At 63.3% G+C, this 57671-nt stretch carries 41 protein-coding genes and 4 pseudogenes (1 of these 45 running past the window's edge); 20 read left to right on the top strand and 25 right to left on the bottom strand.

Annotation, left to right across the window (positions count from 1 at the left end):
- On the bottom strand, positions 1-240 hold the start of the coding sequence (locus CAF76_RS20205; RefSeq protein WP_085648198.1) for a type VI secretion system tip protein VgrG. The gene continues 1764 nt to the left of window position 1, outside the view; 240 of the gene's 2004 nt are visible here — the first part of the coding sequence; its start codon is at positions 238-240; the stop codon falls past the left edge of the window.
- Between the two features lie 232 nt (positions 241-472).
- Entirely contained in the window at positions 473-10996 is a 10524-nt protein-coding gene (locus CAF76_RS20200; RefSeq protein WP_085648197.1) for an autotransporter-associated beta strand repeat-containing protein, read from the bottom strand.
- Between the two features lie 409 nt (positions 10997-11405).
- On the opposite strand from CAF76_RS20200, the gene CAF76_RS20195 reads away from it, so the two are divergent.
- A complete protein-coding gene (locus tag CAF76_RS20195; RefSeq protein ID WP_085648196.1) occupies positions 11406-12365 on the top strand; it encodes a nucleoside-specific channel-forming protein Tsx in 960 nt (319 codons plus the stop codon).
- A gap of 141 nt (positions 12366-12506) precedes the next feature.
- On the opposite strand, the gene CAF76_RS20190 is transcribed toward CAF76_RS20195, so the two are convergent.
- The 3 genes from CAF76_RS20190 to CAF76_RS20180 form a co-directional block, all read right to left on the bottom strand.
- Positions 12507-13463, bottom strand: a complete 957-nt coding sequence (locus tag CAF76_RS20190; protein ID WP_085648195.1) for a zinc-binding alcohol dehydrogenase family protein — start codon at positions 13461-13463, stop codon at positions 12507-12509.
- A gap of 31 nt (positions 13464-13494) precedes the next feature.
- Positions 13495-13668 (bottom strand): DUF1427 family protein, encoded by a 174-nt coding sequence (locus CAF76_RS20185; protein ID WP_074689141.1) that lies wholly within the window; start codon positions 13666-13668, stop codon positions 13495-13497.
- Positions 13669-13755: 87 nt separating this feature from the next.
- A complete protein-coding gene (locus CAF76_RS20180) occupies positions 13756-14544 on the bottom strand; it encodes a helix-turn-helix domain-containing protein (RefSeq protein WP_085648194.1) in 789 nt (262 codons plus the stop codon).
- Positions 14545-14681: 137 nt separating this feature from the next.
- On the opposite strand from CAF76_RS20180, the gene CAF76_RS20175 reads away from it, so the two are divergent.
- Together CAF76_RS20175 and CAF76_RS20170 are read left to right on the top strand one after the other, a co-directional pair.
- Positions 14682-14909 carry a DUF6555 family protein gene (locus tag CAF76_RS20175; protein ID WP_064597962.1) on the top strand — a complete coding sequence of 76 codons (228 nt, stop codon included), beginning with the start codon at positions 14682-14684 and terminating at the stop codon, positions 14907-14909.
- A 38-nt stretch (positions 14910-14947) separates the two neighbouring features.
- Positions 14948-15220, top strand: coding sequence for a hypothetical protein (locus CAF76_RS20170; RefSeq protein ID WP_085648193.1), 273 nt, complete (start codon positions 14948-14950; stop codon positions 15218-15220).
- Between the two features lie 24 nt (positions 15221-15244).
- Here the strand turns inward: CAF76_RS20170 and CAF76_RS20165 are convergent, their stop codons facing one another.
- From CAF76_RS20165 to CAF76_RS20155, 3 genes are all read right to left on the bottom strand, one after another.
- A complete protein-coding gene (locus tag CAF76_RS20165) occupies positions 15245-15412 on the bottom strand; it encodes a metallothionein (protein WP_074689145.1) in 168 nt (55 codons plus the stop codon).
- A gap of 499 nt (positions 15413-15911) precedes the next feature.
- On the bottom strand, positions 15912-16367 hold the full coding sequence (locus tag CAF76_RS20160; RefSeq protein WP_039770319.1) for a DMT family transporter: 456 nt from the start codon (positions 16365-16367) through the stop codon (positions 15912-15914).
- 4 nt (positions 16368-16371) lie between these two features.
- On the bottom strand, positions 16372-16860 hold the full coding sequence (locus CAF76_RS20155; protein ID WP_085648192.1) for a DMT family transporter: 489 nt from the start codon (positions 16858-16860) through the stop codon (positions 16372-16374).
- Positions 16861-16971: 111 nt separating this feature from the next.
- Between CAF76_RS20155 and CAF76_RS20150 the strand changes: the two genes are divergently transcribed.
- Positions 16972-17907 (top strand): LysR family transcriptional regulator, encoded by a 936-nt coding sequence (locus CAF76_RS20150; RefSeq protein WP_085648191.1) that lies wholly within the window; start codon positions 16972-16974, stop codon positions 17905-17907.
- Between the two features lie 209 nt (positions 17908-18116).
- Here the strand turns inward: CAF76_RS20150 and CAF76_RS29140 are convergent.
- The 3 genes and pseudogenes from CAF76_RS29140 to CAF76_RS20140 all read right to left on the bottom strand — a co-directional run.
- Positions 18117-18710 (bottom strand): annotated as a pseudogene (locus CAF76_RS29140) (methyl-accepting chemotaxis protein); the annotation flags it as partial.
- A 312-nt stretch (positions 18711-19022) separates the two neighbouring features.
- A pseudogene (locus CAF76_RS29135) lies at positions 19023-19799 on the bottom strand (cache domain-containing protein); the annotation flags it as partial.
- Between the two features lie 194 nt (positions 19800-19993).
- Positions 19994-21310, bottom strand: a complete 1317-nt coding sequence (locus CAF76_RS20140) for a Na+/H+ antiporter family protein (RefSeq protein WP_039770253.1) — start codon at positions 21308-21310, stop codon at positions 19994-19996.
- A 215-nt stretch (positions 21311-21525) separates the two neighbouring features.
- On the opposite strand from CAF76_RS20140, the pseudogene CAF76_RS29130 reads away from it, so the two are divergent.
- Both CAF76_RS29130 and CAF76_RS29125 read left to right on the top strand, forming a co-directional pair.
- Positions 21526-22914, top strand: a pseudogene (locus CAF76_RS29130) (HAMP domain-containing protein); the annotation flags it as partial.
- 102 nt (positions 22915-23016) lie between these two features.
- Positions 23017-23772, top strand: a complete 756-nt coding sequence (locus CAF76_RS29125; protein WP_371807414.1) for a methyl-accepting chemotaxis protein — start codon at positions 23017-23019, stop codon at positions 23770-23772.
- A 219-nt stretch (positions 23773-23991) separates the two neighbouring features.
- Here CAF76_RS29125 and CAF76_RS20130 read toward each other — a convergent pair whose 3' ends face one another.
- The 4 genes from CAF76_RS20130 to CAF76_RS20115 are packed head-to-tail and all read right to left on the bottom strand — an operon-like array spanning position 23992 to position 26593.
- Positions 23992-25305 (bottom strand): sensor histidine kinase, encoded by a 1314-nt coding sequence (locus tag CAF76_RS20130; protein ID WP_085648188.1) that lies wholly within the window; start codon positions 25303-25305, stop codon positions 23992-23994.
- Positions 25302-25970 carry a response regulator transcription factor gene (locus CAF76_RS20125; protein WP_011335105.1) on the bottom strand — a complete coding sequence of 223 codons (669 nt, stop codon included), beginning with the start codon at positions 25968-25970 and terminating at the stop codon, positions 25302-25304. Before CAF76_RS20125 ends, CAF76_RS20130 begins: the two co-directional genes overlap by 4 nt.
- 3 nt (positions 25971-25973) lie before the next feature.
- Positions 25974-26285, bottom strand: a complete 312-nt coding sequence (locus CAF76_RS20120; protein ID WP_064597979.1) for a PepSY domain-containing protein — start codon at positions 26283-26285, stop codon at positions 25974-25976.
- Positions 26285-26593, bottom strand: coding sequence for a PepSY domain-containing protein (locus CAF76_RS20115; protein WP_039770261.1), 309 nt, complete (start codon positions 26591-26593; stop codon positions 26285-26287). Before CAF76_RS20115 ends, CAF76_RS20120 begins: the two co-directional genes overlap by 1 nt.
- Positions 26594-26739: 146 nt before the next feature.
- Between CAF76_RS20115 and CAF76_RS20110 the strand changes: the two genes are divergently transcribed.
- The 6 genes and pseudogenes from CAF76_RS20110 to CAF76_RS20085 all read left to right on the top strand — a co-directional run.
- A complete protein-coding gene (locus CAF76_RS20110; RefSeq protein ID WP_085648187.1) occupies positions 26740-27819 on the top strand; it encodes a patatin-like phospholipase family protein in 1080 nt (359 codons plus the stop codon).
- 86 nt (positions 27820-27905) lie between these two features.
- A complete protein-coding gene (gene queD / locus CAF76_RS20105; protein WP_007955941.1) occupies positions 27906-28262 on the top strand; it encodes a 6-carboxytetrahydropterin synthase QueD in 357 nt (118 codons plus the stop codon).
- Between the two features lie 85 nt (positions 28263-28347).
- Positions 28348-29160, top strand: a complete 813-nt coding sequence (locus CAF76_RS20100; RefSeq protein ID WP_085648186.1) for an alpha/beta fold hydrolase — start codon at positions 28348-28350, stop codon at positions 29158-29160.
- 173 nt (positions 29161-29333) lie between these two features.
- Positions 29334-30605 (top strand): cytosine permease, encoded by a 1272-nt coding sequence (codB, locus tag CAF76_RS20095; protein WP_064597984.1) that lies wholly within the window; start codon positions 29334-29336, stop codon positions 30603-30605.
- A 13-nt stretch (positions 30606-30618) separates the two neighbouring features.
- Positions 30619-31854 (top strand): cytosine deaminase, encoded by a 1236-nt coding sequence (codA, locus tag CAF76_RS20090; protein ID WP_085648185.1) that lies wholly within the window; start codon positions 30619-30621, stop codon positions 31852-31854.
- A 114-nt stretch (positions 31855-31968) separates the two neighbouring features.
- Positions 31969-32181, top strand: a pseudogene (locus tag CAF76_RS20085) (carboxymuconolactone decarboxylase family protein); the annotation flags it as partial.
- Positions 32182-32346: 165 nt separating this feature from the next.
- On the opposite strand, the gene CAF76_RS20080 reads toward CAF76_RS20085, so the two are convergent.
- Positions 32347-33339, bottom strand: coding sequence for a diaminopimelate epimerase (locus CAF76_RS20080; RefSeq protein ID WP_085648184.1), 993 nt, complete (start codon positions 33337-33339; stop codon positions 32347-32349).
- A 196-nt stretch (positions 33340-33535) separates the two neighbouring features.
- Here CAF76_RS20080 and CAF76_RS20075 point away from each other — a divergent pair, with 196 nt between their 5' ends.
- Positions 33536-34687, top strand: a complete 1152-nt coding sequence (locus CAF76_RS20075; protein WP_085648183.1) for an MFS transporter — start codon at positions 33536-33538, stop codon at positions 34685-34687.
- A gap of 114 nt (positions 34688-34801) precedes the next feature.
- Here the strand turns inward: CAF76_RS20075 and CAF76_RS20070 are convergent, their stop codons facing one another.
- The 5 genes from CAF76_RS20070 to CAF76_RS20050 form a co-directional block, all read right to left on the bottom strand.
- Positions 34802-37225 (bottom strand): TonB-dependent receptor, encoded by a 2424-nt coding sequence (locus CAF76_RS20070; protein WP_085648182.1) that lies wholly within the window; start codon positions 37223-37225, stop codon positions 34802-34804.
- Between the two features lie 98 nt (positions 37226-37323).
- Positions 37324-38307 (bottom strand): FecR family protein, encoded by a 984-nt coding sequence (locus CAF76_RS20065; protein WP_085648181.1) that lies wholly within the window; start codon positions 38305-38307, stop codon positions 37324-37326.
- Between the two features lie 40 nt (positions 38308-38347).
- On the bottom strand, positions 38348-38848 hold the full coding sequence (locus CAF76_RS20060; RefSeq protein WP_064598003.1) for a sigma-70 family RNA polymerase sigma factor: 501 nt from the start codon (positions 38846-38848) through the stop codon (positions 38348-38350).
- A gap of 279 nt (positions 38849-39127) precedes the next feature.
- A complete protein-coding gene (locus tag CAF76_RS20055) occupies positions 39128-43597 on the bottom strand; it encodes a hemagglutinin repeat-containing protein (protein WP_085648180.1) in 4470 nt (1489 codons plus the stop codon).
- Between the two features lie 94 nt (positions 43598-43691).
- Positions 43692-45419: a ShlB/FhaC/HecB family hemolysin secretion/activation protein gene (locus tag CAF76_RS20050; protein WP_085648179.1), complete on the bottom strand. Its 1728-nt coding sequence runs from the start codon at positions 45417-45419 to the stop codon at positions 43692-43694.
- Positions 45420-45656: 237 nt separating this feature from the next.
- Here CAF76_RS20050 and CAF76_RS20045 point away from each other — a divergent pair, with 237 nt between their 5' ends.
- Both CAF76_RS20045 and CAF76_RS20040 read left to right on the top strand, forming a co-directional pair.
- The gene (locus CAF76_RS20045; RefSeq protein WP_085648178.1) at positions 45657-46778 is read left to right on the top strand and encodes an HlyD family secretion protein; all 1122 of its coding nucleotides are present in this window, start codon (positions 45657-45659) and stop codon (positions 46776-46778) included.
- Entirely contained in the window at positions 46775-48367 is a 1593-nt protein-coding gene (locus CAF76_RS20040; RefSeq protein WP_085613167.1) for a DHA2 family efflux MFS transporter permease subunit, read from the top strand. Before CAF76_RS20045 ends, CAF76_RS20040 begins: the two co-directional genes overlap by 4 nt.
- Before the next feature lie 4 nt (positions 48368-48371).
- Here the strand turns inward: CAF76_RS20040 and CAF76_RS20035 are convergent, their stop codons facing one another.
- Positions 48372-48812, bottom strand: coding sequence for a carboxymuconolactone decarboxylase family protein (locus tag CAF76_RS20035; RefSeq protein WP_064598013.1), 441 nt, complete (start codon positions 48810-48812; stop codon positions 48372-48374).
- A 240-nt stretch (positions 48813-49052) separates the two neighbouring features.
- On the opposite strand from CAF76_RS20035, the gene CAF76_RS20030 reads away from it, so the two are divergent.
- The 4 genes from CAF76_RS20030 (at position 49053) to CAF76_RS20015 (ending at position 53415) form a co-directional block, all read left to right on the top strand.
- Positions 49053-49559 carry a sigma-70 family RNA polymerase sigma factor gene (locus CAF76_RS20030; RefSeq protein WP_085648177.1) on the top strand — a complete coding sequence of 169 codons (507 nt, stop codon included), beginning with the start codon at positions 49053-49055 and terminating at the stop codon, positions 49557-49559.
- A complete protein-coding gene (locus tag CAF76_RS20025; RefSeq protein ID WP_085648176.1) occupies positions 49559-50518 on the top strand; it encodes a FecR domain-containing protein in 960 nt (319 codons plus the stop codon). The genes CAF76_RS20030 and CAF76_RS20025 overlap by 1 nt, the downstream gene beginning before the upstream one ends.
- A gap of 99 nt (positions 50519-50617) precedes the next feature.
- Positions 50618-53047, top strand: a complete 2430-nt coding sequence (locus CAF76_RS20020) for a TonB-dependent receptor (protein ID WP_085648175.1) — start codon at positions 50618-50620, stop codon at positions 53045-53047.
- A gap of 77 nt (positions 53048-53124) precedes the next feature.
- Positions 53125-53415, top strand: a complete 291-nt coding sequence (locus tag CAF76_RS20015) for a hypothetical protein (RefSeq protein WP_085648174.1) — start codon at positions 53125-53127, stop codon at positions 53413-53415.
- A 60-nt stretch (positions 53416-53475) separates the two neighbouring features.
- Here CAF76_RS20015 and CAF76_RS20010 read toward each other — a convergent pair whose 3' ends face one another.
- The 3 genes from CAF76_RS20010 to CAF76_RS20000 form a co-directional block, all read right to left on the bottom strand.
- Positions 53476-55047, bottom strand: coding sequence for a GGDEF domain-containing protein (locus CAF76_RS20010; RefSeq protein WP_074689194.1), 1572 nt, complete (start codon positions 55045-55047; stop codon positions 53476-53478).
- Between the two features lie 187 nt (positions 55048-55234).
- Complete coding sequence (locus CAF76_RS20005) at positions 55235-56008, bottom strand: aldolase (protein WP_085648173.1); 774 nt, start codon at positions 56006-56008, stop codon at positions 55235-55237.
- A gap of 12 nt (positions 56009-56020) precedes the next feature.
- The gene (locus CAF76_RS20000) at positions 56021-56728 is read right to left on the bottom strand and encodes a haloacid dehalogenase type II (protein ID WP_085648172.1); all 708 of its coding nucleotides are present in this window, start codon (positions 56726-56728) and stop codon (positions 56021-56023) included.
- Positions 56729-56837: 109 nt separating this feature from the next.
- Here CAF76_RS20000 and CAF76_RS19995 point away from each other — a divergent pair.
- A partial coding sequence (locus tag CAF76_RS19995) for a LysR substrate-binding domain-containing protein (protein WP_085695480.1) occupies positions 56838-57671 on the top strand: 834 nt, incomplete at its 3' end.

The following is a 57671-nucleotide window of genomic DNA, read 5'->3' as shown; positions in this document are numbered from 1 at the left end:
ACCTTGGGCGACTCGATGGATCTGGCCGTGAATGCCAGAGCCTTCCGGGCAAAATGACAAAAAGGCAGGCCGGTGCAGCAGGGCTTCGAGATCAAGGTCGCGGCGTTCACTGACCAGCTCGAGTACAACCTCGTAGATTTGGTTGAGCGCTTCCCGGGCCCGGAATTCGAACACCTGAAGGTCGTGGGGAAAACCCTCTATCTCGAGTCTGAATACAACGGGTTTGCTGGCGCCAAACATCCACTTTTTCCTGTGCCTTTTTCAGGCTCGGGACTTTGCGTGGATCTACGGTTCAACGCAGTCAGGACAATCGTTTAATCATGTAGGACATGTCCGTGACGCCAGAAACAAGCCTGCCGCTTTAGCAAACTCCTACAGCAAGATCCGAGCTTCGGTGAAGGCAACTGCCGCAGCCTGTGAGCTGGCAAAAAAAAACCGCCCTTGCGGGCGGCTGAAGTGCTTCGCTCCTGAATCAGAACCCGAGGCTGAAGCTGATGGTCATCGCATGGTCGTTGCTCTCGTTCGACAGCTGCCCCGAGTAACCGATACCGAGTTTGCCGGTCGGGCTGATCTGGAAGTCCACGCCCGCTTCGACCACCGCGCTGTCCTTGGCAATCGGCACGCCCTGGGTGTTGAACGAGGCGCCGCCGTCGATGAAGGTCAGGTCGGCGTCAGGCTTGGTATCACCGAAGGCATGCCGCCAGCCGAGGGCCGCGCGCGGGGTGAACTGCCCGCCGTTGGCCAGGGTGATGACCTTGCCGGCGCGCACGCCCAGGGTCGAGAAGGTGATGTCCTGATCGGACTCGGCGCGCAGACGCCCCACCCCGCCTTTTTCCTTGGCCTTGTCGCTGTCGTAGTTGACGTACGCCAGACCCGCGAACGGTTCCAGGGCAATCCCGGCCGCTTCGATGGCATAGCCGACTTCACCGAACACCTGGGCGCTGCGGGCGTCGTAATTGGCTTTCAACCGATCGTTGTAGGCGCCGACGCTGACGTCGCGTTTGGTCTCGATGTCGTGCCAGCTGTACGCCGCACCAAGGCGCACCGCCAGGGCATCGAATTGCGAGTTGAGGTACGCCGCCAGGTGGTAGCTCTCGACCGTGGCATCCGAGCGACGATCATGGGCATCCAGATCGCTGCGGGTGTAGCCGGCGGCCATGCCGACGCGCCATTGGTCGTCGAGCTGCTTGTCGGTGCCGAGCATGAAGCCGCTCAGGTTGCGATCCAGTTTCGCGCTGTTGCTGTTGCCGTCCGACTCGCCCCAGGCGCCGAGTGCGCGAGCCCAGCCGACCATCTCGCCGTGGCAGCCGTTGCTGCTCAGCTGATTGTCGCTAGGAGCCAGGGCGCGGCGTGGATCGTCCGGCGCGCTGCACGACGGCTGGCGCATACGGTCGTTGACCGCGTCACGCACGTAGCGCGAATCCTCGAGGATTGCGCTGGCGGTGCTGGCATGGATTTCCCCCGACAGACTGTCGAAGGCGTTACGTGCCCCGGCTACGCTGAGGTTGACGATTTCGTCCTGCAACGCACTGCCCGCCGCACCGTTACGCATCAACGCCGAGGCGGTGTTGCGCTGGTTGCGGGTGGCGGCGACGTCGACGAACGAGTTGCCGTTGCGGCTGACCACCAGGTTCACTGCGTTCGGGTCATACACCAGCGCCGTGTCGAGGAACGCATATTGCGGCAGGTCGGCGGCGCTGAAGGTGCCGGTCACTCCGCCACCGGCGGTGATCAGCGAGTACACGGTATTGCCGGTGAACGGTGCCAGGCTGTTGACCTGCAGACCGCCGCCCAGGGTGGCGGTACCACCGACCGCCAGTGGGGTGGCGGTCGGCGAACTGACGGTCAGGGCCAGCACACCGTCGGCGGCGTTGGTCAGGTTGCCGGCGACACTCAAGGTGCCAGCCTCGGCACCGGATTGCACCACGCCATGGTTGACCAACGAACCGACGCTGCCGTTACCGCTCAACCCGGCGCCGTTGGCCACGGTGACCTGCCCGCCGAGCGAAGCCCGAGCCGAGCGGCTGCCGACCTGCAACACGCCTTGATCAACCGCCACCGTGCCACTGAACGGCTGATTACCGGTCAACAGCAGGGTTCCGGCCCCCCGCTTGGCCAATGCGCCGGTACCACTGAGCACACCGTTGAACTGACCATTGGCGTTCTGCTGGAACACCAGCAATGCGTTGTTGAGGATGTTGCCCTGCAGGCTGGTGGTATTACCGATCAGCGTACCGCCGCTGACCGTAGTCCCGCCGCTGTAGGTGTTGGCGCCGCTGAGGATCAGGGTGCCGGAATCCAGCTTCTCGATGCCGCCACTGCCCACCAGCGGTACGGAGATTTCCGCACTGCCACCGGCATTCACCCGCACCGGCGCGAGGCTGCCGCCCGGGCCGTTGACCGGGGTCAGCGTACCGCCGGCGCCTGGCACCAGGCTGTAACCGCTGGACAGGAACTGCAACCCGGTGAAGTTCTGATTGCCTTGCACCGTGACTATGCCGCTCTGCCCGCCGAACACGGCGAACTGACCGTTCGACGCCAGCGCCTGAGTACCGCTCGGATCGGTCCAGTTGGTGCCCGGCCCCCACACGCCGCTGCCGCCACCGATGCTGCCGTCCGGGTTGGTGGTGCCGCCGTTCCAGAACTGCACTTCACCCGGGGTGTTTTGCACCAGCAGGTTGACCTGATTGGCCAGCGCGGTCTGCAGGGTCAGGTTGGCCGCCGACACCGGCAGGCTGCCGTAGACCAGACCATTGTTGGTCAGGCTGCCGCCGTAACTGAACAGCTGATAGACCCCGGTACCGAAGCCGCCGGCGTTGCTGATGTTCAGCGTGCCGTCGAGGGTCAGGTTGCCGGCGACGTTGACCACCGTTGTAGAGCTGGCGGCCGAGCCGAGGCTGAAGTCCAGGTTGGTGCCTGAAGACAATGCCAGCGAACCCACCGACAACGGCGTTGCAGTGCCGCCGCCGGTCAGCGTCGCACCGTTGGCCAGTTGCACGGCGCCGGCGAACACGCCGCTGCCGCCGACCTTCGCCCCGCTGGCTACGTTGACGCTGGCACTGTTGAGCACACCGTTGACGTTCAGCGAACCGCCCTGCACCGCGGTGTTGCCGGTAAAGGTGTTGTTGCCGGTCAGCAGCAAGGCGCCGGTGCCGGTTTTGTTGAGTGTGCCGGCGCCGGTCAGGTTGCCGGTGTAGCTGCCGTCGCTGTTCTGCTCGAAAGTCAGCGCTGCGTTGTTGACGATGGCACCTTGCAGGCTGCTGGTGTCACCACGGGTGCTGCCGCCGTTCAGCGTCGTGCCGCCGCTGTAGGTGTTGGCGCCGCTGAGGACGAGGTCGCCACTGCCGTTTTTCACCAGGCTGCCGCTGCCGGTGATCGCCCCGATCAGCGTGGTGTTCTGGTTGCCGGCCAGGGTCAGTTGCGCCCCCAGGTTGATGGCGTTGGCCAGTTGCAGCGCGCTGGTGCTGTCGAGGGTGCCGTTGCCCAGCACGCTGAGGGCGCCGCTGCTGATCGCGCTGTTGTTGCCCAGGATCAGCGAGCCGCCAGACAGTTGAGTGCCACCGCTGTAAGTGTTGCTGCCGTTGAGGGTCAGACTCGACGCGCCGGTCTTGATCAGACTGCCGCTGCCGCTGACGACACCGCCGAGGGTCAAGGCGTTGGAGCCGGCGACGGTGAGTCCGCCATTGAGCACCACATCGTTGGCCAGACTGACTGCCGCGTTGCTGTCCAGCGCCGTGCCGTTGGCGGCGGTCAACACGCCGGTGCCGAGGGCCGCGTTGTTGCCGACCACGATCTTGCCGCCGTTGAGCGCAGTGCCGCCGGTGTAGCCGTTGGCCGCGTTGAGCACCAGCGTGCCGGTGTCGTATTTGCCCAGCGTGCCGGCGCCGTTGAGCGCCACGCCCACGGTCGCGGTGACGTTCGGATCGACCCGCACAGTCGCATTGCCCAGCGAACCGTTGACCAGATTCAGCGACCCGGCCGTGCCGTTCTGCAGGCTGTAGCCATCAGTGACGAACTGCATGCCAGTGAGGGTTTGCGCGCCGTTGACGGTGACGGTGCCCGCCGTGCCCTGGAACACCGCGAAGTTGTTGGTCCAGGCCTGATTGGTGGTGCCGTTGACGTCGGTCCAGTTAGTGGTGCCGGTACCCCAGGTGCCGCTGCCGCCATCCACCGAACCATTGGCGACCAGTTGGTTGCCGTCCCAGAACTGCACGGTAACGCCCGGTGCGGTAACCAGCAGGTTGATCTGGTTGGCCAGTGCGGTTTGCAGGGTCAGGTCGCCCGGAGTGACGCTGCCCGGCACGGTGCCGATCAGCATGCCGTTGTCGGTCAGGCCGCCGGTGTAATTGATCAACCGGTAAACGCCACTGCCGAAACCGCCGATGTCGCTGACGTTGAGGGTGCCGTCGAGGGTCAGGTTACCGCCGACGTTGACCAGCGCGTTGCCGCCACCGGAGACCGGTGTGCCGAGGCCGACATCGAAGTTGGAATTGGCGTTGAACACCAACGAATTCACCGACAGGGTGCTGCCGGTGGCGCCAGCCAGATGACCGCCGTCCGCCACGGTCACGGCTCCACCGAGCGAGCCGCCGCCGGTCAGGGTGCCGCCGCTGTTGACCAGCACACTGGCGCTGTCCAGCGAGCCGCTGACGTTCAAGGTGCCGGCGTTGACCGTGGTGTTGCCGGTCAGGCTGTTAAGGCCGGTCAGGGTCAGCGTGCCGGTGCCGAGTTTGCTCAGTTCGCCGGTGCCGGTGAGCACACCGCCGAAAATGCTGCTGGCGTTGTTGCCGCCGATGCTCAGCGTGTTACCGCCGCCGATCAATGCGGTGCCGCTGCCGGTCAGGCTGGCGAGGCTGCCCGAACCGCCGAGGTTCAGCGTCGCGGCATTGCCGAGATTGACTCCGGCGTTGCTGCCCAGTGCCGAGTTGCCCAGGGTGGTCAGGCTGCCGGACTGCACGTCGAAGGTGCCGCTGAAGGTGTTGTTGCCGGACAGCGTCAGGTCGGCCAGACCGTTCTTGGTCAGGGTGCCCGCCCCGGCGATCACGCCGCCGAGCGTCAGGTTGTTGTTGCCGGCCACGCTCAGGTTGGCATTGACGTTGAGGTTGTTGGCCAGCACCAGCGGCGCCGTGGTGTCGAGGGTCGACGCGCCCGCCACGGTCACCGCGCCGGAACCCAGGCTCGCCGCTGTGCCGAGGGTCACGGTGCCAGCGTTCAGCGTGGTGCCGCCGCTGTAGGTGTTGATGCCGTTGAGGGTCAGGTTGGAGGCGCCGTTCTTGATCAAACCGCCAGTGCCGCTGACCACGCCGCTGAGGGCCACGTCGCTGTTGCCGGTGTTGGTCAGATTGGCGTTGAGCACCACGTTGTTGCCCAGCGACACCGAAGTGTTGCTGTCCAGCGCCGAAGCACCGGCCACCGTCAGGTTGCCCAGACCGAGGGCGCCGTTGCTGCCGGCGGTCAGGGTGCCGGCGTTGAGGGTGACGCCGCCGAGGAAGTTGTTGGCCCCGCTCAGGATCAGGTTGGCCGCGCCATTCTTGGTCAGGCTGCCGGCGCCGTTGATCGCACCGCTGAGTGTCAGATCGTTGCTGCCGACGATGCCGAGGGTGCCCGCCAGGTTGATCGCATTACCCGCCGTGACAGCACTGCTGGCATCCAGAGTAGTGCCGTTCGCCGCGTTCAGGGTGGCCGAACCCAGCGCGCTGTTCGACGCCAGAACCAGTCCGCCCGCATTCAATGCCACCGGGCCGAGGAAGGCGTTGTTGCCGCCAAGGGTCAGGTTGGCCGAGCCGTTCTTGATCAGCCCGCCGGTGCCGTTGATCACACCGTTAAGGGTCAGCGCGTTGCTGCCAACGATCGTGAGGTTACCGTTGAGCGTGGCCGCGTTGGTCAGGGTCACGGCGGTGTTGCTGTCCAGTTGCGTGCCGGCATTGGCGATCAACGCACCGCTGCCCAGCGCGGTGTTGCTGCCGACCACGATTTTGCCGCCATCGAGTTGCGTGCCGCCGGTGTAGCTGTTGGCGCCATTGAGCACCAGGGTGCCGCTGTCGAGTTTATTGAGAATGCCGCTGCCGTTGATGTTCACGCCGACTGTGGCGGTCACGCCCGGATCAACGCGCATCGCCGTGGTGCCGCCGGCACCGTTGACGGCGGTCAGCAGTCCCGAGGTGCCGTTGACCACGTTGTAGCCATCGGTGAGGAACTGCATGCCGGTGAACAGTTGCGTGCCGCTGACCGATACCGTGCCGGCCGTGCCCTGGAATACCGCGAAGTCGCCGGCCCAGGTCTGATTGACCAGACCATTGGCGTCGGTCCAGTTGGTGCCGGCGCCGTTCCAGGTACCGCTGCCGCCATCGACAGTGCCGTTGGCGATGGTCTGGCTGCCGTCCCAGTAACGAATGTCCGAATTCGGCGCCGAGACCTGAATGTTGATCTGATTGGCGACCCCGATCTGCACCACCAGATCGCCCAGCCCATAACCGACCGGCACGCTGGCAACGTCCAGGCCCAGATTGGTCAGGGCACCGGTGTAGTTGAACAGACGATACACACCGACGCCGAAACCACCGGCATCGGTGACGTTGAGATTACCGTCGAGGGTGAGGTTGCCGCCGACGTTCATCAGCGACGTGGTCGAAGGTGCCCCCAGCGCCGCATCGACATTGCTGCCGGCCGCGAGCGTCAACGATCCGGCCGAAAGTGTATTACCCGACGACAGGGCCAGGTGACCGCCGCTGTTGATGGTCATCGCGCCGAGTCCCGAACCGTTACCGGTGAGGGTGCCGCCGGTATTGACGTTGACCTGGGCACTGGCCAGCGAACCGCTGAGGTTCAGGGTGCCGCCGTTGACGGCGGTGTTGCCGACGATGCCGTTGATCCCGGTCAGGTTCAGGGTGCCGGTGCCAACCTTGGTCAGACCGCCGTTGCCGCTGAGGTCACCGTCGAAGGTGCTGGTGCTGCTCACCCCGCCCACGGTGAGGGTATTGCCGCCACCGATCTGCACGCTGCCGCTGCCGCTCAGGCCGTCGAGGCTGGCGCTGCTGCCGAGGTTGAGGCTGGCGCCGGCGCTGATGTTGGCGCCGGAGGTGTTGCCTAGCGCCCCGCTGCTCAGGGTGGTGACGCTGCCGGCGGCAATGTTCAGCGCGCCGGTGAAGGTGTTGGTGCCGCTGAGGGCCAGGTCGTCCAGACCGGTTTTGGTCAGGCTGCCGGCGCCGTCGATCACGCCGCTGAGGGTCAGGCCGTTGTTGCCGGCCACCGTCAACCCGGCATCGAGGGTGATGTTGTTGCCGAGGGTGAAAGCGCTGCTGTTGTCCAGCGTCGCGGCGCCACCGACAGTGAGCGTGCCGCTGCCCAGTGCGCCGGGCGCGCCGACGGTCAGGGTGCCGGCGTTGAGCGTGGTGCCGCCGCTGAAGGTGTTGGTGCCGTTGACGGTCAGGTTGGCCGCCCCGTCTTTCACCAGTTGGCCGGTGCCGCTGAGCACGCCGCCGAGGGTCAGGTTCTGCGTGCCGCCGACGCTCAATGCCGCATTCAGCACGACCGCGTTGGCCAGGCTGACCAGCGGCGAACTGCTGTCGAGGGTTGCCGCACCGCCCACCGTCAAGGCGCCGGTGCCGAGCGCCGAGCTGTTGCCGACGGTCAGAGTGCCGGCGTTAAGAGTGGTGCCGCCGACGTAGGTGTTAGTGCCGTTGAGGCTCAGGTTGGCGGCACCGTCTTTCACCAGGCTACCGGCGCCGGCGACCGTTCCGGTGAGGCTCAGATCCGCGCTGCCGCCCACATTGAGCGCCCCGGCGAGGTTGACCTGGTTGCCCAGAGTGACGGCGGTATTGGTATCCAGCGTGGTGCCGGCCGCTGCGTTCAGTGCACCGCTGCCCAGCGCGGTGTTGCTGCCGACGATCAGTTTGCCGACGTTCAGCGCGGTGTTGCCGAAGTAGGTGTTGGCGCCGTTGAGGATCAGATCGGCCGGGCCGCTCTTGATCAGGCCGCCGACACCTGAGACCACACCCGCGAGCGTCAGCGCATTGCTGCCACCGATGGTCACGTTGCCGCCAAGGTTGACGTTGTTGGCCAGGCTCGCCGCCGTGCTGGCATCCAGTGTGGTGCCGTTGGCGGCGTTGAGTACGCCAGTGCCGAGGGCGGTGTTGGAGCCGACGACCAGGGTCCCGGCGTTCAGCGAAGTAGCGCCGGTGTAGGTGTTGTTGCCGGTCAGGGTCAGGGTCGAAGCACCGGTTTTGATCAGGTTGCTGCCGCCGCTGATCACACCGCCCAGAGTCAGCGGGTTGGCGCCGCCGGTGGTGAGGTTGGCGTTCAGCGCGATGGCGTTGTTCAGCGTCACGTTGGCGCTGCTGTTGAGCGTGCCGCCCGCCCCGCCCACGGTCAGCGTGCCGGTACCGAGCGCCGCGCCGTTGCCGACGGTCAGGCTGCCGGCGTTGAGCGCGGTGCCGCCGGTGAAGGTGTTGGCGCCGTTGAGGGTCAGGTTGGCCGTGCCGTTCTTGATCAATTGACTGGCGCCGCTGATCACCCCGCCAAGGGTCAGTGCATTGCTGCCGCCGATCCCCAGATTGCTGTTGAGAATGACGTTGTTGTTCAGCGTCACCGCGGTATTGCTGTCGAGAGTCGCCGCGCCGCCGACAGTGATATTGCCACTGCCCAGCGCAGCGTTGGCACCCGCTGTGATGGTGCCCGCGTTCAACGCAACAGCACCGAGGAACGTATTGGTGCCGTTGAGAATCAGGTTCGCCGCGCCGTTTTTGGTCAGCCCGCCGCTGCCGCTGACCACGCCGCCGAGGGTCAGGTTGGCGCTGCCACCAATGTTCAGGTTACCGCCGAGGGCGACGGCGTTGCTCAGTGCCACAGTGGTGCTGGCATCGAGGGTGGTGCCCGCCGCCGTGGTCAGCGCGCCGGTGCCCAGCGCGGTGTTGGAGCCGACGATCAGCGTCCCGGCATTCAGCGCCGTGCCGCCGGAGAAGGTGTTGTTGCCGCTGAGGGTCAGGTTCGCGGTGCCGTTCTTGATCAGGTTGCCGGCGCCGCTGATGACCCCGCTCAAGCCCAGTGCCTGAGTACCGCCGATGGTCAGATCCGCCGCCAGCGCCACCGCATTGGCCAGGGTTACGGCGGTGGTCGCATCCAGCGTAGTGCCGGCCGCTGCGTTCAAGGCGCCCGTGCCGAGGGCGGTGTTGCTGCCGACGAGCAAGCTGCCGCCATTGAGCGCGGTGGTGCCGCTGTTGGTGTTGTTGCCGGTCAGGGTCAGGCTGGCGCTGCCGCTTTTGGTGATCGCGCCGGTGCCGGAGACGATGCCGGCCAGGGTCAGGGCATTGCTGCCAAGCACGTTTAACGCACCGGTGATGCCGACGTTATTGGCCAGGGTCACGTTGCCGGTGCTGTCGAGGCTGGTGCCGTTGCTGGTGTTGAGTACACCGGTGCCCAAGGCGTTGTTGTTGCCGACGCGCAAGGTGCCGGCGCTGAGGCTGGTGTTCCCGGTGTAGGTGTTGATGCCGTTGAGGGTCAGGCTGCCGCTGCCGGTCTTGGTCAGGTTGCTGGCACCGCTGATTACCCCGCCCAGGGTCAGCGCTCCGGTGCCGGTTGCGGTCAGGGTGCTGTTGAGCGTGATCGCGTTGGCCAGCGAAATCGGCGTCGTTGCCGAGATGCTCGAAGCGCCGTCAACGGTGATGCCGCCGGTGCTGAACGCCTGGTTGTTGCCCACCTGCACCACCCCGCCGTTGAGCACGGTGTTGCCGGTGTAGGTATTGATACCGTTGAGGTTGAGCTGACCGCTGCCGATCTTGGTCAGGCCGCCAGTACCGGAAATCACGCCGTTGAGGGTCGTGCCGTTGATGCCCTGCAGGGTCAGGCCACCGGCGCCCAGACTGATCTGGTTGGCCAGCGACAAACCGGCATTGCTGGCCTGAAGAATCCCGCCGTTGGACGTCAGCACACCGCTGCCGAACGCGGCGTTGTCGTTGAACTGCGCGACACCGCCATTGAGGGTGGTCGCCCCGCTGACCAACGGCCCCTGCAAGGTCCAGGTGCCGCTGTTGAGGGTCAGGTTGTTGAAGTTGACGTAGGTCGCGCTGTACGCGGTGCCGGTCCCGGTGACGCCACCACCGACGCCGATCGGGTTTTGCAGGATCAGCGTGTTGGTGCCCCCCGCGCCGCCATCGATGGTGCCGGTCGGGGCGAAGGTCAGGTTGATGCCGACCAGGCCACCGAGGCCGACGGACACTTGCACACCGTCACCGACGTTAACGCTGGACCCGGTGATCGCGTAGAAGGTGTTGGTGCTGCCCGCCCCCATCGACACACCGCCGGTGATGTTACCGGCGTTGGTGAAGGTGTTGCCTGCTGCCGACGTCTCGAACGCAATCCGGCCGTTGATAGTGCCGCTGGCACTGTTGGTCATGTTGACTTGCGAACCGCCATACACCCCGACCACCGGGGTATCGGCCAGGGTGATACCGCCGACCGACAGCCCGGTGGACGTAATGGTGCCGTTGTTGGTGATGGTCGTGGTACCCGCCGCCGCGTTGTTCACGCCGATAGCCAGGCCGTCAATGCTGGTCAGGTTGAGGCCGAGCAACATCCCCGTGCCACGCATGATCCCGCTGGCATTGTTGACCACGCTGACCGTGCTGGTCGCGCCGGTGCCGATGAATGCACCGCCACTGAGGATCGACACCAGGCCCAGCAAGGCCGGGTCGACGGTGCCGGAGTTGTTCAGGGTGATATTGGCCCCGGTCAGGTTGATGACCTTGCCGCCCAGCGTCGCATTCATCTGCGCGCCCGAGTTGACGTTGACCGTCAGGCCGCTGGTGGCACTGCTGTAGTCATTGAGAAACAGCGGCAGGCTCGGAACGCCCGAACAGGTAATCGTGGAGCCCGCCGCCGAACAGGTGGCTAACGCCTGCTCGCTGACGCCACCGAACAGCAGTCCGACGACGCTCAGATGCACAGCAAGGGACAGTGGGGAAAAACGCGAAACGAGGGCGACACCAAACCTTGCTTCCACGGGCTACTCCTTTCGTGGCCGATTTCGTCCTTGAAGGCGTGTAACAGCTGCAAGATCCAACACGCGTATCAAGCGTATGACGGTCATCAGATAAACCGTCCTGTTCCAGACACACGCTAGTTGATGCCCCGCGAAGGGGCACCGGTTAAATAGTGTTAATACTTTTGTGCGATAAAGCCCTGCGTCGATACTTCCGGCTGTTCTGAGCAAGGGCTTGAGGATGATTTGAGGCGCTTTTGAGTGGAGTTGACCGAGTCGCCAGGTAATCCCACCAATCAATCGATTTTTCAGCCACTTGAGAAACTGGTACGGCTTATGCAAACGTTTGCGAGTCGCTGTTGACCGCATTTTCGTTACAAAACCGTACAGGCCCATGATTCCGGGCCTTGATCCGCAAAAAGGACTTTGAATGCACGCTTTTTCCTGCCACCGACTTCGCGGTGCGCGCACTTTTGCCGTTTCCCTGCTACTGGCCGGCGTTACCGGAGTTCTCAGCCACGCCGCGCTGGCGCAACCGGTCTTGCCCGACGAATCCGCCCAGGGTGAAGCCCTCAGCCCCGAAGCCAGCCCGCCAAAAAAAGGTGCGTACCTGTCGGACTGGTACAACCAGGACCTGATGCTGATCGGCAGCAAGGACATCAGCTTTGGCCCGCAACCGGCCGACGACATCTACCTGGAATATGAATACTTCGGGCGCAAGGGCCCGTTCGAGCTGTATGGCTACATCGACATTCCGAAGATCTTCAATATCGGCAACAGCCACGACAAAGGCGTGTGGGACCATGGCTCGCCGGTGTTCATGGAGCACGAACCGCGCATCTCCATCGACTATCTGGCCGGCCGCAGCCTGGCCATCGGGCCGTTCAAGGAATGGTACGTGGCGTTCGACTGGATCTACGACCACGGCAGCCGCAAAGAGAACCGCGCCAACACGCTGTACAGCGGTTTCGGCACCGACATCGACACCCATTCGCGGGTCAATCTGTCGGCCAACCTGTACGGGCGCTACCAGTGGGAAAACTACGGCGCCAGCAACGAATATTCGTGGGACGGCTACCGCGCGCAACTCAAGTACATCGTGCCGATCGACACATTCAGCAACGGCGCCTCGCTGACCTACATCGGCTTCACCAACTTCGATTTCGGCTCGGACCTGCACAAGGACAACCCGGCGCGCACCGCCAATGCCACTGTGGCGACCAACGTCTTGCTGTACTCGTTCACCCACCTGCGCTTCACCCTGGTCGGCCGTTATTTCCACAACGGCGGCAACTGGGAGGATGGCAGCGAGCTGAACTTTGGCGACGGCAACTTCCGGGCGCGCTCAAATGGCTGGGGTTACTACGCCGGCATCGGTTATCAGTTCTGATGCGATTGCAAACCCGCCGAAAAACAATGTGGGAGCTAGCCTGCTAGCGATGGCGTCAGCACAGTCAATATTTTCGTCGACTGCACTAGCGCTTTCGCTAGCAGGCTAGCTCCCACAGGGTTAGTCACTTTTTCTGAGAACTCAGGGGATGAGGATCACCTTGTCGCCACTGCCCTGATTCACATCGGCATACCGCGCCAGCCCTTCGGCCAGCGGCGCTTCGACAAGCCCTTGCGGCAGTGGCAGCAGGTCTTCGTCGAAGAACCGGCCGAACTGTTCCAGCATCGCCGCGCAGGCTTCAACGCCATACAGCAACGAGTTGATGCCGACCACCGAACCGCCCTTGCGATACAGCGCCAGCGCCGGCAGCTGCACATGCCCATCGACTGGCGCGGCGATGATCGCGATCCGGCCGAAGGTCGCCAATGCCGCCACCGAGGCCGGCAGCCAGAAACCGGTGGTGTCGAAAATCACATCGGCGCCGCCGCGATACACCGCGTTGACCTGCGCACCCAGATCCTCGGGTTTATCCAGCTGGATCGTCTGAAAACCCTGCGCCTGCAAATCCTTGACCTGCTCCGGCCGCCGCGCCGCCGCCAGCAACTGCGCGCCGCGCACTTTGGCCAGCGCCAGCGCCGCCGTCGCCACCGCCCCGCCGCCAATCACCAGCAAACGGGTTTCGGCACTGACCAGACTGCGCTCGAGTGCATCCCACGCCGTGGTGTAAGGCACCCCAAGACTGGCGGCCTGGGTGAAACTCAAATGCGAAGGCTTGTGCGCCACGCCATTGGCCGGCAGTTTGACGAACTGTGCGTGGGAGCCGTCGGCGAAGAAGCCCAGCTCACGCCCGGTGCCCCAGACCTCCTGGCCGATCAACGCCTGCGGTCCTTCGACCACCACACCGGCAAAATCCCGACCGGGAATACGCGGCAGCGTGGTGTACGGGAAACGCCCGAGCACGTTCTTCACGTCGCTGGGATTGAGACCAGCAGCCTTGATCTGCACCAGCACCTCGTCAGCGCCCGGCCCCGGCGTCGGCACCTCGACGAAGCGTAGGGACGACAGGTCGCCGGTTTTATCGAATTGCAATGCTTTCATGGAAATCTCCACCGAAGGGAAAAGACAGAATTCAGGACAGCCAGCCACTGACCAGTTGCCGACCCATCGGCCACAACTGCTCGCCCGCCAGCATGCCCAGCAGGCCCACCAGCGCGATGGCCGGCGGCGCCGGAGAACGGACATCCAGCGCGCCATACAGCAGGCCGACACCCAGACCGACCGCCAGTGAAATCAGGTAATTCATGGGATCACTCCGCCACAAAAGGAATGGGCAAAGTCTAGGGAAAGGCGGCGACCGGCATCGGCCAAGGACTTCTGAATTTCTGCCAAATCAGTCGGCGAGCGGCCCGCCATCGAATTGCGAAGGGGCGACACCCAGCTCCCGGCGGAACATGTCGCTGAAACTGCTCGGCGAATAACCCAGCTCACGGGCAATCGCGCTGACCGGCACACCCTGGATCAACTCCGCCACCGCCGTCGCCAATTGCACCTGACGCCGCCACTCGGCGAAGCCCATGCCCAACCCTTCCTTGAACAACCGTGCAAGCGTACGCACGCTGGCCCCGGCGTTTTCGGCATGCTGCTCGAAAGGAATATCCAGCGACGGCGCGGCCATCACCGCCTGACACAGACTCATCAACCGCCGGTCGGCATCGTCAGGCAGCGGGATCTTCAGCTGTGAACGCCTTGCGCGTTTCAGCTCCAGCAGCGCCAGCCCGACCAGTGCCTCGTAGTACTCGGCATCGCCGCTGTCGCCCTGCGCCACCAGTCCGACGATCAACTCGCGTAGCAGACCGCCGACCTCGATCACCTGCACCGTCTGATCCAGCGTCGCCGCCAGCGCCGGGCGCAGGTAGATATTGCGCATCTGCAAATCCGACACCACCCGAATCCCGTGGGGCACCCCTGGCGGCAACCACACCGCCCGCTGCGGCGGCACCACCAGCGCCTCGTGCGGCGTCTCGACCCACATCACGCCGCTCATCGCGTACAGCAACTGCCCCCACACATGCTCATGCGGCTCGATGAACAACCCACGCGGATACGTACGCGCCAGCGGTTGCACCGGCACATCGGTATCACTCAGATCAGGGGGCGCAGCGAGGGCCATGGCGAACATTCATCGGGGTTGGCGAAAGCGCCATGGTAACCAGTCCGACCGGGACCTCGCCATTGATAGATACCGTCGGACAATCCGAGTGAATTTTCCCGCAGCCCAGCGATCCTTCTATTACCACAGGGAGGAAGATGGGCTTTATGAACAACGCAAAACTGTACGTCATCGATTACACCCTTCACGGCACGCCAAAGTCGTTCATTATCCGCTCGGACAAAATGGACAACACCGAGGCGTGGCACTGGGCAAGCTGCGACGCAGGGGTCGGCCGCATCCCGCGTTTCGGCCGGGAGAAGGTGCAAAAGACCAGCAAGCCGATGGCAGAAAAATTCGGCGTGGAAAACGTTACATGGCGACCGGCGAGCTAAGCTTGCGCGCAGGCGGGGACTATTTCGGGGGACTACACATGACAACCATCAACAGCCCGGCGCACCTGGACTACGGCCTGGACACCCTGTTCGGTCGCATCACCAAAAGCGTCGACTGCCCGGTTGGCCTGGAACCCGTCGAAAACGACCCCTACCGCTTCGCCCTGCGCGTCCCGGCCCCCTTGCCGGAAGACCTTGAACAGGCCAAGACCATCGTCGTCAACGTCGGAGGCCGCCGCCTGCACGGCAACGTCCGCCACACCGAACGTCTGGACGACGACAGCCTGAAACTGGAAGTGGAGCCTGATTAGGCTCCACCTTTTCAATACCCGAGATTACTTGGGATGCGCACACTGACACCCCTTGCCAGAACACTCCTCACCACTCTTGTGATGATGCGCACAGGCCTCACAACAATAATGCTTCCCGTGCGCCACATAAGAATGCTCACCCTCCTTGATCGTGCAACGACATCCCGGACAATCGCATTTTCTATCTGCCATGAAACAGACTCCTCTGGTGGTGGTTGCCTGAGGCCGAAAGAACAGCCGTGCTACCAGTGTAGAACGTGAAAACCACCTAACCTCCCAACCCACACCACCCACCACTAACCACTCACCAGTCACCAGTCACCAGTCACCAGTCACCAGTCACAACGATGAGCGTTAGCTCGAGTACCGCTTTTGACGTGCCGGCCCCATCGGCAGGCTGAGTGGAGGGATTTATCCGGGGGTGGGAGCGCAGCGACCGTGCGGCGAAGCCGCATGCATCGAGAGGAGGTGCAGCGAAGCAAACCGTAGGCGATGCCCCCGGATGAATCCCGGAACGAAGGAACCCCGAGCCCCAGCGAGGGGCCGAACGCCGGGGCCCAGACCTTTGGTTACTTTGGGGCGTTTGCCAAAGTGACTCGCTGTAAGAGCGAAACCGCCAGCGGCCGCACCCGAAGAAACGGATATACACGCAAAACGAACAAGAGCCTGGTCGGCCCAAAGGCCGCCACGCTCAAACAGCCTGACGCACGCTACTGCGATACATGAACACCAGCGCCAGCCCCAAACAAACCATCGCCAAAACCCGACTCGAAGACAACTCAATAGCGGGATTCCCCAACCAGCCAAAATTGTCGATCAACATCCCCATCCCAAGCTGCCCGACAATCACCGCCACCGTCGCCACAGCCGCACCAACGCGCGGCACTGCACCAACCATGACCATCATGTAAACCACCCCGAACAGCGCACCGCTAAGCTGCCACTTCGGCACCTCCAGCAAACTCACCGCCTGAGCAGGCTCAAAAAACAAAATCAACAACCCCGTAGAAACAGCGCCGACGACAAACGTCAACAAACTGCTGCGCAGAACACCAACAGTCTCCCCCAATCGCCCATTGATCGCCGCCTGCACACTCAACACCGCACCGGCCAACACTACGACCGCCAACAAAATAACCAGACTCATCACATCAACCCCGCGCAATCAAAATCAGTGCCGCCACAATCAACACCAAGGCCAGCCAACGTTCGGCATTGACCTTCTTGCGCGCAGCCCCAAACCACCCGAAATGGTCAATCAACACACTCTTGCCAACCTGCCCCGATAGAATCGCAATCATCGTCATCGCAATCCCGATATGCGGCGTGGCCAGCGTCAGCACCACCACATACATCGGCCCAAGAAACCCGCCGATCAACTGCCAGCGCGGCAGATCCGTCAGCGCCGGCCCCTTCTGCGGCCCCGCAAACAACAACAGCAAAAACAGAATCGCCGACCCAACCCCGAAAATGCTCAAGGTCGCCCACAAATGCCCGACCTGCTCACCCAACGGCCCGAGCAACCCCGCCTCCACCGACAACCCCATGCCGGCCAGGATCACCAGCGGCAACAGCAACAACCGCAAACCGGGCCGGGCGACCGGGGCCGGCGCGGCACTCACTTCATCTAACGACTGCATCTGAAAAACCTCTGAAGGAAACGTTGGCGCGGATTATCGGCTGGCGCAGCTGTGCGATAAATGGGAGCATCCGGACAACACTTTTGCGCAATTCGCACAGCAGGACACACAATGCACGGGCTCAACGAACTGGGATTCAAGGCGCTAAGGCTGTTTGTAGCGGTGCTCGACCACGGCAGTTTTTCCGAAGTCGCCCGCCGCGAGGGCGTGGCGCCCTCCTCGATTTCCCGACAGATCCAGTTGATGGAGCAGGCACTGAACCAGCAATTGCTCTACCGCCACACCCGTGCGGTGACGCCAACCGAAGCCGGGCGCATGCTCGGCCACCACGCGCGGCTGGTGCTGGTGCAACTGGAAGAAGCCGAACAGGCCTTGCAGGAACAGCAAAGCGAACCGACCGGCCTGGTGCGGATCAACGCCCCGGTGGTGTTTGGTCAGCGCCATCTGGCGCCATGGCTGGGTCGTTTGTGCGGGCGTTATCCGAAGCTGCAACTGGATATCCAGCAGACCGACCACTACATCGATCCGTTGCAGGAAGGCGCCGACCTGCTGTTTCGCATCGGCCCGTTGCACGACTCAAGCATGCAGGCGCGGATCCTGGCACCGCACCGCTTTCAGGTCGCGGCCAGTCCCGCGTATCTCAAGCGCTTCGGCACGCCACAGCATCCCGAAGACCTCGCCCGCCACCAGTGCCTGGCCTACAAGGGCGCGACGGGCCTGCAGCGCTGGTTCTTCCGGCAGGATCAGGGCGAGTGGACGCCGTATGCAGTCAAGGGCCCGATCACCGGCAACCACGCGGACACGTTGACCCAGGCCGCTGTGCAAGGGCTGGGGCTGGTGATGTTTCCGTCATGGCTGATCGGCGAGGCGGTGCGTGCGGGCACGCTGGTGCCGGTGTTGGGGGATTATCAGGTGTCGAACAGTGTCGAGCCGCAGCAGATTTCGGTGCTGTGGCCGGGGAGCCGGCGGTTGTCGGTGAAGGTGCGGACGGTCATCGACTTTTTTATCGAGTGCTTTGGCGAAGTCCCCTACTGGGACAGACCCTGAGCTCGCCAAAGTCAAAGCCAGCCCTCACCCTAGCCCTCTCCCGGAGGGAGAGGGAACCGAACGGGGGATATTCGAGAGATACGCCGACATGAGCGATCGGCTGTGAATCCATAATCGACACGATTTTTCAGGTCGATGTATGACGCAAGACACTGCGGTCAGTCCCCTCTCCCTCCGGGAGAGGGTTAGGGTGAGGGGGCCTTTGGGGGTCAGATCCGGAACTGCCCCACCAACTTCCCAAGCCGCTGCCCCAACTCCGCCAGACTCCGCGAAGTCTGCGCCCCCAACTGAGTCTCGTCCGCCACGTTATCCACCGCCACCGCAATCTGATGCACGCTGCGGTTGATCTCTTCGGCCACCGCCGTCTGCTCCTCGGCAGCACTGGCGATCTGCGCGTTCATCGAATTGATCGTCGCAATCAGATCCGCCATCGCATCCAGCGACGCCCCCGCCTGATTGGCCTGGGCTGACGTGCCGTCACCCGCCTCGCTTGAGCGGCGCATGGCCTCGACCGCCGACTGCGTCCCCGCCTGCAAGCGGTCGATCATGCCCTGAATTTCCTGCGTACTGATCTGCGTGCGCGAAGCCAGCGCCCGCACCTCGTCCGCCACCACCGCAAACCCGCGCCCGGCCTCGCCGGCCCGCGCCGCTTCAATCGCAGCGTTGAGCGCCAGCAGGTTGGTCTGTTCGGCGATCGAGCGAATCACCCCGAGCACGCCGACAATCGACGACACGTCCTGTTGCAAGCTATCGAGCGACACGCCGCTGCTGCGGATGTCGTCCACCAGCGCATGAATCTGCTTGATGCTGCCGGCCACCACGCGCTTGGCGGTCTGGCCTTCTTCGTCGGTCTGCTGCGCGGCGACGGCAGCGTTCTGTGCGCTCTTGGCGACTTCCTGAGCGGCGGCGGACATTTCGTTGATCGCCGTGGCGACCTGATCGGTTTCGTGACGCTGACGCTCCATGGCCTGATCGGAGCGCTGGGCCTGATCCGACACTTGCGTCACCAGCCCGGTCAGTTGCGAGGTCATTTCGGTGATCTGCCGCACCAGGCCGTGGATCTTGTCGACGAAACGGTTGAACGAGCCCGCCAGTTCACCGAGTTCGTCCTGGCTGGTGATGGTCAGGCGCCGGGTCAGGTCGCCCTCGCCCGCCGCGATGTCATCGAGGTTGGCTTTCATCAGGGTCAGCGGTCGCAGAATGGTGTTGGCCAGCAGCATCCCCGCTGCCGCAATTACCAGCAACACCACCACCGCCACGCCGACGATGCTCAGCACCACGCCCTGCATGCGCTCCTGCACCTTGGCCTCGACCACCGCCACTTGCGCTTCGATGCCATCGAGGTTGACCGACGTCCCCACCGCCATGTCCCACTTCGCCAGGTATTCGGTGTAGCCGAGTTTCGGCACCAGCACTTGCGCGTTGCCCGGCAGCGGCGAGCTGTATTGCAAGTAATGGGTGCCGTCCTTCGCGACTTTCACCAGGTCGCGGTTGACGTAGACGCCGTTCGGGTCGCGGTTGTCCTTGAAGCTTTTGCCCACGCCTTCGGGGTCGTTGGCCTTGAACAGGCGCACGGTCTCGGAGTCGTAGCCGAAGAAGTAGCCATCCTTGCCGTACTTGATGCTCGACAGCAGTTTGATCGCTTGCGCCCGCGCATCGGCGTCGCCGGGAGCGGCAGCGTCGTACAACGGTTTGATGGTGGTCATGGCCACGGCGACGTAGCTGGCCAGCGTGGCTTTGGCATCGCCAAGCAGGCGTTCGCGGGTCTGCTGGACTTCATTGCGCGCCTGTTCCTGAAGGATGAACAGCGTGGTCAGGCTGATCACCAGCGCAAAGAGCAGCACCGGAAGGACGGCAAGGGACAGGACTTTAGCCTTGAGACTCAGGCGCATGGGGGCTCACTCTTTTGGTTTTATTGGCGTGGTTAAAGGCTTTAACGGCACGCGAAACCAAAAGTTGAGCTGCGGATTAACCCGCACCTTGTGGGAGCCAGCCTGCTGGCGATAGCGATGTATCAGCCGCCCAATGTGCTGACTGATCCGGCGTCATCGCCAGCAGGCTGGCTCCCACAGGGGGATTTGTAGTGTTACAGGACCATCGCAGCCACCCAGCCAAACGCCAGCAGCGGCAGGTTGTAATGCAGGAAAGTCGGGACCACGGTGTCCCAGATGTGATGGTGCTGGCCGTCGATGTTCAGACCGGAGGTCGGGCCAAGGGTCGAGTCGGACGCGGGCGAACCGGCATCGCCCAAGGCACCGGCCGTGCCGACGATGCAGACAATCGCCATCGGGCTGAAGCCCAGTTGCACGCACAGCGGCACGAAAATCGCCGCCAGGATCGGCACCGTGGAAAACGAAGAGCCGATGCCCATGGTTACCAGCAGCCCGACCAGCAGCATCAGCAAGGCACCGATGCCCTTGCTGTGATTGATCCACGACGCCGAAGACTCGACCAGCGTCTGCACCTCGCCGGTGGCCTTCATCACTTCGGCGAATCCGGAAGCGGCGATCATGATGAAGCCGATCATCGCCATCATCTTCATGCCTTCGGTGAACAGGTCATCCGTCTCGCGCCATTTGACGATGCCCGACGCCGAAAAGATCAGGAAACCGGCCAGCGCCCCGATAATCATCGAATCCAGCAGCAACTGAATAATGAAGGCTGCGGCAATGGCGACACCGGCGATCAACAGACTGCGCGGGTTGTACTGCACTGCCACCTGCTCGACCTGCTCGATTTTTCCCAGGTCGTAGACGCGTTTCTTGCGGTAACTGATAAAGGCGATACCCAGCCCTGCCAGCATGCCCAGCGCCGGAATTCCCATGGCATGGGTGACGTTGATCCCGCTGATGTCAACGCCACTGCGGGCAACGTTGGCCAGCAGGATTTCATTAAGGAAAATGTTGCCGAAGCCCACCGGCAGGAACATGTACGGCGTAATCAGGCCGAAAGTCATGACGCAGGCGATCAACCGGCGGTCCAGTTGCAGCTTGGTCAGTACATAGAGAAGCGGCGGCACCAGCAGCGGAATGAACGCAATGTGGATCGGCAGGATGTTCTGCGAAGCGATCGCCACCACCCACAGCAGGCCGATCAGCAACCATTTGACACTGCCGCCACCGGTCGCATGCTGGCGGTCGACCATCGCCAGAGCCTTGTCGGCCAGCGCATGGGCCAAACCGGACTTGGCAATCGCCACGGCGAAAGCGCCGAGCAACGCGTAGGACAACGCCACCGTCGCCCCGCCGCCCAGGCCACTGTTGAAAGCCTTGAGCGTGGCGTCGATACCCAGACCACCGGTCAGGCCACCGACCAGCGCACCGACGATCAACGCGATCACCACATGCACCCGGGACAGGCTGAGGATCAGCATGACGCCGACCGCAGCAATCACTGCATTCATTTCACTACCTCAAAAACACGACGGCAAAGCCATTCACCGCCAGACAGGATGAGTCCGACCGACAAGCCACGAGGGTCGCCAGCGGATTTGCATAGAGGGTCTTATTAGAAGGGCGCGCACTGTGCCGCAGCGCGGGCGCAGTGTCAAAGCGACTGGTCGCAACACTGTGTAACTTTCCATGATCAAACCGCTGAACAAGGCATATCCGCCACAACATGCGTCAATTCGCCCTATTGCATTTACGCCATAAAGAAAGCCGAAACGCGGCCGTTACAGTGCAAAGTCTCAGATATTTATCGAATAAGGACGTTTCCATGTCACTCAGACAACTTTCCATCCAATGGAAAATCACCCTGCTCGCCGGGCTCTGCCTGGCCGGTATCGTGACCCTGTTGGTGGGTCTTTCGCTGTATCGCATGGAGCACAGTTCCGAACTGGTGAAAGCTTCGAGCATGGAAATGCTCACCGAGTCGGCCCAGGCCCGCATCGAATCCCAGGGTGAAGTTCAGGCGGCGGGCATTCGCCAGCAGTTCATGGACGCCTATCAATATGGCCACGGTTTCTCGCGGCAGGTGCTGTTCCTGCGTGAGCAGGCCGAGAAGCGCTTCCTCGATGCCTTCGACCTGCGCGAGGACATGACCCGTCAGGTGAAATCGGCCTTGCAGGCCAATCCGGATCTGCTCGGCCTGTCGCTGGTGTTCGAAGCCAACGCGCTGGATGGCAAAGACGAACTATTCGCCGGGCAAAGTGAATTAGGCAGCAACGACAAGGGCCGTTTCGCCCTGTACTGGTCGCAGCCGACTCCGGGCAAGGTGACCTCGATGGCCCTGCCGGAAAGCGACATGGCCGACACCAGCACCGGCCCCAGCGGTCAGGCCGCAAACGCCTGGTTCACCTGCCCGCGCACCACGCTCAAGCCATGCGTGATCGAACCCTATTTCTATGTGATCGACGGGCAAAAGGTGCTGATGACCAGCATCGTGTTCCCGCTGATGGTCAACGGCAAAGTCATCGCCTCGCTGTCGGTGGACATCAACCTCAACAGCCTGCAAGCGATCAGCCAGAGCGCCAGCAAAAAGCTCTACGACGGCCAGACCGCCGTGAGCATCGTCAGCCCCGCCGGCCTGCTCGCCGGTTACAGCCCGGACGCCAATAAACTCAGCCAGCGCCTGGATGCCGTGGACACCATCAGCGGCGCCGAACTGCTGCGTCTGCTCGCCTCGAGCAACACCGTCAGTAGCCTGCACAGCAACGCGCAACTGAAAGTGCTGTCGCCGTTCCAGCCGATTCCCGGCGGCCCGTCCTGGGGCGTGCTGCTCGATGTGCCGGAAAAGGTTCTGGTCAGTCGCGCCGAAGCACTCAAGCAACAACTGGATGCCAGCAACACCTCAGGCACCCTGATCGAACTGAGCCTCGGCGTGCTCGCGGCGCTGATCGGCCTGCTGCTGGTGTGGCTGATGGCGCGCAGCGTGACCAAACCGATCCTCGGCGTGGCGCACATGCTGGAAGACATCGCCAGCGGCGAAGGCGACCTGACCCGGCGTCTGGCCTATGACAAGAAGGACGAGCTCGGTCAACTGGCCGGCTGGTTCAACCGCTTCCTCGACAAGCTGCAACCGATCATCGCCGAGGTGAAACGCTCGGTGCAGGACGCGCGCAACACCGCCGACCAGTCTTCGGCCATCGCCACTCAGACCAGCGCCGGCATGGAGCAGCAATACCGTCAGGTCGATCAGGTCGCCACCGCGTCCCACGAAATGAGCGCCACCGCTCAGGACGTGGCCCGCAGCGCTGCGCAAGCCGCCGAAGCCGCCAAGGACGCCGACCGCGCCACCCGTCAGGGCCTGACCGTGATCGACCGCACCACCGCCAGCATCGACACCCTCGCCGCCGACATGAGTGCAGCGATGGTGCAGGTCGAAGGCCTGGCCGCCAACAGCGAGAAGATCGGCACCGTGCTGGAAACCATCCGCGCCATCGCCGAACAGACCAACCTGCTGGCCCTCAACGCCGCCATTGAAGCCGCCCGTGCCGGTGAAGCCGGACGTGGTTTTGCGGTGGTCGCCGACGAAGTGCGCAACCTCGCCCGCCGCACTCAAGAGTCGGTGGAAGAAACCCGCCAGGTGATCGAGCAATTGCAGAACGGCACCCAGGACGTGGTCGGTTCGATGGGCAACAGCCATCGCCAGGCCCAGGGCAGCGTCGAACAGGTCGGCCAGGCCGTGACGGCGCTGCGCCAGATCGGCGATGCGGTGACGGTGATCAGCGACATGAACCTGCAGATCGCCAGCGCCGCCGAGGAACAGAGCGCGGTGGCTGAAGAGATCAACAACAACGTGGCGACGATTCGTGATGTGACGGAGTCGCTGTCGGGGCAGGCGAATGAATCGGCGCGGGTGAGTCAGTCGCTCAATAGCCTGGCGAATCAGCAGCAGAGCTTGATGGATCAGTTTCGGGTTTGATTCTTGAATGTGGGGGGTGTCAGTTAAATCGCCCCCTCACCCCAGCCATCTCCCCCAAGGGGGGCGAGGGGGAAAGGGAGCCGATCTCCGTCGTTGTCAAAACCTGAGTTCAACTCGATAGATCAGGTCGGCGTAACTCGAAAGAACACCTCGGTCAGTCCCCTCTCCCTCCGGGAGAGGGTTAGGCGGGCGGCGTTCCGATGAGGGGGCTCTTGAAGCTCACCGCCGAGGCAACTGAATCTCCACCTTCAACCCGCCCCACTCGCTTTCGCCCAGCACCAGCACCCCGCCCCAGGTGTCGACGATGTCGCGCACAATCCCCAGCCCCAAGCCATGCCCATGGGTCTGCTCATCCAGCCGCGTCCCCCGGCTGAATACCTGAGCCCGCTGCGCCTCGGGAATTCCCGGCCCGTCGTCTTCCACACTCAGCACAAAACCATCAGCCGTTTCGACCACGCTCAGCCGCACCTCGGCATCCGCCCATTTGCAGGCGTTGTCCAGCAGGTTACCGAGCAGTTCCAGCAGGTCCTCACGATCCCACGGCAATTGCAGGCCCGGCGGGGCCACGTAGCTCAGTTCCAGATGCTCGCCATGGATCATGTTCAACGTCGACAGCAACCCCGGCAGCTCGGCGTCGCAATCGAACAGCGCTCCCGGCAACGCATCGCCAGAGAGCCGAGCACGGTTGAGCTCGCGGTTCAGTCGTTGCTGAACCTGCTCCAGTTGTTCCTTGAGGATCTTGCGCAGCTCCGGGTGTGCGTCGAGCCGTTCACTCGACGCCAGACTCAACAGCACCGCCAACGGGGTTTTCAGCGCATGCCCGAGATTGCCCAGAGCGTTGCGCGAACGCTTCAGGCTGTCTTCAGTGTGCGCCAGCAAATGGTTGATCTGCGCCACCAGCGGTTCCAGTTCCGCCGGCACTTGTTCATCGAGTTGCGAACGCTGGCCCTGCTGCAACTGGGCGATCTGCTCGCGGGCCTTTTCCAGCGGCCGCAACGCGCGGCGCACGGTCAGACGTTGCAACAACAGAATCAGCAGCAACCCGGCCAAACCGAGGCCGAGGCCGATCTGGCGCATGCGCTGGAAACTCTCGCGCACCGGCGTGTAATCCTGAGCCACGCTGATGGAAATCGACTGACCGAGCCGTCGATAGTCCGAGCGCAGTACCAGCAATTGTTGGCCGTCCGGCCCCAGTTGCAGGTTGCTGTGCAGGCCGGAGCGTTCGAGCAACGGCAGGTCCTGATCCCACAACGAGCGGGAGCGCCAATGGCTGTCGGCGAAGTCGATGCGGAAGTAATGCCCGGAAAACGGTCGCTGGTAGGCCGGCGACAAGTGCCGCTCATCCAGCTGCAAGCCTTGCGGCCCGCGAACCAGCGCCACCAGCAGGCTCTCGCTGTCGTTGCGCAACCCGGCTTCGAGATAGCGCTGCAATCCCACTTCGAACAGCCACAGGCTGGTTTGCGCCAGCAGCACACCGACGACCACCAGCACGCTGATCAACCCCAGGCTCAAGCGGCGCTGGATCGATCTCACGAAGCCTGTCCGCCAAACAGATAACCCTGACCGCGACGGGTTTCGATCACGCTCTTGCCGAGCTTGCGTCGCAGGTGATTGACGTGAACTTCCAGCACGTTGGAATCGCGCTCGGTCTCGCCGTCGTAGAGGTGTTCGGCGAGGTGGCTTTTGGAGAGGATCTGTTCCGGGTGCAGCATGAAGTAGCGCAGCAGACGGAATTCGGCAGCGGTCAGCTGAATATCGGCGCCGTCGCGCACGACACACTGGCGGCCCTCGTCCAGGTGCAGTCCTGCGGCCTTGAGCGTCGGTTGGTTGGCCTGGCCCTTGGAACGGCGCAGCAGCGACTGGATGCGCAAATACAGCTCTTCCGGGTGGAAGGGTTTGGTCAGGTAATCGTCGGCACCGGCCTTGAGGCCTTCGATACGCTCGGCCCAGGAGTCGCGGGCAGTGAGGATCAGCACCGGAATCGTCAGACCGCCGGCGCGCCATTGCGCCAGCACCTCAAGCCCCGGAACGCCGGGCAGACCGAGGTCGAGGACGATCAGGTCGTAGGGCTCGCTGCTGCCCTGATAGACCGCATCGCGTCCGTCCGCCAGCCAGTCCACCGCGTAGCCCTGACGTTGCAGGCCTGCCAGCAATTCGTCGGCCAGCGGTACGTGGTCTTCCACCAGAAGCAAGCGCATCGGTCAATCTTCCTTGTCTTTCACGAGTTCGCCGGTGTCGGCCTTCAAGTGCAGCTCGCGGGCCACACCCTCGACGGTCAGCAACTCGACTTCATAAATGTAGACGTCGTGTTTTTCTTCCAGCTCGACTTCCAGCAGTTTCGCGCCGGGATAACGGTCCATCGCCTGGTGTAATACCTGCTCGAGCGGCAGGATCACACCCTGCTTGCGCAGATTGAGGGCTTCGTCGGGACCCAGGTCGCGGGCCATGGCCGTCGAGCAAAACATCACCAGCGCCAATGCCGTACGGCGGGTGGCGCGAACATTCACCTTCATTACGTATCCTGATGATCCTTGAGCACTTGCCCGCTCACCGCGTCCAGTTCCAGATCCCATTCCAGCCCCTGCGGATCACGCAGCTCGATCTGGTAGATGTACTTGCCGTACTGTTCTTCCAGCTCGGTGTCGGTGATCGTCGAACCCGGGTGTTTGGCCAGCGCGGTGGCGTTGAGCTTCTCGAAGGAGACGATAGTACCAGCGTCGCGCAGGCGCAGGGCTTCATCCGGGCCGAGATCGCGGGCGTGAACGGTGCTGGCGGTGAGGCCGATGATCGAGGCGATGGTCAGGGCAGTCAGGGTTTTCATGGTGTCTCCGTATTTTTATGTGTCGCTACGGGCCGCACCTTAACGGTGCGAACTTAACTGAAACTGAATTGCCATCATTTGGCCTGCTCCTGCAGCCACGGCAACATGTGCTTATAATCTTTCGCTTGCTAACGATCGAGACCGGTATGACCGCCATTCACATCAAGTTCCCTGCCCTCACCCTCAAGGCCGGCCCCAGGGCCATGGCGCGCATTCGTGCCCAAGGCCTGAACGCCGCCGACGTCGGCACCCTGCCCGGCGCTGCCGGTGGGCCCAAGGCATTGGGGATTCAGGGGCTGGATCTGGCGTTGTTCGGCGAGTGGCTGCCGGCGGCGCCGCGCGAGCGTTCGCTGATCGGTGCGTCGGTGGGTTCCTGGCGCTTCGCCAGTGCCTGCCTGCCGGACGCCGCCGAAGGCATCCGCCGCCTTGGTCATCTGTACACCGAGCAGAACTTCAACAAAGGCGTGACCATCGGCGAGGTCAGCCGCAGTTCGCAGCGCATGCTCGATGACCTGCTCGACGGCCGCGATGCCAGCCTTCTGACCAACGCCCATTACCGCTTGAACATCATGGTGGTCAAAAGCCACGGCGGGCTGGCGGACGATCATCGCGGCCGGCTCGGGCTGGCACTGGGTTCGGTGATCGCCGACAACCTGCGCGGCCGCGCGCGGCTGTCGCGGCACTTCGAACGGCTGATCATCCACGATCCGCGCCTGGCGCCGCCGGTGCATGCGCTGCACGACTTCCCGTCGCGTTTCGTCGCCCTCGATGCCGGCAACCTGCGTCAGGCGCTGCTGGCCTCGGGTTCGATCCCGATGGTCATGGAGGGCGTGCGTGACCTGCCGGGCGCCGGTGCGGGCACGTTCCGCGACGGCGGTCTGCTCGACTACCACCTCGACCTGCCCTACAGCGGCGACGGCATCGTGTTGTATCCGCACTTCACCGACCGAGTGATCCCGGGCTGGTTCGACAAGACTCTGCCGTGGCGCAAAGCTTCGGTGGAACGCTTGCAGGACGTGCTGTTGCTCGCGCCGTCGAAGGAATACCTGGCGCGCCTGCCCTACGGCAAACTCCCCGACCGTAACGACTTCAAGCGTTTCATGGGCGATGCGCCGAGCCGACAGAAATACTGGCGCGCGGCGATGGACGAGAGCCGCCGGATGGGTGACGAATTCCTTGAACTGACTGCCAATGGTCGCCTCGCCGAACGCTTGCTGACCCTTTAGTCAGCACAGCCGGGAACAAGCTGATAAACTCGCCGCCTGCCCGAATTCGCTGCGGCGAACGCCATCTGAACAGAGCTGAAATCACTGTGGAAATCTTCAAGGAATTTACGTTCGAATCCGCCCACCGCCTGCCCCACGTACCGGACGGCCACAAGTGCGGACGCCTGCACGGTCACTCGTTCAAAGTGGCGATTCACCTGAGCGGCGACCTCGATCCGCACACCGGCTGGATCCGTGATTTCTCCGAGATCAAAGCGATTTTCAAGCCGTTGTACGAGCGTCTGGACCACAACTACCTCAACGACATTCCGGGCCTCGAGAACCCGACCAGCGAAGTGCTGGCCAAATTCATCTGGAATGAATTGAAGCCCCTGCTGCCGGAACTCAGTGCGATCCGCATCCACGAGACCTGCACCAGCGGTTGCATCTATCGCGGCGAGTAATTCCCGCGACACAAAAAAACCACCGAGACCGGTGGTTTTTTTACGCCTATGCTTTTTGGCTCGAACCCGCCAATAGGACAGGCTCATGACGGACTGGCTGCTGGATCAGGTCTTGGATTTCAACGGGCGACAGATTCGCCACGGGGTGCGCGGCGACGGCCCGCCGCTGGTATTCGTGCACGGCACGCCCTTCTCGTCTTACGTGTGGCACCGCATCGCGCCGCACTTTTTCGCCACACACCGGGTGCATTACTTCGACCTGCTGGGCTACGGCCAATCCGAGCAACCGGACGCCGATGTCTCCCTCGGCGTGCAGAACGAATTGCTCGCGCAGTTGCTGGATCACTGGAATCTGCAACGCCCGGACGTAGTCGCCCACGACTTCGGCGGCGCCACCGTGCTGCGCGCTCATCTGCTCAACGGCAAGGATTACCGCAGCCTGACCCTGATCGACCCGGTCGCGCTGACACCCTGGGGTTCGCCGTTCGTGCAGCACGTGCGCCAGCATGAAGCGGCGTTCAGCGGCCTGCCGGATTACATCCAGCGCGCCATCGTGCCGGCCTATATTCGCGGGGCGATTCACCGGGAGATTCCCGATGACGAACTGGCGCCCTACGTGCAGCCGTGGCTGGGCGATCCGGGGCAAGCGGCGTTCTACCGGCAGATCGCGCAGATGGATCAGCGCTACACGCTGGAGGCACAGCCGCTGTACCCGACGATCCGCTGCCCGGTGCAGATTCTCTGGGGGGAAGAGGATCAGTGGATTCCCATTGAGCGCGGGCGCGAGTTGCACAAGATGATTCCAGGATCGCAATTTCATCCGATCCCGAATGCCGGGCATCTGGTGCAGGAAGATGCGCCTGAAGCCATCGTCGCCGCGCTACTGCGGTTTCTCTGATGCAATCCCGTGACCCTGTGGGAACAACTGCTCCCACATGGTTCGGTGCGGCGCCCGATGCACTGCTTTCGCGCCGATCATCCGTGCCTCGTCTATAAATACCCGCAACATCGCGTTTGGCACGACCGCTGCAACCTCTTCGCGTCCTCTCCTTTCCAGCAAGGAACGCCCCCATGACGCAAAACGATCCCGGCAACGATTACCCCCTCAGCGAAGTGCCGATGCACGCGCGCAAAGGCCTGGCCTCCACGGCGATGGTGCTGCTGGGGTTCACCTTCTTCACGGCGACCATGTTTGCCGGCGGCAAGCTCGGCGTGGCGTTCAACTTCGGCGAAATGCTCGCCGTCATCGTCATCGGCAATCTGCTTCTCGGTGTGTATGCCGCAGGCCTCGGCTACATCGCCTTCAAGAGCGGGCTGAATTCGGTGCTGATGGGGCGCTTCTGTTTTGGCGAAGTCGGCAGCAAACTCAGCGATCTGATCCTCGGGTTTACCCAGATCGGCTGGTACGCCTGGGGCACCGCGACGGCGGCGGTGGTACTTGGCAAGTATTTCGATCTGAATGAAGCCACGGTGCTGGGGCTGATGGTGCTGTTCGGCCTGGTGTTCTGCGCCACGGCGTATGTCGGTTATCGCGGACTGGAGATTCTGTCGTACATCGCGGTGCCGGCGATGATGTTGCTGCTGATGCTGTCGATGTGGGTCGCCACCGTGAAAGTCGGCGGCCTCGACGGACTGCTCAGCGTCGTGCCCAGTGGTTCGCTGGACTGGTCGACCGCCATCACGCTGGTGTTCGGCACCTTCGTCAGCGGCGCGACCCAGGCCACCAACTGGACGCGTTTTTCGCGCTCGGCGCGCATTGCGGTGCTGGCCAGCCTGATCGGCTTTTTCATCGGCAATGGCCTGATGGTGCTGATCGGCGCCTACGGCGCAATCGTCTACCAACAACCCGACGTGGTCGAAGTGCTGCTGTTGCAAGGCTTCGCCATGGCGGCGATGGCGATGCTGTTGCTGAACATCTGGAGTACCCAGGACAACACCATCTACAACTTCGCCGTCGCCGGCTGCAACCTGCTGCGCACCGGGCGCCGCAAGACCGTGACCCTGGCCGGTGCCGTGATCGGCACGGCGCTCGCGCTGCTGGGCATGTACGACATGCTGGTGCCTTATCTGATCCTGCTGGGCACGGTGATCCCGCCGATTGGCGGGGTGATCATGGCGGACTTTTTCTTCCGCTGGCGCGGGCGTTATCCGCGTCTGGCCGACGCACGGTTACCGGCGTTCAACTGGCCGGGGCTGGCGGCTTACGCGGCCGGAACCGTCGCCGCGTTCGGCTCGCCGTGGGTCGCGCCGCTGGTCGGCATCGCCGTTGCCGCGTTAACGTATATCGCAGTGACCGGCCTGCTCGGCGCCCGCAACGCGGCCGCCCCTCTACAAGATCTATAAAAGGATTCGCCCGATGCACATCATCAACGCCCGACTGCGCAACCAGGAAGGTCTGCACGAATTGCACCTCGAAGACGGCCTGATCCGCAGCATCGCGCGCCAGACCGAAGCGCCGACCCTGGGCCCCGACGACCTCGACGCCGGCGGCAATCTGGTGGTGCCGCCCTTCGTCGAGCCGCACATCCACCTCGACGCCACCCTGACCGCCGGCGAGCCGCGCTGGAACATGAGCGGCACGCTGTTCGAAGGCATCGAGTGCTGGGGCGAGCGCAAAGTCACCATCACCCAGGAAGACACCAAGACCCGGGCCAAAAAAACCATACAAACCCTCGCCGCCCACGGCATTCAACACGTGCGTACCCACGTCGACGTCACCGACCCGCAACTCACCGCGCTCAAGGCGATGCTCGAAGTGCGCGAGGAAAGCCGTCACCTGATCGACCTGCAAATCGTCGCGTTCCCCCAGGAAGGCATCGAGTCGTTCCGTAATGGTCGCGAGCTGATGGAAGAAGCAATCCGCATGGGCGCGGACGTGGTCGGCGGGATTCCGCATTTCGAATACACCCGCGATCAGGGCGTCAGTTCGGTGAAGTTCCTGATGGACCTGGCCGAGCGCACCGGCTGCCTGGTGGACGTGCACTGCGACGAAACCGACGACCCGCATTCGCGCTTCCTCGAAGTGCTGGCCGAAGAGGCCCGCAGTCGCGACATGGGCGCCCTCGTGACCGCCAGCCACACCACCGCGATGGGCTCCTACGACAACGCCTACTGCGCCAAACTGTTCCGCCTGCTCGGGCATTCGGGGATCAGTTTTGTCTCCTGCCCGACCGAAAGCATTCACCTGCAAGGTCGCTTCGACAACTTCCCGAAACGCCGCGGCGTGACCCGCGTCAACGAACTGCTCGAAGCCGGGATGAACGTCTGCTTCGGCCAGGACTCGATCGTCGATCCGTGGTATCCGCTGGGCAACGGCAACATCCTGCGGGTCCTCGAAGCCGGCCTGCACATCTGCCACATGCTCGGTTATCGAAACCTGCAGAGCGCGCTGGATCTGGTCACCGACAACAGCGCCAAGGCCATGCACCTCGGTGAACGCTACGGCCTGGAACAGGGCCGCCCGGCGAACCTGCTGATCCTGTCGGCGGACAGCGATTACGAAGTGATCCGCAGCCAGGGCCTGCCGCTGTATTCGATCCGCGACGGCAAAGTGCTGATGAAGCGGCAGATGCCGGTGGTGGAATTCGTCTAAGGTGTAGAAGTCGGCGCTGCAACGGCGCCGACTTCTTCCGATGGACGCACTGTCATGCCGTAGTTCGCGCGTAGTTGCTCCGCTGCCATCCTCATTGATCCGTGAGGACGCGACATGAATCAAAAGACCACTTCCGATCCCATGGCCACGCTTTACCAGGAAGGCCGCCATACGTTTGTCGAACTCGTACCCGATGGAGGGGCCAGGCTCGACGCCTTGTTTCATACAGTTCCCGCATTGGGCCAACTGGCCGTCGGCGTGGTGTACGGACATTTACACTCACGTCCCGGTCTTGATCCGCGATTACGCGAAGCGGTGTCGTTTGCCTGTTCAAGGGCCAATGAACGGTTTCATGGTTATGGATCGGGGCGGCTTTATCGCCAAACGATAGAGCCAACCTGTCAGATCTGACAGGCGACAAGCGCTGCGTGTCGGCTCACAGTAAGCCCCAAGGGATCCATCGTTCCCGGGGGGACGATCATGAAAGGGACTTCACCTTTTTGTCCGATGCACGGTGCCGAACAGACGCACGCCGAGCAACTCGCCATCGCGCTCTTCCAGTAAAATCGGCGCCGTGCCACCTGGCATCACCACCTGCACTTCTCCCGCCGACACCCAGCCCACCCGCCACGCTGCACTCGCCACCGCACTGGCGCTGGTGCCGGAAGACGCCGTCGGCCCCTCGCCCCGTTCGAATACCCGCGCCACAATGCGTTGATCACCGGCGCGCATCGCCCATTGCAGATTGACCCCGGCCGGGCACGGCTGGCCGGCGCCGGTGGGCATGGCGTAGGCGATGGCGGTCAGACTTTCCGCCAGCGGTGCTTCAAGCATCTGTGCGTTGCTCGGCAATGCGGCTTCATCCTGCACCAGCGTCACGCAATGCGGATTGCCGATGCGCACGAACTGGCTGTGTGCCCACGCGGGATCGAGTTGCGCCAGCGGTCGAACACCGCTGACTTCCACGCCATTGAAAGGGTGCGACTCAACCCCGAGCGCACCGACCGCCGCCGGGCCGAAACCGGGCTGGCCGAGGTCCAGCCAGAAGCCCTGCACGCCCGCCACTTGCGCCGGTTTCACCGAGGTCGGCACGGGCGATAGTGCGTCCTGTTTGTCGTGATGCACCCGCAGCGTCGCGCCCTCCTCCGGCATCACCCCCTGTTCGAGCAGCGCCTGGGAGAAGATCGTCAGGCCGTTGCCACTGCGTTCAGCCAGCGTGCCGTCGGTGTTGACGATCAGCACATCAAAGGGTGGCGAGGATTGAAACGGGCCGATCAGCAAGCCATCGCTGCGATGGGACTTGCTGCCGACAGGTCGCTGACCGTCGGGCCAATCGCAGCACAGGGCGATCGCGGCGCGGCTCCACGCCAGTCGAGACAAGGCACACTGCGTGGCACTGGCGGGCAGATCGATACCCGAGTCCCGCAGCGCCTGCGGTGAAATCACCCCGTAGATATTGCCCCGTACATCGTAGAACTGCGTCATGTACTGACCCTTGTTTTCGAGTTGCCAAAGACGTCACTGTAAAACGCAATTCCTTGTGGGAGCGAGCCTGCTCGCGATGCCGTAGTGTCAGTCGAACTTTCATTGTCTGATACACCGCCATCGCGAGCAGGCTCGCTCCCACAGAAGAGCTGTGCAAGGATGTCCGCTGCTGAAACGTTTTTTGCCAAGGATCGTTATGACCAGCCTCACCCCTCAAGACACGTTCGTTCCCGGACGCCTCGAACAGATGTCCACGCGCATCGCTTTCTTCATCGCCGGGCTCGGCATCGCCGCGTGGGCGCCGTTGGTGCCCTACGCCAAGGCGCGGGCCGGGCTCGATGAAGGCACCTTGGGATTGTTGTTGCTGTGCCTGGGCGTCGGTTCGATTCTGGCGATGCCGCTGGCGGGGATTCTGGCCACGCGGTTTGGCTGCCGCAAGGTGGCTACCGGCGGCACGTTGCTGATCTGTGCAGCATTGCCGTTGCTGGCGACGGTGTCGTCGATTCCGGCATTGATCGCCACGTTGTTCATGTTCGGCGCCGGACTGGGCACGGTGGATTCGACGGTGAACCTGCAAGCGGTGATCGTCGAGCGGGCCAGCGGCAAGAACATGATGTCCGGGTTCCACGGCCTGTTCAGCCTCGGCGGGATTGTCGGCGCGGCGGGCGTCAGTGCCCTGCTCGGTCTCGGGTTGTCGCCACTGGCGGCGATGCTGGTGGTGGTTGTAGTGCTGATCGCGGCGCTGTTCAAGGCCGTGCCGCACATGCTGCCTTACGGCAGTGAAAGCTCGGGGCCGGCGTTCGCGGTGCCCCACGGGATCGTGCTGTTCATCGGCGGCATGTGCTTCATCGTATTCCTCACCGAAGGGGCGGCGTTGGACTGGAGCGCGGTGTTCCTGGCGCAGGAACGCGGGATCGACACTGCCTATGCGGGGCTTGGTTACGCAGCATTTGCGTTGACCATGACGGCGGGTCGCTTTACCGGTGACCGGATCGTCCGCGCACTGGGCGCAACCCGGATCATTCTGTTTGGCGGTCTGCTGGCAGCGGCGGGATTGTTTCTGGCGACCTTTGCCCCGAGCTGGCAAGCCGCGCTGCTGGGTTATGCGCTGGTCGGCGCCGGGTGTTCGAACATCGTGCCGGTGCTGTACACGGCGGTGGGCAAGCAGACGGTGATGCCGGAAAGCATCGCCGTGCCGGCAATCACTACGCTGGGGTATGCGGGGATTCTGGCGGGGCCGGCGGTGATCGGCTTTGTCGCCCACGCCAGCAGCCTGAGTTTTGCCTTCGGGTTGATGGCGACGTTGCTGGTGGCGGTGGCGATTGGCGGCAAAGCGCTCAAAGTCTGAAAAACATCATCTGAACGCCCCCGAAGCGAACCCGCTCCCACAAGATACAAACGTTCCCTGTGGGAGCTGCGGTTCGACGATTCGACTTGCCCGCGATGAAGCCACCTCGGTCTATCAGAAACCGACGCTGGCCTGCACGAAGAACGTCCGCGGCGTACCCACGTAGATCCCCGAGTTGTTGTCGCTGGAGCGGGTGAAATACTGCTTGTCGAAGATGTTTTTCACCCCGGCGCCGAGCTTCAGGTTCGACAGCTGCGAACCAAAGTCATAGCCGCCGCGCACGTTCCAGGTCACGTAACCCGGAATGTCGCCGTACTGCCCGTCCGCCGTGCCTTCGGTGATGTAATTGCCATTAAAGCTGCCATCAGCATTCACGCCGGTGCCCGGCGAGCGCTGTTTGGACTGGGCGAAGCCGTCGATGTTGTAGGTCCAGCGGTTGATGTCGTAACGCAGGCCGACGGTGGCCACCTGACGCGAATAGAACGGCAGGTCGCGGCCCTTGAAGCCCGGGATCTCGCCTTCATAGGTCGCGCGGGTGTAAGTGAAACCGGCGTTGGCCGTCAGGCCATCAAGGCGCGGATCGAGCGCCGCCATGTCGTAGTGGACCGACGCTTCGATACCCTGGTGCTTGGTCGCGCCGAGGTTGGTCCAGCCCACGTCGTTGCTGATGTATTGCAGTTCGTCATCGAAGTCGATGTAGAACAGCGTCACTTCTCCGCCCCACACGTCATCGTTGTAGCGCGTGCCGATTTCGTAGGTCTTGGCTTTCTCCGGCTCCAGACCATTGGCGGTCTGGTCACCCGAGCCGCCCTGACCGAGCTGGAAGTACTGAAGGCTGCCGAACGACGTCTCGTAGTTGGCGAACAGCTTCCACGCATCGGACAGGTGATACATCACGCTCAGGGCCGGCAGCGGCTCGTTGCTTTCGATGCTGCGGTTTTTCTCCGGGACGCGTTTGCCGGCGGTGTCGAGCACGGCGCGATCATGCCAGTCAGTGCTGATGTGCTCGAAGCGAATGCCCGGGGTCACGGTCCAGTTGCCGACATCGATCTTGTTGTCGATGTAAACCGAGTTGGCCTCGGTGCCGCCGGTGCGGTCCTGGAACACATGACCGTCGGAGGTCTTGGTGACCACCGGCACATTGTTGACCAGCGCCAGACGGCTCGATTGCTCGTGCATCGCCTCTTTCAGATAACGGTAACCGACGCTGACTTCCTGGGTGGTCGGGCCGACGTCGAACACACGCGAAACGCGCGGTTCGATGCCCAGCGTGTAATAGGAACGCGGAAACGAGCTGAGGGTTTTCTGATCGCGGGCGGCGATGGTGCTGCCGCGAAAACTGTCGGAATAGTAGGTCAGCACTTCCGCCTGGGTGCGCTCGTCGATCTGCCGGATCCACTTGAACGACACGTCCTTGCGGCGGCCGCTGAAGCCGTCGTAGTCGCGGTCGGACTGGAACGGTTTGTCGTCGTACTGCTTTTGCGTCAGGCCACCGGGCATGTCGGCGCTGGCGTCGTAGTAGTGGAAGTTGAGGCTGAAATCGTCCTGATCGGTCGGCGCCCAGTGGGTCTTGAGGATCACGTCGTCGATGTCGTTGCCGTTGTTGCGCTCGCGGTAACCGTTGCCGTTGACGCCCGAGTACAACAGCGCCATGCCGATGCCGTTGTCGGCAGTGCCGCCGAGAAACGCGGTATCGATGTGTTTCCAGCCACCGTGCTGGGAGGTTTCCAGGGTGGTGCCGATTTCACCGGTGGTTTTTTCCGGGATCGCGCGGGTCACGAAGTTGATCACGCCGCCGACGTTCTGCGGCCCGTAACGCACGGAGCCGGCACCACGGACCACGTCGATGCTGTCGAGGTTGCCGGAAGAAATCGGCGCCATCGACAGTTGTGGCTGGCCGTACGGAGCAAACGCGGCCGGCACGCCGTCGATCAATACGGTGGAGCGTGGCGACAGACGCGACGTCAAACCCCGCACGCCGACGTTCAACGAAATATCGCTGCCGCCGGTGCCGTTGGCTTCCTGCACCTGTACGCCCGGTACGCGGCGCAGCACGTCGCCGACGTTCATCGCGCCCTGCTCGACCATCGCTTCACGGCGAATCACCGTGCGCGCGCCGGGGTGGTTCTGCACCACGGCGGCGTCGGCGTCGCCGAGCCAGTCGCCGACCACCTTGATGTCGGTCACGCCCAGTTCCAGCGGGCCGCTGGCAGCGGAAGTCGGGGCCGGTGACAAAGTCACCGAGCCTTCATTGATCTGATAATCCAGACCGCTGCCTTGCAGCAATTGGCGCAGGGCCTGCTCCGGAGAAAGATTGCCATCCACCGCCGGCGCCTGTTTGCCGGCGACCAGGTCCGGGCTGAAAAACACCTGCAACGACGTTTGCTGGCCCAGTTCGCTCAGGGCCTGACCCAGCGGCTGGGCGCGGATGTGGATGGCTTCGGCGGCGAAGGCCATCGGCACGGCGGCGTTGACCGCCAGCGCAAGTGCCAGCGGCAACCAAGGTGATTTTTTGTTTTTGGCGGTGGAGTTTTTCACGTCGAACGGAGTCCTGTGGATCGCAAGAGTGTGCGGCTGTTAATGCAAACCAGTTGCAGTTGAACAGGAAGACGACGAACTCGAAAAAAACCTGAATTTTATTTTGAAATTATTTCCTGGCTGCCGTCGGCAAGGGTGCGCACGGCCACCGGAAGGATGTTCGGCAAGGCCTTGAGCAAGGCATCGGTGTTGTCGGATTTGAACACGCTGGTCAGGCGCAAATTGGCCACGGCGGAGTTGGCGACTTTCAGCGGCTTGTCGCGATAACGCGACACTTCCTCGGCGACTTCGCTGAGGCTGGCGTTGTTGAACACCAGTTTGCCGCTGCGCCAGGCCGTCAGCTCCGCCGGGTTGACCGCATAAGCTGGCGCCACTTTGCCCTGGGCATCGATCCGCGTGCCGAGGCCGGCGGTGAGGCTGATGAAATCGGCATCGGCCGCATCACGGCCCTGTACCCTGACCGTGCCCTGCTCAACGGCGACCCGGGTCTGAGTTACGTCGCGGCGCACATCGAAGCGGGTGCCAGTGACCGTGACCTTGCCGCTGCCCGCCTCGACCACGAACGGACGGGACGCGTCGTGCTCGACGCTGAACATCGCTTCGCCTTCGGTCAGCTCGATGAGCCGCCGATCCTTTTCGAAACGCACCTGCAAGCGGCTGCGGCTGTTGAGGTCGATCACCGAGCCGTCCGGCAACGCCACATGCTTGCGCTCGCCGAGCGCGGTGGCGAATTCGGCGCTGTAACCCGTTGGGTGATTCAAGCCGCTGAACAGGCCGAGCCCGAGCGCCACCGCGACCACGCTGGCCGCCACGGCATAACGCAACAACGGTCGGCGCTCGCGCCGCGCCGGCGGGGTTTCGCACAGGGCCTTGAGCCGTGGCGCCGGCAGCAGATCCGCCGCCGTCCACAAGCCTTGCAGCAACTGGAATTCGTCACGGTGCTGGGGATGTTCGTTCAGCCAGGCGTCGAAGCGCTGCTGTTCGTCGACGCTGACGGCCGGCTCCTGCAAACGCACAAACCAGCGTGCCGCGTCATCGCGCACCGTTGTTTGCCCGCACGCGCAATCACGAGTATCCATCATGGAATGTCCTGTTTGGCTGGGGATGAAAAGGCGCCACGGCTCATGATTGCGCCCCGTCCAGGCGATCACGCAGATGCCGCAGGGTGCGGATCATATACTTTTCCACCATGTTCTTGGACAGGCCCAGGCGTTCGGCGATTTCCGCCTGGGTCAGGCCTTCGATCTTCTGCCAGACGAAGATTCGTCGGCAATTGACCGGCAGCTCCGTGAGCGCGCGTTCGATGGAATCGGCCAGCTGGATCGCATGCATGTAATGCTCCGGGTCGCCGGTCGGCGCCTCACTGAGATCGATCGCCTCCGACTCCATGGCGCCCCGCCGGTCCTCACGCCGATAGCCGTCCACCGCGATGTTGCGCGCGGTCTGGTGCAGATACGCCCGGGGTTGCTGCACCGCCGACGAATCGGATTCGAGCACCCGCACAAAGGTGTCGTGCGCCAGATCCTCGGCCTGCGAGCGATTGCGCAGGCGACGGGTCCAGGTGCCGATCAACTCTTCGTAATGCTCGAGAAAGCCGGGTCTGCGGGGCAGCATGGGGGTCATTGCGGCGTGCTGAGGAAAGGGGAGCGAATGGTAATACTTCCCATTAAGACGAAGCAATGGATTCCTCGGGAATGCCGACGAAGCTGTTTTCCTCTATCCCTTCGGCGCTCTAATTCGCGGCAGTCCCTGCCTTGCGTGGGCAGAACCACCCGCGTACCAAGCCCCCTGGTATTCACCGTCCATGGTTCTAATGAAAAGCACCGCGATAGTCGCGGTGCAGTTTCCATCCCGCCAGGCTGCCAAGCCACTCTGGCTGAACAGCCCTTAATGCATGGCGGCTCAGCCTTTTTCGTCAATACCCGCTTGAAGTGACTGACTGTCGAAATGACCGCTGACGGTCACCGGACCAACTTTCAGATTGCCGTTTTCAAGGGACACCTTCGGTGCGTTTTCTTCGGTTTTGTGTGGCAGCTCCAGGCCGGCTTTAACGCCGTAGTCGCGGTTGCTCAGGTCGCTGCTGCTGACCTTTGAACCGCCCAGATCGACTTTGCCTTCGGTGGCGGAAATCCGCGCGCCGGTTAGCTGGGTAGTGCCGCCGACAGTGAGATTCACACCCTGACCAGCGCTAATGCCGGAAGCCTGTTTCACGCTGTCCTTGTGCGCGTATTCGCCTCCGGCTTTCAGCGTTGGCTTGTAGTCGGTGCCCGGCAGTTTGCCCTTGTCGTCGGCCGGGGTCTTCTTGGCGGTCAGGCCCAGATCCACGTCAACCTTGGCGTGAGTGCTGGAGTCCTGACGGCTTTCGACCGACAGATCACCGGCCACGTTGCCGCTGACATTGCGCGCATCAATCCGCGCACCGCTCAGGCTCGCATCACCGGCGCTGTTCAACACCACCGTGTCAGCCTTGATCTGACTGTTCTGCCGGGTGGTGCCTTGCAGGTAGTCCACGCCGACCTTGGCCCCGGCATTGAAGCCGTGGTCGCTGCTGACTTTTTCATCGGCGGCGGTCGGTGTGCTTTTGCTCAGATTGCCGCCGGCATTCAACGCCACATTCCAGTTGTTGCGGTTGTCGGTGGACTGCGCGGACTCCTGAGCGAAACCGCCCTTTTGCGCGTTGATGCCTACGTTTGGCGCGCTGACCTGAGTGCCTTGCAGGCGCACCGAATCGCCGCTCAATGCGATGCCGTTCTGGCTGTTGAGCTGGCCACCGCTGAGGGTCTGCGTGTTCTCGTTGACCCGACCGATGTTGAAGTTGCCGCTGAGGTTGCCGCCCTGATCGCGGCTCTTCTCGCTGCTGGTCTTGCTGCCGCCCGCCTTCAGGCCGCCGCCGAGATTGCTGCCGGTGGCGACGTGCGAGTCGGTGGCCGCTTGCAGGTCGAGCTTGCCGTCAGCTTTGAGGTCGATAGCACCAGCGCTGTCGATCTTCGTGCCCAGCTGCACCTGATTGCCGCCGCTGCTCAATTGCACCGGGCCGTTGCCGCTGAGGCTGGCGACGTGCGCCTGGCTGTCGGCGGTCTGGTTGCCTTTGTGATCGAGCTGGAACCCGGCGCCGAGATCGACATTGGTGCCGTCGGTGCCCGGCAAGGTGCCGACGGTCAGCGAGCCGTTGCCGCGCAGGCTGGAGCTGTCGCTGCTCTGGCGGTCGTTGGCCTGATTGAGTGCCAGGTCCCCGCCGGTCTTGACGCTGACACCGCCCTGCCCGCCGTCGAAACGGCTGCCTTCGAACCGGGCATCGCCGCCGACATGGATGTTCACACCCTGATTGCCAGCGTAATTGCCAACCACCGCCGTGGAACTGTCCTTGCTCGACTGGCTGCTAGCACCCGCGCCGCTGCCGGCCACGTTCACGTCTTCGCCGGTCTTGGTGTAGACGCGCACATCGACCTTGGCATCCACCGACTTTTCGGTATTGCTGTGGGTGTTGTTCGCGGCATCGGCCACCAGTTTGTCGGCGCTGATGTTCACTTGGCCGGCGCTGGCGTTGTACTGGGTGCCCTGATCGTGCAGCGTGCCGCCGACCTTCACGTCCACGGTCTGGCCGTCGAACCGACTGACCACGGCATTGCTGCCCTGTTCGGTTTTATCGGCGCTGGCATGACCGATTGCCACGTCGATACCGACGTTCGGCTGACCGAGATTGGCCAGTGCGTCCTTGTCCGGCACTTTGCCGTCGAGCACATCTTTCACCGCGCCGGCAATCGGCCGGGCGATGTCTTTGTACTCGACGTTGGCGCCGATGTCCGCCGACCAGTTGCTCTCGCTGTGGGTGCTGCTTTCGGTGTGGCTGGCGGCACGGTTGTCGACTTCGTTGGCGGTGACGTTCAGACCGTTGCCGGACTTCAGTTGCGCGCCCTCGGTGGCGAGTTTGTCAGCGTTGATGTTCAGGCTGCCGCTGCTCTGCACGCCGGTGGTTTGCGCGGTGGTTTTGCCGGTGGTGTCTTGCGAGGTGCTGTGCGAGAAATCCACGCCGCTGCCGGCGCGGTCGAGGCCGCCGGTGTAGTAGAAACCGCCGCCGGTGCTGCGGGTTTCGGTCGAGGTGCTGTGGCTGTCCTGCTCGGCCAGCAGCGAGACGTTCTTGCCGCTCAGGCTGGTGTCGCCGGCGGTGGATTTCACCTCGGCGCCCTTCAGCGTCAGATCGCCGCCCGCGTTCACTTGCACGCTGCCGCCGCTGAGGCTGGAGCCCTGCTGGGTGACGTCGTTGGTGGTGACGGTTTGCGCCTTGTCTTCGTAATGCACGCCGGCGCGATACTGCTCCGCCGTCTGCTCCTTGGCATAAGCGTCGAAGCCACGGGTTTGTGTGCTGTTGCTGGTGTCGTGGGTGTTCTGCGTCGAATGCACATTCACATCACTCGCCGCATCCGCCGTCAGCGAACCACCGGCCTTGACCGTGGAACCGGCGACTTCGATGTCCTTGGCGCTTTTGAGCTTGAGGTTGCTGTCGGAAGCGAGCTCGCTGCGCACCGTGGTGCTGTCCTTGCTGTTCTGCCGGGACTCGTCCTTGGTGATGCCGAAGAACTTGCTGTCCTTGTCGTGGTTGTTGCTGTGCGAGGTGTCCTGCACACCGTCGATGGTCAGCGAACCGTTGTCGCTGATCACGCTGGCGTCCTTGGCGCCACGCACCTGGCTGGCGCTGATGCGCACGTCGTCAGCCTTGACCACCAGTTTGCCGGCCGCGTTGATCTTGCTGCCCTGATGCTGGGTCTGACCCTTGTCGGCGTCGCCGGTCTTGCCGAAGAAACCGCCGCCGACCAGATCACCGGAATAGCGGTTATCGCTGCTGCGGTTGGTGCGGGTCGCGGTGGTGATTTCCACTTGTTTGCCGGCCAGTCGCAGATCGCCGGCGCTGTTCAGCTCGGCGCCTTCGGCGCGCAACAGTGCAGCGGTTTGCAGGGCGATGTTGCCGGCCTTCAACTGGCTGGTGACGCTGCGCTGTTCTTCGCTGCTGCTGTCCCAATCGGCTTTCCACAGGTGTTTGCGGTGCTTGCCCTGATCGGTCCGGGTGTGGCTTTCAGTGGCGGCGGTCAGGCGCAGGTCGCCACCGCTTTGCACGCTGAGGTTGTTCTTCGCGTCGACCTTGGCGGCTTTCAGCTCGGTGTCTTTGCCGGACGACAGCTGCGCGTCGCGGCTGGCGATGATCTGGCTGCCGTGCTGGCGCGAATCGCTGTCGGTCTTGGTCCGCTCGTAGGTTTCCCACGTGATGCCGATGGTGCTGTTGTTCCAGTTCTCGCGCTGCTCCTGGAGCTTGCGGCTTTCGACGGTGGTCAGGGTCAGGTTGCGTTTGGCCTCGACCTTCACGTCGCGACCACTGACATCGGTGGCGGCCAGCGTCAGGTCCTTGCCGCTGTGCAGGCCGACGTCGCCCTGGCTGCTGCGGATACCGGCTCGGGTCAGGTCGAGGCTGTCCGGGATCGCCTGACCGCTGACGTTCAGGTCGCCCGCCGAACGAATCTGCACACCGTCACGCCCGGCGACTTGCACTGCGCCGAGCTTCACGCCCGCGCCTTCAGCGGTGCTGACGATGTTGATGCGCCCGGCCTGCATCGCGCCGAACAGGCTGGCGTCGATCCGCTGATCGGTGGTGTTGCCCGCCGGGTCCACAGCTTTCACCTGACCGCTGGCGTAGTCGATCTGATTGCGTCCGACGGTGAGGTTCAGTTGATCGCGTGCAGTGATCGCGCCCTGGCTGTCGATGCGCGGGGCGATCAGGTTGATCGAACCTTCGCCGTTGCGCAGGCCGCCGCCCTGGATCTGCAACTGACCGGTGGCGTCACGGGTGCTCAGGGCTTGCAGCTTGCCGTCGTTCAGCTCGGGACGGCCGACCAGCAGATTGGCGTTCGGCGTGTTGATGAAGCTGCCGCCATTCACCGAAATGCCGTTCGGGTTGGCGAGCACGTAGTCGGCGGCGCGACCGAAGATTTCCTGGGCGCCGTTGATGGCCGACGGGTTGCGGCTGATCACTTCGTTGAGGATCACGCTCGCGGCCTGGCCCTGCAATTGCGGGTTGGACGCCAGTTGCCCGGCAAGCTGCGATTGCCCGGCCTGCAAGGCGTTGTTCAACACCAGGCCCTGTCGGTCGACGTTGTAGTCGAGGAACTGGTTATGCGACAGGCCCTGTCCGTTGGGCGCGACGATGTTGACGATCGGGACGCCGCCCTGGGTCTGCAATTGCGCGGTGCCGCCGGGGCCGGGCGCGACCACCACACCGCCGGCCATGGCGCCCGGCAGGTGAGCGACCAGAAACAGGCTGGCAATCGCCCAGCGCAATTTGCCCCGTGGGGAAAGATGAAACGCAAAGGTGTTCATTGGCATAAAAAACTCTCCATGTAGTGCGGCATCACGTTGCGCGTTGAGTTGAAGGCCACGGCTGTCGCGCTCAGGTCCGATGGCTGTTGTTCACTGACGTTCATAACTGCAATCCGACCCGCATCAGCCAGGTTTCAGGCTCGCGGTGCAGGCCGGTCGGGGTGTTCAGGCTGCGTTGGTAATCGACATCCACTTGCAGGTTTTTCCAGCCCAGGTTGAGGCCGATGCTGGCGCCGCTCAGACGTTGAACCGGAGCACCGTGATCGGCCTTGATCCAGCCGTGGTCGAGACCGACGCGCGGGGTGAGCAGCATCGGCAGATCGCTGCGCAACGGCAGGCGCAAGGTGTTGCGCCAGATCGCGCCGCTGGCGCCGGACGCGCTGCTGACCCGGTAACCGCGCACGGCGGAATCATCGGTGCCGAGCAGTTGTTCGATGGCTGGCAGCGGATCCGGGCTGTACTGCAAATTGAGTTGGCTCTGCCATTGCCAGGCTTGCGCGCCGAGCTGGCCGTTGCGCCACTGGCTGAGGCCGGCGCGGTACTTGCGAAACTGCGCCTTGGGTAGGTTGTTGACCTGGCGATCGGCATCGTCGTCGGCGCCGAACCCGCTTAAACCCTGGGCGTAATTGACGTCGAGATTCCACACCGCGCGGTCGAGCCAGAACAGATTGAGCCCCGCTTCGGCCACAGTCAGAGTCGGGCTTTGAATACCGAGGCGGACGTTTTCCAGATAGCTGTCGACGTCCTTGTGCGCCAGTTGCAGGTTGGCGCTGAGCTGATGACTCTGGTCGCGCCACAACACCCGGTCAGCGCGCAGGCTGAGTTGATCGGTGATGCCAGTGCTGTGGAAGGTCAGCGTGCTGAGCTTGAACGGCGCGCGATATTCAGCGTGGCTGGCGAAGGTGCTGAACGTCCAGTAACCGTAGGGAATCGCGTAATAGAGGCTGGCGTTGCGGCTGTAGCGGTCGCCCTGATTGAGGGTGTCGCTGGCGCTGAGGCTCAGCAGATCGTTGAGTTCGAGCGGACTGTCGAGGGTCAGGCTCAGCGTGTCGCGATCACGACCGGTGCTGGCGCTGCCGAGGTTGTCCACGCCCAGGCCCAAGCTCCAGCGCGACTGCCCCGAGGTGCGCGAACGCAGGATGATTTTTGATGCGCCGGGCTTACTGCCGGGGGCGATGTCGGCGGTCAGATCGAGCGAGCGCAGGCGGTTCAACTGATCCAGCCCCTGCTCCAGATCCCGCAGGTTCAGCGGTTTGCCGAGCATGCCAGGGAACGCCCCGCCGAGTGACACCGGCAGGCTTTGATCCGCCAGTTCGATGGACTCGATGTAACCTTCGTCGATCAGGATATCCAGCGACTGCCCCGCTGCCGGCGCGCTGCTCAGGTACGGCCGACTGGCGATGTAGCCCTTCTCCACGTACAGCGCAGTGATGGTCGCCAGCAAATGGTTGATCTGGCCGACGCCCATGCACGGCGCCAGCAGCGGTTTGATCCGGGCGTTGAGTTTGTCTTTATCGATCAGCGTGACACCGCCGATGCGCGTGCCGCTCAAAGGCCAGCAGCGCGCGTCGGGTTTGATCGATTCAGGAATGGCCGGTGTGGCCGAGGTCGGGCCGAATGCGCCGCGCTCCAGTTGGCGCTTGCGCTGTTCGAGTTGCAGTTGTTGCAGATCACGCTGTTGCAGTTGTTGCTGGCGCAGCACTTCCTGGCCAGGGGCTGGCGCTTCGGCGGCGAGAACGCTGGGCGCACACACACTCAACAACAAGGCCGACAACAGCGGGCGCGGCAGGGAACGACTACGAGAAACAGCGCAAAGCGAATACGGCACTCAACATCCTTGCAATCAACTGGCGTAATGCCACCCCATCAATTGCGGTGATAGTCAGAGCCTTCCTACACAAATGCAAGACGCTTCCTACAGCGCTTACATTTCTTAAACAAATGGTCAGCTTCTTCTTTGAACAACCTTCATCTGACGACCGGCGATAAAAATCAATTGCCACAAAATATTACTCGCGTCATATTACGGTCGTAATAGCCATTCCGCTTCTTCAGGTATTACGCCATGACCAGCATGCCCACCGTAGAACCCGATCTCGCCGCTCCGGTCAGTGCTCCAAAACCTCCCCTGCTCAAACGCCTGCTGTTGCCCACTGCGGGTTTGGCCTCGCTGGTGTTCGCCGGCCTGTATGCCGTGCATTGGTGGGGCACGGGGCGATTTCTCGAGGAAACCGACGATGCCTACATCGGCGGCGACGTGACGGTGATCGGACCGAAAGTCGCCGGTTACATCGAGGAAGTGCTGGTCAGCGACAACCAGAAGGTGAAGGCCGGCGACGTGCTGATCCGCCTCGATGCCCGCGACTACCGCGCCAATCTGGCCAAGGCTGAAGGCGCGGTCGCCGCCGAAGAGGCGCTGCTGGCTAACCTCGACGCCACCGAACAACTGCAGCAAGCGGTGATCGGTCAGGCCCGCGCCGGCATTGATGCCGCCAGCGCTGAAACCGCCCGTTCGCGGGACGACAACGCCCGCTACAAGCGCCTGGTGACCACCAATGCAGTCTCGGTGGAAAGCGCGCAACGGGCCGACGCCACCTTCAAGACCGCGCAAGCCTTGAGCGCCAAAGCCCAGGCCGAACTGCTGGCCGCGCAACGCCAGCTCACCGTGATCGAAACCCAGAAACAACAGGCCCGCGCCGCCCTCCAGCAAGCCCGGGCCGAGCGTGATCTGGCGCAACTCAACCTCGGCTACACCGAACTGCGCGCTCCGGTTGACGGCGTGATCGGCAATCGCCGCGCGCGGGTCGGCGCTTATGCGCAGGCCGGTTCGCAACAGTTGTCGGTGGTGCCGGCCAGCGGCCTGTGGGTCGATGCGAACTTCAAGGAAGACCAACTGGCGCGGATGAAACCCGGCCAGCGCGTGAGCATCCGCGCCGACGTATTGTCCGGCCAGGAATTCCACGGTCGCCTCGATAGCCTCGCCCCGGCCACCGGTTCGCAGTTCAGTGTGCTGCCGCCGGAAAACGCCACCGGCAACTTCACCAAAATCGTCCAGCGTGTACCCGTGCGGATCCTGCTCGACCCGGCGGACGGCGTGCTCGGCCACCTGCGTCCGGGCCTGTCGGTGACCGCTGAAGTCGACACCCGCGCCCAACCTGAAACCACGGCTGTGGCCAGCGCGCCATGAGCACCGCCCTCACCGCCGCCGCGCAGCCATTCAATGCCGCCGAGATGGCAACGGCGACCAAAGTGTTCGCCTTCGCCACGATGTGCATCGGCATGTTCATCGCGCTGCTGGACATCCAGATCGTCTCGGCCTCGCTGCGCGATATCGGCGGCGGGTTGTCCGCCGGCACCGATGAAACGGCGTGGGTGCAGACCAGTTACCTGATCGCCGAGATCATCGTGATTCCGCTGTCGGGCTGGCTGTCGCGAGTGTTCTCCACGCGCTGGCTGTTCTGCGCTTCGGCGGTCGGCTTCACCCTCGCCAGCCTGCTCTGCGGCATCGCCTGGAACATCCAGAGCATGATCGCCTTTCGCGCGCTGCAAGGGTTTCTCGGTGGGTCGATGATTCCGCTGGTGTTCACCACCGCGTTCTTTTTCTTCACCGGCAAACAGCGGGTCATCGCCGCTGCCACCATCGGCGCCGTGGCTTCGCTGGCGCCAACATTAGGCCCGGTGATCGGCGGTTGGATCACCGACATTTCCTCCTGGCACTGGCTGTTCTACATCAATCTGGTGCCGGGGATTTTCGTCGCCGTGGCGGTGCCGATGCTGGTGAAGATCGACCAGCCGGAACTGTCGCTGCTCAAGGGCGCGGACTATTTGAGCATGGTGTTTCTGGCGCTGTTTCTCGGCTGCCTGGAATACACCCTCGAGGAAGGCCCGCGCTGGAACTGGTTCAGCGACCAGACCATCCTGACCACCGCATGGATCAGTGGCCTCGCGGGGCTGGCCTTCATCGGCCGCACGCTGCACGTGGCCAATCCGATCGTCGACCTGCGCGCGCTCAAGGATCGCAACTTCGCCCTCGGCTGCTTCTTTTCGTTCGTCACCGGGATCGGCCTGTTCGCGACGATTTACCTGACGCCGCTGTTTCTCGGCCGGGTGCGTGGCTACGGCGCGCTGGATATTGGTCTGGCAGTTTTCTCCACCGGGGTGTTCCAGATCATGGCGATTCCGCTGTACGCCTTTCTCGCCAATCGCATCGATCTGCGCTGGATCATGATGGCGGGCCTGGCGTTGTTCGCCTTGTCGATGTGGGAATTCAGTCCGATCACCCACGATTGGGGCGCCGGAGAATTGCTGCTGCCACAAGCCCTGCGCGGAATCGCCCAGCAACTGGCGGTGCCGCCGGCAGTAACGTTGACGTTGGGTGGCCTGGCACCGGCGCGGCTCAAGCATGCGTCGGGCCTGTTCAACCTGATGCGCAATCTGGGCGGTGCAATCGGAATTGCGGCGTGCGCGACCATTCTCAACGACCGTACCAACCTGCACTTCACCCGGTTGGCGGAGCATCTGAACAGCAGCAACGAAGCGGTGAATCAGTGGCTGGCCCAGGTCGGCGGCAACTTTGCCGCGCTGGGTCAGAGCGGCGATGTCGGCCTCACCGCCAGCCTGCGTCAGCTGTGGCTGCTGACCTACCGTGAAGCGCAGACGCAAACCTACGGCGACACGTTCCTGATGATCATGGTGTGCTTCGGCATCGCCACGGCGATGGTGCCCTTGATGCGCAAGGTGCAACCACCGGCCGCGCCGAGTGCCGATGCACATTGATCGATCAGGCCTGTGGGGTTTTACGGAAGCCCACGGCCAGACGGTTCCAGCTGTTGATGGTGCTGATCGCGACCGTCAGGTCGACCATTTCCTGGGGCGAGAACTGCGCAGCGACCACTTCGTAGTCTTCGTCCGGGGCGTGGGTCAGGCTCAGCTGGGTCAGGGTTTCGGTCCACAACAGCGCGGCGCGTTCACGTTCAGTGAAAAACGGCGCTTCACGCCATGCGGTCACGGCGAACAACCGGCGCGGGGTTTCGCCGCCCTTGATCGCGTCGGCGGTGTGCATGTCGATGCAGAACGCACAGCCATTGATCTGCGAAGCGCGCAGCTTGACCAGTTCGATCAGGTTTTTTTCCAGCGGCAATTTCGAGACGGCGGTTTCCAGGGCGATCATCGCTTTCAGGGCATCTGGGGACGCGGTGTAGAAATCGATACGAGGTTTCATGGCGACTCTCCGGGGCAAGTGAATGTGGGGCTACGTTAGTCCCGGCGTCCGGACCGGCAAATAGCCAATCTCCCGGAAGATGGGTAGGCCACTGCGCGGGTGTCAGAAAAGAAAGTGTGAATGGGCAATTGCCAGCACTCGTTGCGCGCCACTAGAATGCGATCAATTCTTAATTGCACCCTAATCGCACTCTCGATTGCATCTCTGGCAACGGACGCCCGAAACGAGTACCTGCCCTCCATGTCGTCCCTCGATCAGCCGTTGAATCAGCAAGTCCAGACGCTCTACAGCGAACACCACGGGTGGCTGCAGGGCTGGCTGCAGCGCAAGTTGGGCAACCGCTGCGAGGCGGCCGATCTGGCGCACGATACCTTTTTGCGCCTGCTCACCCGGCAGGTGATCAAGCCGCTGGGCAACGAGCCCCGGGCACTGCTGACGCACATCGCCAAAGGTCTGATGATCGATCGCTGGCGGCGTCAGGACCTGGAGCGCGCGTACCTGGAAACCATCGCGCACCTGCCCGCCGCCGAAGTGCCGTCGCCGGAAACCCGCTACCTGATCCTCGAAACCCTGTGGCGCATCGAAGCGCTGCTGCGCGAACTGCCGGAGCAGACCCGCGAGACCTTCCTGCTGTCGCAGATCGAAGGCCTGACCTACGCGCAGATCGCCACGCGCCTGAGTGTTTCGCTGATCACCGTCAAACGCCACATGCGTGCCGCGTTCATTGCCTGCCTGAGTGTCGCCTGATGAATTCGTCGATGATCAATCCGCAGATTCTCGGCGAAGCCGCTGACTGGCTGGTGCAACTGCATTCCGGCACCGCCACCCCGTCCGACCACCAGGCCATCGCCCAATGGCGCAGCCGCAGCGCCGAGCACGCCATGGCCTGGCAACGGGCCGAAGCGCTGTTGGGGGATTTGCGCAGCGTGCCGCCCAACGTCGCGATCCAGACCTTGAAACGCGCGTCCCGCAAAGAAGGCCTGAGCCGCCGCCAGACCCTCACCCGCCTCGGCCTGCTGTTGATGGCCGGGCCGTTGGGCATCGCCTCGCAGCATGTGCCGTGGCAGCAATGGACCGCCGACCAGCGCACCGCTGTCGGCGAGCAGAAGAACCTGCAATTGCCGGACGGCACTCAACTGGTGCTCAACACCGACAGCGCCGTGGACATCGCTTTCAGCCCGGTGGAGCGTCGCGTTCTGCTGCTCAACGGCGAAGTGCTGATCAACACCGCCGCAGACACCAGCGCCCGTCCGTTCATTGTCGAAACCCCGCAAGGCGTGGCCCGCGCACTGGGCACACGATTCTGCGTGCGCACCGAGGGCCCACGCAGCCAGGTGTCGGTGCTCGAAGGCCAGGTTCAGATCACCCCGCAACTGCTCAAGCAGAGTGCGATTCTTCAGGCGGGCGAGCGCCAGCGCTTCAAGCTCAACAGCTTCGACAGCGCCGAAACCTTCGACACCGCCTCCCTGGCCTGGGACAAAGGCATGCTGCTGGCCAGCAACATGCGTCTGGACGAATTGCTCGGAGAGCTGAGCCGCTATCGCCGGGGCGTGCTGCGCTGTCATCCGGACGTCGCGGCGATGCGCGTGTCCGGGGCGTTTTCCCTGCGCGACACCGACGCCAGCCTGCGTTTGCTCAGCGATACCCTGCCACTGAACATCAACAGCCTGACCCGTTATTGGCTGTCGGTGGAACCGCGTGTCTGAGCCCTCGGAAAATATTTTCCGTATTCACTGATACCTTTTCGCGTCTCGTCCGGTGAGTGGATAGACCTTTCAATTCCACGCCCCCGACAGGAACACCGAATGACCGCAATGCCATCGCCCCGCCCCGCCACGTTTGCGCTCAAGGCCCTGAACCTGAGCCTGGCCCTGGCCTTCAGCGCACTGCTGCCGAGCGCCGCCCACGCCGCCGACAGCGTCAGTGAAAGCGCCAGCCGCAGCGTCAATATCGGCCCCGGCCTGCTCAGCCATGTGCTGGCGCAATTTGCGGTCAGCGTCGGCGTGCCGCTGTCGTTCGATCCGGCGCAACTGGGTAATCGCCAGAGCCCCGGCCTGCAAGGCAGTTACACCGCGCAGAGCGGTTTTGCGCGGTTGCTGGAAGGCAGCGGTTTCGAGCTGATCAGCACCGGCCACAACGGTTACACCGTGGCTCCGAAAGTCGCGGCGGAAGGCGCGCTGGAACTGGGCGCCACCAACGTCAGCGCCCTGCGCGACGACAGCAGTGATACCTACGGCGGCGAACAGGTCGCGCGCCGCGCGCAGATCGGCATGCTCGGCAACCAGGAGGTCAACGACCTGCCCTTCAGCGTCACCAGCTATACCGCCAAGACCATGGCCGACCAACAGGCCCAGACCGTTGGCGATGTGTTGCTCAACGATGCCTCGGTGCGCCAGTCCAACGGCTTCGGCAACTTCTCGCAGATGTTCATGATCCGCGGCCTGCCGCTGGCCTCCGATGACATTTCCTATAACGGCCTCTATGGCGTGCTGCCCCGGCAGATCATTGCCGTCGAAGCGCTGGACCGGGTCGAACTGTTCAAGGGCCCGAATGCATTCGTCAACGGCGTGACCCCGAGCGGCAGCGGCATCGGTGGCGGGATCAACCTGCAACCCAAACGCGCGATGGACACGCCGACCCGCAGTGTCACCCTCGATTACAGCGCCGACGGTCGGGTCGGCGGGCATCTGGATCTGGGCCAGCGTTTTGGCGAGGACAACCGCTTCGGCGCGCGGGTCAACCTGATGCAGCGCGAAGGCGACACCGCCGTCGATGACGAAGACCAGCGCTCGTCGCTGTTCAGCGTCGGCCTGGACTATCGCGGCGATCGCCTGCGGGTCTCGACCGATTTCGGCTATCAGAAGCAGGTGATCAACCAAGGGCGCTCAGTGATCTACGTCGATTCGAGCCTGACCAAAGCCCCCAAGGTGCCGCACGCCAACGCCAGCTACGCCCAGAGCTGGAGCTATTCGCAACTCGAAGACACCTTCGGCATGGCCCGCGCCGAATATGACCTGAACGACAATTGGACCGCCTACGTCTCCGGCGGCGCCAAGCACACCCGCGAGAACGGGGTTTACTCGTCGCTGACCGTCACCGACCTCAACGGCAGCGCCCGTGGCGGCATGCTCTATTCGCCCCACGACGAGGACAACCAGAGCGCCATGGCCGGGCTCAACGGCCGTTTCGACACCGGCCCCGTCACGCACCAGTTGAACCTCGGCTGGGCGGGCATCTGGGGCGAGCAGCGCTCGGCGTTCGAAACCATCGGCACCGCCGGGCGCTACAGCACCAACCTGTATAACGTCACCGACAAGCCGCGCCCGGCGCCCACCTCGTTCGCCAGCGACATCAGCGACCCGCGCATCACCGGCAAGAACATCCTGCGCAGCGAGGCGATTTCCGACACCCTCGGCTTTGTCGATGACCGCATCCTGCTGACCCTCGGCGTGCGCCGCCAAGCGCTGAAAGTCGATGGCTGGAGCACCGCCACCGGCGCCCGCACCTCCAGTTATGAAGAGTCGATCACCACCCCGGTCTACGGCCTGGTGATCAAGCCGTGGGAGCATGTGTCGTTCTATGCCAACCGCATCGAAGGCCTGGCCAAGGGCCCGACGCCGCCGACCACCGCGATCAACCGCGACGAAACCTTCGCCCCGGTGCGCAGCAAACAGATCGAGGCCGGCGTGCGCCTGGACATGGGCAGCTACGGCGCCAACCTCGGCGTCTATCGCATCGAGCAACCGTCGAGCTACACCCAGGACGGGATCTTCCGGGTCGACGGCCAGCAGACCAACAAAGGCGTGGAACTCAACGTCTACGGCGAACCGCTCGACGGCCTGCGCCTGCTCAGCGGCGCAACCGTGATGAAGACTGAACTGGAAGGCAGCAGCAACGGCGTGAATGACGGCAATCGCGCCGTCGGGGTGCCGCGCTTCCAGTTCAACCTCGGCGCCGACTGGGACATTCCGGGCCTCGAAGGCGCGGCCCTCAGCGCGCGGATGTTGCGCACCGGCGGCCAGTACCTGAACGCGGCGAATACTCAAAGCATTCCGGCGTGGAACCGTTTCGACCTGGGCACGCGCTATGCCTTCAAACTGGATGAAAAACAGATCACCCTGCGGGCCAATCTGGAGAACGTCGCCAACGAAGCTTACTGGGCCTCGGCCAACGGCGGTTACCTGACCCAGGGCACGCCGCGCACGCTGAAGGTGTCGGCCACCGTGGACTTCTGACCGCTCGTCATCCGGCCGGCACCAAGGGTTCGGCGCGTCTGACCAATATCAGGTAATCCCCTTTCCGGAGACAGACCATGATGACGCGCAAACTCACCTCGCTGTTGTTGATCGGCCTGCTGGCCACAGGCTCAGCCGCGACATTCGCCGCCAACGACGGCGCCGATGCCACGGGCACCAAATCCGGCTCGACCAATGGCTCGCCCATGCCACCGGACAATACGCCGGGCTCGCCGTCCGGCGGCAGCACTTCCGGCGGCGGCACCGGCACCAACGGCGGTGCCAGCGGTTCAGGCTCGGGAGCAGGAGGTGGCACTGGTTCGGCCGGTGGCGGCACGGGCGGCGCCGGCGGTGGCACTGGCGGATGAACGAACAAGAGCAGGCCGTGGTAAACGCCATGGCCTGTGTCTGAACCCTATCGTTTTTTGTCAGCGATCCGAACGTAGCAATTCGCCGAAACCGACGTCCATCGACAACACGGCCGCGCGATTGCGGCCGGCGTTTTTGGCCTGATACAGCGCCGCATCCGCTCGCTGGATGAACAGCTCAGGGCTGTCGTTGCCCAGCGGAATAAACGAGTAGCAGCCCAGGCTCACCGTCAGATAACCGGTGGGCGAACCGCTGTGGGTGATGTGCTTGTCCATGACGCTGCGGCGAATCTGCCCGGCAATCGCCAGCGCGCCGTTGATGTCGGTGTCCGGCAGCAACACCGCGAACTCTTCCCCGCCGTAACGCACCGCCAGATCGGATTTACGCTGGCAGCAGTTCTTCACCACCTGCGCGACCTGCGTCAGGCAATGGTCGCCGGCCACGTGGCCGTAGGCATCGTTGTAGCTTTTGAAGAAATCGATATCGAGCATGATCAGGCTCACCGGGCTCGACTGCCGCGCGCCCCGGGCAAACTCCACCTCCAGCGAGCGCTCGAACAGACGCCGGTTGGCCAGCCCGGTCAGGCTGTCGTGGGTGGCGATCTGCTCCAGGGTCCGCTGGGCCTTGCGCAGGTTTTTCTCGATCCGCTCGCCATCGCGCACCTGATGAATGAACACCCAGCCGAACAGCCCCACGCCGAGCATCACCAGCGCCACGATGACGCTGGACTGGAACGCCCGGTCATACCAACCCTGGAGGATCGTGTCCCGGGACGAAGACGCCGCGACCACCAACGGGTAGCTTTCCAGCTGCCGGTAACCATAAAGACGGGTGACACCGTCGACCACCGAATCGATCATCGCGGTGCCGGCGGCTGCATTGGGCAGCAACTTCTGGTAGATCTCGCCCTTGGCCAGCGAGGTGCCGATCAGGGCCTCGTCGAACGGCCGCCGGGCGAGCAAGGTGCCGTCGGTCAGGCCGAGGAACATGGTGCCGTTGTCGTCCAGGCTGAAGCTTTTGAAGAACCGGTCGAAGTAGGACATCTTGATCCCGGCCAGTAATACGCCCTGAAAATTGCCGGCGTGGTCGTTGACCCGTTTCGAGATCGGGATGATCCACTCGCCGTTCTCACGGCTGCGGATCGCCGGGCCGATGTGCGCCACGGCCGAGACGTTCTGCTGGTGAAACTTGAAGTACTCGCGATCCGCCACGCCATGGCCGCGCGGCAGATCCGCGAACGAGGTAATCACCCACTGCCCTTCGCGATCGAACAGGAACATGCCGTGCAACTGCTCCAGTTGCTGCACCCGCCGCGCGAGGGTTTTCTGCAAACGCGGCTTCTGCTCCGCGCCATAACCATCGTCCTGAACCCAGTCGACCAGGCTGGTCAGCACCAGATCCGCTGCCAGAAAAGTGTCTTCAGCCTGCTGCGCCATGGCCCGGGTCAGGTTGGCCGACGACACCTGTGCGTTGGCCAGATCCTGGCGCCGCGACTGTTCGATCTGCAAATACAACAGGCCGGACAGGCTCAGACACACAGCCACGATGAACAACACCGCCGCCTTGCGCAGGGGCAAACGCTTGAGGGTGCCGCCGGGGGCCTGGTGCGGATCGTGAATGGGGATAGGCAAAAGCGTGTCCTGGGCAGGTACGACAGGGGCAAAAGCCCGAAACCCTTGTTTTTGTGAGCGTAGCCCACCGGGTTGTGTGGGGCAACCAAGCGCCACCGAGACAATCCCGACCCTGTTGCTATCGGCGCGCAGCGTAATTGGATGACCTGCGACGCGAATTATTTTTGCCTGCCCGTTTTCCTCGCTTTTACCCCCGGCTCGCCAACCGCCGCATTGCACTGTGCAGATGCGCCCGCGCACTTTCCGGATCGCCCTCGCGCATCTGCTCGTAGGCCCGTTGCGCAACCGCGTGCGGCACCGGTTTCAACACCCGTTGCGTGGCCATCGCCAGCAGTTGCACCTGCGCGGCACGCTCCAGGTAATACAGATCGTCCCAGGCCTCGGCGATGGTCGGCGCGGCGACAATCACACCGTGGTTCTTCAAAAACAGAATGTCGGCCTCGCCCATCACCTCGGCAATCCGGTCGCCTTCACGCTCATCCAGCGCCAGCCCGTTGTAATGCTCGTCCACCGCCGTGCGCCCGTAGAACTTCAGCGCGGTCTGACTCAGCCACAACAGCGGCGGCCCCTCCAGCAGGCACAACGCTGTCGCGTTCGGCATGTGCGTATGGAACGCGACCTTCACCCGAGGCAGCCGCAGGTGCAGGCGCGCGTGAATATAGAAAGCAGTCGCTTCCGGCTGGCCCTCGCCGTCCACCACGTTGCCGGCGAAGTCGCAGATCAGCAGGTTGTGCGCGGTCACTTCGGAAAACGCATAGCCGTACGGATTGACCAGAAACAGGTCATCGTGGCCCGGCAACATCGCCGAAAAGTGATTGCAGATCCCCTCCTCCAGCCCGTGCAGCGCCGCCAGTTGAAAGCACGCCGCCAGCTCTTTGCGAGCGGTGATGATGGCTTCGCTGTCGAGGTTCAACGAGGCGTAACGCGCGGGTCGGGCGCTGCCGGTCAGGGTATGGGCCATGGCGAAACTCCTTTATGACCAGCCAAGGGACGAGAACAGCGGCAGCACTTCGTCCAGCGTGTTGAGGATCGCGTCGGGCCGATAGTCCGGCAGCAACTGACGACCGGTGCCGCGATCAATCCAGACGCAACGAAAATGCATATCGCGGGCCGCCGTGTGGTCAAGCATCGGGCTGGCGCAGATGTGCACCACCTGATCGCGGCTGACGCCCAATTGCTCATGAGCGTAGTCGAACAGCCGCGGCGCCGGTTTGTAGGCACCGGCCTGTTGCGCGGTGATTACCCGGTCGATGTGACCACCGAGTTGAGCGACGTTGCCGGCGATGATGTCGTCATCGGTGTTGGAGACGATGCACAGCTTGAAACCCTTGGCCTTGAGCTGCGCGAGGGTCTCGACGACTTCGGGAAACGGCGGCATCTGCGGGATCGCAGCGGCCAGGCGCTGGCTGTCTTCGCTGGCACTCGCCAGGCCCAGTTCTTCCAGAGCCAGTTGCAGGCCGAGAGTGCTCAGCTCGCGGAACGAGCGATGCGGCGGTGTCTGTTCCAGGCGATGTTCGTGGCGGTCATAAACCTCGATCAGGCGCCCGGCGTCGACCCGGTGTTCGCCCTTCTCGCTCAGGATCCGCTCGGCCACGGCGCGCAGGCCTTCGTCCCATTGAATCAAGGTGCCGTAGCAATCGAAGGTCAGCCATTGCGGGCGCGGTGTGTTGATCAAGGTCATGGGGAATTCCTCTGCAAGTGAGGGCTTCAGCTTATGAACTCGGGGTGATAGTGTGAAATTAAATAAATAGCCAACCGTCAGTTGCCAAACAAATATCGAGACCGCCGCCATGCTGGATCTGGAACTGCTGAAAACCTTCGTTTGCGTGGTCGATGAAGGCAGCTTCACCCGCGCCGCCGAACGCGTCCACCGTACCCAATCCACGGTCAGCCAACAGGTGCGCAAACTCGAAGACCTGGTCGGCCACGCCCTTTTGTTGCGCGACCGCACCGGGCTGAACGTCAGCGTCACCGAGCACGGCGAACTGCTGATCCACTACGCCCGTCGATTACTGGCCTTGTCGGCCGAGGCCAGCGAAGCCCTGGCCAGCGATCTGGATCTGGAAATCCTGCGCATCGGCATGCCGGAAGACTTCGACGCCCGACGCATGGCGCTGATCCTCGCCGGCTTCACTCGCAGCCACCCGCAAGCACGGCTGGAAACCGTCAGCGGCATGAGCCTCGACCTGCGCCAACGCCTCGACAGCGGCGAAATCGACATCGCCCTGATCAAACGCGAACCCGACAGCGGCCCCGCCTGGGCGACCTGGCCGGAACGACTGGTTTGGGTCAAGGGTGCTGAGTTCGATTCATCCAGTGGCGTGTTACCGCTGGCGCTGTTTCCCCAGGGCTGCCTGTACCGACAACGGGCGATCCGCCTGCTCGACGTGGCGCAACGCCCCTGGCGGGTGGCCTTCGGCAGCCACAGCCTGACCGGCATTCAAGCGGCGGTGGCCTCAGGGCTTGGGGTCTCGGTGCTGCCGGCGTCGGCGGTGTTGCCGGAGCATCGAGTGTGCACGGACTTGCCGCCGCTGCCGCCGACGGAGCTGGCGCTGGTCAGCCGCGAGGGGGTGTTGAGTGGATTGCAGCGGGGGCTGGTGGAGTTTTTGCGGGGGGAACTGGGG

Source organism: Pseudomonas sp. B40(2017), from assembly GCF_002112855.1.
GTDB lineage: Bacteria > Pseudomonadota > Gammaproteobacteria > Pseudomonadales > Pseudomonadaceae > Aquipseudomonas > Aquipseudomonas pharyngis.
This window is presented reverse-complemented; position numbering and strand designations above follow the sequence as displayed.

Excerpts from the sequence above, each read along its gene's own strand:
- CAF76_RS20175 (WP_064597962.1), top strand. The coding sequence starts at position 14,682 with ATGAACAACGCAAAACTGTACGTCATCGATTACACCCTTCACGGCACG.
- CAF76_RS20160 (WP_039770319.1), bottom strand. The coding sequence starts at position 16,367 with ATGAGTCTGGTTATTTTGTTGGCGGTCGTAGTGTTGGCCGGTGCGGTG.
- CAF76_RS20040 (WP_085613167.1), top strand. The coding sequence starts at position 46,775 with ATGAGCACCGCCCTCACCGCCGCCGCGCAGCCATTCAATGCCGCCGAG.
- CAF76_RS20005 (WP_085648173.1), bottom strand. The coding sequence starts at position 56,008 with ATGGCCCATACCCTGACCGGCAGCGCCCGACCCGCGCGTTACGCCTCG.
- CAF76_RS20125 (WP_011335105.1), bottom strand. The coding sequence starts at position 25,970 with ATGCGCTTGCTTCTGGTGGAAGACCACGTACCGCTGGCCGACGAATTG.
- codB (WP_064597984.1), top strand. The coding sequence starts at position 29,334 with ATGACGCAAAACGATCCCGGCAACGATTACCCCCTCAGCGAAGTGCCG.
- CAF76_RS20115 (WP_039770261.1), bottom strand. The coding sequence starts at position 26,593 with ATGAAAACCCTGACTGCCCTGACCATCGCCTCGATCATCGGCCTCACC.
- CAF76_RS20165 (WP_074689145.1), bottom strand. The coding sequence starts at position 15,412 with ATGGCAGATAGAAAATGCGATTGTCCGGGATGTCGTTGCACGATCAAG.
- CAF76_RS20140 (WP_039770253.1), bottom strand. The coding sequence starts at position 21,310 with ATGAATGCAGTGATTGCTGCGGTCGGCGTCATGCTGATCCTCAGCCTG.
- CAF76_RS20195 (WP_085648196.1), top strand. The coding sequence starts at position 11,406 with ATGCACGCTTTTTCCTGCCACCGACTTCGCGGTGCGCGCACTTTTGCC.
- codA (WP_085648185.1), top strand. The coding sequence starts at position 30,619 with ATGCACATCATCAACGCCCGACTGCGCAACCAGGAAGGTCTGCACGAA.
- CAF76_RS20170 (WP_085648193.1), top strand. The coding sequence starts at position 14,948 with ATGACAACCATCAACAGCCCGGCGCACCTGGACTACGGCCTGGACACC.
- CAF76_RS29125 (WP_371807414.1), top strand. The coding sequence starts at position 23,017 with ATGGAGCAGCAATACCGTCAGGTCGATCAGGTCGCCACCGCGTCCCAC.
- CAF76_RS20030 (WP_085648177.1), top strand. The coding sequence starts at position 49,053 with ATGTCGTCCCTCGATCAGCCGTTGAATCAGCAAGTCCAGACGCTCTAC.
- CAF76_RS20110 (WP_085648187.1), top strand. The coding sequence starts at position 26,740 with ATGACCGCCATTCACATCAAGTTCCCTGCCCTCACCCTCAAGGCCGGC.
- CAF76_RS20155 (WP_085648192.1), bottom strand. The coding sequence starts at position 16,860 with ATGCAGTCGTTAGATGAAGTGAGTGCCGCGCCGGCCCCGGTCGCCCGG.
- CAF76_RS20000 (WP_085648172.1), bottom strand. The coding sequence starts at position 56,728 with ATGACCTTGATCAACACACCGCGCCCGCAATGGCTGACCTTCGATTGC.
- CAF76_RS20150 (WP_085648191.1), top strand. The coding sequence starts at position 16,972 with ATGCACGGGCTCAACGAACTGGGATTCAAGGCGCTAAGGCTGTTTGTA.
- CAF76_RS20035 (WP_064598013.1), bottom strand. The coding sequence starts at position 48,812 with ATGAAACCTCGTATCGATTTCTACACCGCGTCCCCAGATGCCCTGAAA.
- CAF76_RS20075 (WP_085648183.1), top strand. The coding sequence starts at position 33,536 with ATGACCAGCCTCACCCCTCAAGACACGTTCGTTCCCGGACGCCTCGAA.
- CAF76_RS20185 (WP_074689141.1), bottom strand. The coding sequence starts at position 13,668 with ATGAATTACCTGATTTCACTGGCGGTCGGTCTGGGTGTCGGCCTGCTG.
- CAF76_RS20065 (WP_085648181.1), bottom strand. The coding sequence starts at position 38,307 with ATGATGGATACTCGTGATTGCGCGTGCGGGCAAACAACGGTGCGCGAT.
- CAF76_RS20120 (WP_064597979.1), bottom strand. The coding sequence starts at position 26,285 with ATGAAGGTGAATGTTCGCGCCACCCGCCGTACGGCATTGGCGCTGGTG.
- CAF76_RS20055 (WP_085648180.1), bottom strand. The coding sequence starts at position 43,597 with ATGCCAATGAACACCTTTGCGTTTCATCTTTCCCCACGGGGCAAATTG.
- CAF76_RS20020 (WP_085648175.1), top strand. The coding sequence starts at position 50,618 with ATGACCGCAATGCCATCGCCCCGCCCCGCCACGTTTGCGCTCAAGGCC.
- CAF76_RS20100 (WP_085648186.1), top strand. The coding sequence starts at position 28,348 with ATGACGGACTGGCTGCTGGATCAGGTCTTGGATTTCAACGGGCGACAG.
- CAF76_RS20015 (WP_085648174.1), top strand. The coding sequence starts at position 53,125 with ATGATGACGCGCAAACTCACCTCGCTGTTGTTGATCGGCCTGCTGGCC.
- CAF76_RS20080 (WP_085648184.1), bottom strand. The coding sequence starts at position 33,339 with ATGACGCAGTTCTACGATGTACGGGGCAATATCTACGGGGTGATTTCA.
- CAF76_RS20190 (WP_085648195.1), bottom strand. The coding sequence starts at position 13,463 with ATGAAAGCATTGCAATTCGATAAAACCGGCGACCTGTCGTCCCTACGC.
- CAF76_RS20180 (WP_085648194.1), bottom strand. The coding sequence starts at position 14,544 with ATGTTCGCCATGGCCCTCGCTGCGCCCCCTGATCTGAGTGATACCGAT.
- CAF76_RS20025 (WP_085648176.1), top strand. The coding sequence starts at position 49,559 with ATGAATTCGTCGATGATCAATCCGCAGATTCTCGGCGAAGCCGCTGAC.
- CAF76_RS20060 (WP_064598003.1), bottom strand. The coding sequence starts at position 38,848 with ATGACCCCCATGCTGCCCCGCAGACCCGGCTTTCTCGAGCATTACGAA.
- CAF76_RS20045 (WP_085648178.1), top strand. The coding sequence starts at position 45,657 with ATGACCAGCATGCCCACCGTAGAACCCGATCTCGCCGCTCCGGTCAGT.